At 43.3% G+C, this 57,671-nt stretch carries 52 protein-coding genes and 1 pseudogene (2 of these 53 only partly in view); 33 read left to right on the top strand and 20 right to left on the bottom strand.

What is annotated here, in order from left to right; all coding sequences use genetic code 11:
- Positions 1–393, top strand: partial view of a class II fructose-bisphosphate aldolase gene (fbaA, locus tag DC094_RS03725; RefSeq protein ID WP_116685724.1) — the 3' portion only. Its footprint begins 687 nt before the window's first position; the window shows 393 of its 1,080 coding nt (coding positions 688–1,080); its start codon lies beyond the left edge, outside the window; the stop codon is at positions 391–393.
- A gap of 105 nt (positions 394–498) precedes the next feature.
- Here fbaA and DC094_RS03720 read toward each other — a convergent pair whose 3' ends face one another.
- The gene (locus DC094_RS03720; protein ID WP_116685723.1) at positions 499–1,530 is read right to left on the bottom strand and encodes a phosphatidylinositol-specific phospholipase C domain-containing protein; all 1,032 of its coding nucleotides are present in this window, start codon (positions 1,528–1,530) and stop codon (positions 499–501) included.
- A gap of 158 nt (positions 1,531–1,688) precedes the next feature.
- Between DC094_RS03720 and DC094_RS03715 the strand changes: the two genes are divergently transcribed.
- The gene (locus tag DC094_RS03715; RefSeq protein WP_116685722.1) at positions 1,689–4,868 is read left to right on the top strand and encodes a binary toxin-like calcium binding domain-containing protein; all 3,180 of its coding nucleotides are present in this window, start codon (positions 1,689–1,691) and stop codon (positions 4,866–4,868) included.
- A 46-nt stretch (positions 4,869–4,914) separates the two neighbouring features.
- Here the strand turns inward: DC094_RS03715 and DC094_RS03710 are convergent, their stop codons facing one another.
- Positions 4,915–5,526: a response regulator gene (locus DC094_RS03710; protein ID WP_116685721.1), complete on the bottom strand. Its 612-nt coding sequence runs from the start codon at positions 5,524–5,526 to the stop codon at positions 4,915–4,917.
- The gene (locus tag DC094_RS03705) at positions 5,514–7,457 is read right to left on the bottom strand and encodes an ATP-binding response regulator (protein WP_158527203.1); all 1,944 of its coding nucleotides are present in this window, start codon (positions 7,455–7,457) and stop codon (positions 5,514–5,516) included. The genes DC094_RS03710 and DC094_RS03705 overlap by 13 nt, the downstream gene beginning before the upstream one ends.
- Before the next feature lie 785 nt (positions 7,458–8,242).
- On the opposite strand from DC094_RS03705, the gene DC094_RS03700 reads away from it, so the two are divergent.
- Together DC094_RS03700 and DC094_RS03695 are read left to right on the top strand one after the other, a co-directional pair.
- Positions 8,243–8,605, top strand: a complete 363-nt coding sequence (locus tag DC094_RS03700) for a DUF3316 domain-containing protein (RefSeq protein WP_116685719.1) — start codon at positions 8,243–8,245, stop codon at positions 8,603–8,605.
- 178 nt (positions 8,606–8,783) lie between these two features.
- The gene (locus DC094_RS03695; RefSeq protein WP_116685718.1) at positions 8,784–9,362 is read left to right on the top strand and encodes a thymidine kinase; all 579 of its coding nucleotides are present in this window, start codon (positions 8,784–8,786) and stop codon (positions 9,360–9,362) included.
- 83 nt (positions 9,363–9,445) lie between these two features.
- Here the strand turns inward: DC094_RS03695 and DC094_RS03690 are convergent, their stop codons facing one another.
- Positions 9,446–10,441 carry a hypothetical protein gene (locus DC094_RS03690; RefSeq protein WP_116685717.1) on the bottom strand — a complete coding sequence of 332 codons (996 nt, stop codon included), beginning with the start codon at positions 10,439–10,441 and terminating at the stop codon, positions 9,446–9,448.
- An 88-nt stretch (positions 10,442–10,529) separates the two neighbouring features.
- Here DC094_RS03690 and DC094_RS03685 point away from each other — a divergent pair, with 88 nt between their 5' ends.
- Positions 10,530–10,982: a methyltransferase family protein gene (locus tag DC094_RS03685; protein WP_145959845.1), complete on the top strand. Its 453-nt coding sequence runs from the start codon at positions 10,530–10,532 to the stop codon at positions 10,980–10,982.
- Between the two features lie 70 nt (positions 10,983–11,052).
- Here DC094_RS03685 and DC094_RS22000 read toward each other — a convergent pair whose 3' ends face one another.
- Complete coding sequence (locus DC094_RS22000) at positions 11,053–11,199, bottom strand: hypothetical protein (protein WP_158527202.1); 147 nt, start codon at positions 11,197–11,199, stop codon at positions 11,053–11,055.
- Here DC094_RS22000 and DC094_RS03680 point away from each other — a divergent pair, their 5' ends adjacent.
- Both DC094_RS03680 and DC094_RS03675 read left to right on the top strand, forming a co-directional pair.
- Positions 11,200–11,856: a deoxynucleoside kinase gene (locus DC094_RS03680; protein ID WP_116685715.1), complete on the top strand. Its 657-nt coding sequence runs from the start codon at positions 11,200–11,202 to the stop codon at positions 11,854–11,856. It abuts the gene before it with no gap.
- 376 nt (positions 11,857–12,232) lie between these two features.
- On the top strand, positions 12,233–12,904 hold the full coding sequence (locus DC094_RS03675; RefSeq protein WP_116685714.1) for a TorF family putative porin: 672 nt from the start codon (positions 12,233–12,235) through the stop codon (positions 12,902–12,904).
- 142 nt (positions 12,905–13,046) lie between these two features.
- On the opposite strand, the gene DC094_RS03670 is transcribed toward DC094_RS03675, so the two are convergent.
- Entirely contained in the window at positions 13,047–13,484 is a 438-nt protein-coding gene (locus DC094_RS03670; RefSeq protein ID WP_116685713.1) for a DUF4124 domain-containing protein, read from the bottom strand.
- Between the two features lie 101 nt (positions 13,485–13,585).
- Between DC094_RS03670 and DC094_RS03665 the strand changes: the two genes are divergently transcribed.
- The 11 genes from DC094_RS03665 (at position 13,586) to nhaA (ending at position 24,787) form a co-directional block, all read left to right on the top strand.
- The gene (locus DC094_RS03665; RefSeq protein ID WP_158527201.1) at positions 13,586–15,160 is read left to right on the top strand and encodes a thiamine pyrophosphate-binding protein; all 1,575 of its coding nucleotides are present in this window, start codon (positions 13,586–13,588) and stop codon (positions 15,158–15,160) included.
- A 2-nt stretch (positions 15,161–15,162) separates the two neighbouring features.
- Positions 15,163–15,657, top strand: a complete 495-nt coding sequence (gene ilvN, locus DC094_RS03660) for an acetolactate synthase small subunit (protein ID WP_116685711.1) — start codon at positions 15,163–15,165, stop codon at positions 15,655–15,657.
- Between the two features lie 221 nt (positions 15,658–15,878).
- Positions 15,879–16,895 (top strand): ketol-acid reductoisomerase, encoded by a 1,017-nt coding sequence (gene ilvC / locus DC094_RS03655; RefSeq protein WP_116685710.1) that lies wholly within the window; start codon positions 15,879–15,881, stop codon positions 16,893–16,895.
- 162 nt (positions 16,896–17,057) lie between these two features.
- A complete protein-coding gene (locus DC094_RS03650; RefSeq protein ID WP_116685709.1) occupies positions 17,058–17,597 on the top strand; it encodes a HEPN domain-containing protein in 540 nt (179 codons plus the stop codon).
- Between the two features lie 193 nt (positions 17,598–17,790).
- Positions 17,791–18,750, top strand: coding sequence for a protein-methionine-sulfoxide reductase catalytic subunit MsrP (gene msrP, locus DC094_RS03645; RefSeq protein ID WP_116685708.1), 960 nt, complete (start codon positions 17,791–17,793; stop codon positions 18,748–18,750).
- A gap of 21 nt (positions 18,751–18,771) precedes the next feature.
- Positions 18,772–19,374, top strand: a complete 603-nt coding sequence (msrQ, locus tag DC094_RS03640) for a protein-methionine-sulfoxide reductase heme-binding subunit MsrQ (RefSeq protein WP_116685707.1) — start codon at positions 18,772–18,774, stop codon at positions 19,372–19,374.
- 277 nt (positions 19,375–19,651) lie between these two features.
- On the top strand, positions 19,652–21,202 hold the full coding sequence (locus tag DC094_RS03635) for a 2-isopropylmalate synthase (protein WP_116685706.1): 1,551 nt from the start codon (positions 19,652–19,654) through the stop codon (positions 21,200–21,202).
- 20 nt (positions 21,203–21,222) lie between these two features.
- The gene (locus tag DC094_RS03630; RefSeq protein WP_116685705.1) at positions 21,223–22,029 is read left to right on the top strand and encodes a uracil-DNA glycosylase family protein; all 807 of its coding nucleotides are present in this window, start codon (positions 21,223–21,225) and stop codon (positions 22,027–22,029) included.
- On the top strand, positions 22,030–22,551 hold the full coding sequence (gene rimI, locus DC094_RS03625; protein WP_116685704.1) for a ribosomal protein S18-alanine N-acetyltransferase: 522 nt from the start codon (positions 22,030–22,032) through the stop codon (positions 22,549–22,551).
- A gap of 228 nt (positions 22,552–22,779) precedes the next feature.
- Positions 22,780–23,235: a hypothetical protein gene (locus DC094_RS03620; protein ID WP_116685703.1), complete on the top strand. Its 456-nt coding sequence runs from the start codon at positions 22,780–22,782 to the stop codon at positions 23,233–23,235.
- A 358-nt stretch (positions 23,236–23,593) separates the two neighbouring features.
- The gene (gene nhaA, locus DC094_RS03615; protein ID WP_116685702.1) at positions 23,594–24,787 is read left to right on the top strand and encodes a Na+/H+ antiporter NhaA; all 1,194 of its coding nucleotides are present in this window, start codon (positions 23,594–23,596) and stop codon (positions 24,785–24,787) included.
- Between the two features lie 71 nt (positions 24,788–24,858).
- Here nhaA and DC094_RS03610 read toward each other — a convergent pair.
- The 4 genes and pseudogenes from DC094_RS03610 to DC094_RS03595 form a co-directional block, all read right to left on the bottom strand.
- Positions 24,859–25,316 (bottom strand): annotated as a pseudogene (locus DC094_RS03610) (endonuclease).
- Between the two features lie 570 nt (positions 25,317–25,886).
- Complete coding sequence (locus tag DC094_RS03605; RefSeq protein WP_116685701.1) at positions 25,887–27,305, bottom strand: PhoH family protein; 1,419 nt, start codon at positions 27,303–27,305, stop codon at positions 25,887–25,889.
- A gap of 121 nt (positions 27,306–27,426) precedes the next feature.
- Complete coding sequence (locus DC094_RS03600; protein WP_116685700.1) at positions 27,427–28,068, bottom strand: hypothetical protein; 642 nt, start codon at positions 28,066–28,068, stop codon at positions 27,427–27,429.
- 226 nt (positions 28,069–28,294) lie between these two features.
- Positions 28,295–28,876: an ATP-dependent zinc protease family protein gene (locus tag DC094_RS03595; protein WP_133245459.1), complete on the bottom strand. Its 582-nt coding sequence runs from the start codon at positions 28,874–28,876 to the stop codon at positions 28,295–28,297.
- Positions 28,877–28,996: 120 nt separating this feature from the next.
- Between DC094_RS03595 and DC094_RS22680 the strand changes: the two genes are divergently transcribed.
- Positions 28,997–29,125 carry a hypothetical protein gene (locus DC094_RS22680; RefSeq protein WP_255420866.1) on the top strand — a complete coding sequence of 43 codons (129 nt, stop codon included), beginning with the start codon at positions 28,997–28,999 and terminating at the stop codon, positions 29,123–29,125.
- On the opposite strand, the gene DC094_RS03590 is transcribed toward DC094_RS22680, so the two are convergent.
- From DC094_RS03590 to DC094_RS03565, 6 genes are all read right to left on the bottom strand, one after another.
- Positions 29,108–30,310, bottom strand: coding sequence for a DedA family protein (locus DC094_RS03590; RefSeq protein WP_116685698.1), 1,203 nt, complete (start codon positions 30,308–30,310; stop codon positions 29,108–29,110). The two genes, DC094_RS22680 and DC094_RS03590, sit on opposite strands and share 18 nt — an antisense overlap.
- Positions 30,311–30,454: 144 nt before the next feature.
- A complete protein-coding gene (lipA, locus tag DC094_RS03585) occupies positions 30,455–31,420 on the bottom strand; it encodes a lipoyl synthase (protein WP_116685697.1) in 966 nt (321 codons plus the stop codon).
- Between the two features lie 168 nt (positions 31,421–31,588).
- Positions 31,589–32,236, bottom strand: a complete 648-nt coding sequence (lipB, locus tag DC094_RS03580; RefSeq protein WP_116685696.1) for a lipoyl(octanoyl) transferase LipB — start codon at positions 32,234–32,236, stop codon at positions 31,589–31,591.
- 45 nt (positions 32,237–32,281) lie between these two features.
- Positions 32,282–32,587: a YbeD family protein gene (locus DC094_RS03575; protein ID WP_116685695.1), complete on the bottom strand. Its 306-nt coding sequence runs from the start codon at positions 32,585–32,587 to the stop codon at positions 32,282–32,284.
- 142 nt (positions 32,588–32,729) lie between these two features.
- A complete protein-coding gene (locus DC094_RS03570; RefSeq protein ID WP_116685694.1) occupies positions 32,730–33,581 on the bottom strand; it encodes a D-amino acid aminotransferase in 852 nt (283 codons plus the stop codon).
- A 92-nt stretch (positions 33,582–33,673) separates the two neighbouring features.
- Positions 33,674–34,852 (bottom strand): D-alanyl-D-alanine carboxypeptidase family protein, encoded by a 1,179-nt coding sequence (locus DC094_RS03565; protein ID WP_116686194.1) that lies wholly within the window; start codon positions 34,850–34,852, stop codon positions 33,674–33,676.
- 178 nt (positions 34,853–35,030) lie between these two features.
- On the opposite strand from DC094_RS03565, the gene leuS reads away from it, so the two are divergent.
- From leuS to DC094_RS03530, 7 genes are all read left to right on the top strand, one after another.
- Positions 35,031–37,493, top strand: a complete 2,463-nt coding sequence (leuS, locus tag DC094_RS03560; protein WP_116685693.1) for a leucine--tRNA ligase — start codon at positions 35,031–35,033, stop codon at positions 37,491–37,493.
- Positions 37,494–37,671: 178 nt separating this feature from the next.
- On the top strand, positions 37,672–38,130 hold the full coding sequence (locus DC094_RS03555; RefSeq protein ID WP_158527200.1) for an LPS-assembly lipoprotein LptE: 459 nt from the start codon (positions 37,672–37,674) through the stop codon (positions 38,128–38,130).
- Positions 38,131–38,276: 146 nt separating this feature from the next.
- Entirely contained in the window at positions 38,277–39,317 is a 1,041-nt protein-coding gene (holA, locus tag DC094_RS03550) for a DNA polymerase III subunit delta (RefSeq protein ID WP_116685691.1), read from the top strand.
- Positions 39,318–39,551: 234 nt separating this feature from the next.
- Positions 39,552–40,808 carry a glutamate-5-semialdehyde dehydrogenase gene (locus DC094_RS03545; RefSeq protein ID WP_116685690.1) on the top strand — a complete coding sequence of 419 codons (1,257 nt, stop codon included), beginning with the start codon at positions 39,552–39,554 and terminating at the stop codon, positions 40,806–40,808.
- A gap of 169 nt (positions 40,809–40,977) precedes the next feature.
- The gene (rsfS, locus tag DC094_RS03540) at positions 40,978–41,307 is read left to right on the top strand and encodes a ribosome silencing factor (RefSeq protein WP_116685689.1); all 330 of its coding nucleotides are present in this window, start codon (positions 40,978–40,980) and stop codon (positions 41,305–41,307) included.
- Between the two features lie 650 nt (positions 41,308–41,957).
- Positions 41,958–42,344: a hypothetical protein gene (locus DC094_RS03535; RefSeq protein ID WP_116685688.1), complete on the top strand. Its 387-nt coding sequence runs from the start codon at positions 41,958–41,960 to the stop codon at positions 42,342–42,344.
- Positions 42,345–42,361: 17 nt separating this feature from the next.
- Positions 42,362–43,210, top strand: coding sequence for a hypothetical protein (locus DC094_RS03530; protein ID WP_116685687.1), 849 nt, complete (start codon positions 42,362–42,364; stop codon positions 43,208–43,210).
- A gap of 114 nt (positions 43,211–43,324) precedes the next feature.
- Here DC094_RS03530 and DC094_RS03525 read toward each other — a convergent pair whose 3' ends face one another.
- Entirely contained in the window at positions 43,325–44,311 is a 987-nt protein-coding gene (locus tag DC094_RS03525; protein ID WP_116686193.1) for an IS110 family RNA-guided transposase, read from the bottom strand.
- 539 nt (positions 44,312–44,850) lie between these two features.
- Here DC094_RS03525 and trhO point away from each other — a divergent pair.
- Positions 44,851–45,807: an oxygen-dependent tRNA uridine(34) hydroxylase TrhO gene (gene trhO / locus DC094_RS03520; RefSeq protein WP_439650628.1), complete on the top strand. Its 957-nt coding sequence runs from the start codon at positions 44,851–44,853 to the stop codon at positions 45,805–45,807.
- A gap of 546 nt (positions 45,808–46,353) precedes the next feature.
- Here trhO and DC094_RS03515 read toward each other — a convergent pair.
- The 3 genes from DC094_RS03515 to DC094_RS03505 form a co-directional block, all read right to left on the bottom strand.
- On the bottom strand, positions 46,354–47,061 hold the full coding sequence (locus DC094_RS03515) for a response regulator (protein WP_116685685.1): 708 nt from the start codon (positions 47,059–47,061) through the stop codon (positions 46,354–46,356).
- Positions 47,062–47,105: 44 nt separating this feature from the next.
- On the bottom strand, positions 47,106–47,525 hold the full coding sequence (locus DC094_RS03510; protein ID WP_133245458.1) for a hypothetical protein: 420 nt from the start codon (positions 47,523–47,525) through the stop codon (positions 47,106–47,108).
- 115 nt (positions 47,526–47,640) lie between these two features.
- Positions 47,641–49,239: an ATP-binding protein gene (locus DC094_RS03505; RefSeq protein WP_116685683.1), complete on the bottom strand. Its 1,599-nt coding sequence runs from the start codon at positions 49,237–49,239 to the stop codon at positions 47,641–47,643.
- 294 nt (positions 49,240–49,533) lie between these two features.
- Between DC094_RS03505 and DC094_RS03500 the strand changes: the two genes are divergently transcribed.
- The 6 genes from DC094_RS03500 to mltB all read left to right on the top strand — a co-directional run.
- On the top strand, positions 49,534–50,931 hold the full coding sequence (locus DC094_RS03500; protein WP_116685682.1) for a glycosyltransferase family 32 protein: 1,398 nt from the start codon (positions 49,534–49,536) through the stop codon (positions 50,929–50,931).
- A 767-nt stretch (positions 50,932–51,698) separates the two neighbouring features.
- Entirely contained in the window at positions 51,699–52,784 is a 1,086-nt protein-coding gene (locus DC094_RS03495) for an HNH endonuclease signature motif containing protein (RefSeq protein WP_206605557.1), read from the top strand.
- A gap of 276 nt (positions 52,785–53,060) precedes the next feature.
- Positions 53,061–53,531: a 23S rRNA (pseudouridine(1915)-N(3))-methyltransferase RlmH gene (rlmH, locus tag DC094_RS03490; RefSeq protein WP_116685680.1), complete on the top strand. Its 471-nt coding sequence runs from the start codon at positions 53,061–53,063 to the stop codon at positions 53,529–53,531.
- 206 nt (positions 53,532–53,737) lie between these two features.
- Positions 53,738–55,684 (top strand): penicillin-binding protein 2, encoded by a 1,947-nt coding sequence (gene mrdA, locus DC094_RS03485; RefSeq protein WP_206605556.1) that lies wholly within the window; start codon positions 53,738–53,740, stop codon positions 55,682–55,684.
- A complete protein-coding gene (gene rodA / locus DC094_RS03480; protein ID WP_116685679.1) occupies positions 55,681–56,817 on the top strand; it encodes a rod shape-determining protein RodA in 1,137 nt (378 codons plus the stop codon). Before mrdA ends, rodA begins: the two co-directional genes overlap by 4 nt.
- A 64-nt stretch (positions 56,818–56,881) precedes the next feature.
- Positions 56,882–57,671, top strand: the 5' portion of a protein-coding gene (gene mltB / locus DC094_RS03475) for a lytic murein transglycosylase B (protein ID WP_116685678.1). It continues 170 nt past the right edge of the window; only the first 790 of its 960 coding nucleotides appear in the window; its start codon is at positions 56,882–56,884; its stop codon lies beyond the right edge, outside the window.

Raw genomic sequence — 57,671 nt, 5'->3', positions numbered from 1 at the left:
TACAAGCCAGGTAACGTTGAATTAACGCCAAAGATTCTCGATAACTCACAGAAGTTCTGTTCTGAGAAATTCGGCCTAGCAGACAAGAGCCTGGACTTTGTATTCCACGGTGGTTCTGGTTCATCTCTGGAAGAAATCCGCGAAGCGATTTCTTACGGCGTAATCAAAATGAACATCGACACTGATACTCAGTGGGCAGCTTGGGCAGGTGTTTTGGGTTACTACAAAACTAACGAAGCTTATTTGCAAGCTCAGTTGGGTAACCCGGAAGGCGACGACAAGCCAAACAAGAAGTTCTACGATCCTCGTGTATGGCAGCGTGCTGGCCAGGTTGGCATCATTGAGCGTCTGGAAACTGCGTTCTCTGACCTGAATGCGATCGACGTACTGTAATTTTATATTGAATTGGCGACTTATTAATTAAGCCGCTGGTTTAATAAAATACAGAATAAAAAACGCCGCACTCTTTAAAAAAGGTGCGGCGTTTTTTTTGTTATTTTAATTCATTTTAATAATGCTATTGATCACTTCCTGATCAGGGTAATCCATCGGCAGAATGCAGCCGCCTTTATTATCTTGTTTGAAACTATGGGTGTGCCTACAAAACCAGCTATTTTGTATTGCTGCGTTTTTAGCAACACCATTAGGCTCTAACACCATGCTAAGCGCACCTTCGGTACTTCCACTTGCGTTGGTCGCACTTAGAAAGCAAATATTTAACTTTCCTGTTGAGCGTTTGGAAGTCATGAAAGCATTAACCTTTTCTGTTTTAGCTTTGAAATCAACATAGTCAGGTACTCTTTGTGTTCGCTCCTGAACTCCTGGAACAATCACTACTTCTTTGCATTCGGTACGTGTTTTAAAAGGGTTGGTCCAGGTTGGCTCAGGTATTGGCCAGCAGACTCTTTGTGTCCGTTCTTGTATGCCAGGGATGATTACCTGCTCGCGAAATTTCAGGTTTAATGAATAGTCATCACCTATGCAGGTTTGATTGCTATTAAACTTATAACCTTTGCTATTGATACGGTTCAGGAAAACAACTTTTCCTCGGCAGTCTTTAACGGTGAGTTGGTTCAATTTAATCTGGCTCGAGACATAAACACCGTTGCTCAAAATTGAATCAACATCATTCTCAGAGACTCTTCCATTTTCTGTAAGTTCGCCTTCCTTTATCGACATAAAGATAAATTCTGAAGGGTTGTCATGAAGAAACTCTTTAGTCGGATCAATTGCGTCACTCCAGAATTCTTTTAGAAGCGGAACTTTTCCGTGAACTAGAACTAGGCCTTCAACTCCCTGAACGTTGACTCTGTTAATTCTGATGTCTAAAAATCGAATCCCACAATTCAGTTGTTCAGTAACGTTTTTATCCTGAGTGACTACAAATGGAATGTTTATTCCTGAAGTCGCAGAATCATGTGTTCCCGGAATGAATAAATCTACAATTTTTGTTGTATCAGGTAATTCGCTCATCCATGTTTTCATTTTATTTTCCCTTAATATGATTTTTTTTTTTTGCTTTTTAATCACAAAAATATATTCCTGAGAGTTTCTTTACAATTGTCAAGCAAATGACATGTTGGATTTTTCATGGGTGAGTAGTTAAATAATATCCCCCGATCGGGGGGTTATTCATTGTGACCCAGAATCATAGAATATATCTCGTTGACCATGTATGGGAAAATAGAATGGATTATGATAATAAAAAGCAGGAACTTCGAGGCTTCGGTAAGGGGTTAACTGTTGGAAAAACCTTAAAGTATATCTACCTGTCACTGTTTCTGGTTTTGTCGGCGGGTTGTAACCCGAAAGATGATGATTCAGAAGCAAAATTTGCAGCCCAGCAAGTTGAAAAGCTTGCCAAAGACAATGCTCAGGCATATACCCTTTTTAACGATGAGGAAGTAAATTTTTCGATTGAAGTTGTTGAAGATGGTTACACGGTGTCGCTGGATAGTTTTCCAGTTAACGGTCGTGTGGTTGGTAAAACTAAAGGGCAAAAGCTCCAACTGCGCTATGTGCCTATTAACAGTTACGTTGGTCAAGATGCATTGACTTTTAAGGTTGTTAGTGACGATACGTTGGCTGCATCATCGGCAAAAATACAGTTTGTAGTGCTAAATCCAAACCAGTCGGGGCAGGATTCAGATAAAGATGGTTTGACGGATGAAGATGAGCGTAATGTTTATTTCACCGACCCGGATTTGAAAGATACCGATAAAGATGGTTTGTCGGATGGTGCTGAGGTTTTGAGTTATAAAACCAGTCCAGTGATGCCCGATACCGATGGTGATAGTCTTAATGACTGGTATGAAATTGTAAATTTAGGCTTTGATTCTGAGCTGAATAATTACAATTTTAATCCGCTGATTGCTGATGTTCCAATTCTTGCTATTGACCTGGTAAGTGCTCCAGATATTGATTTAATCCAAGAAGATTCGGTAGGGAAAACCTCTATCGTGACTACAGAGCGTTCGGCTACTGAGACTAGAGGAACTGAAGTATCTAATTCGGATACCAGTTCAACAGCGGTAGAAGAGAGCTCTTCTGAAGGCTGGGAGCTCGGGGGGCAGGGTGGTGTTTCAGATGGCAAGCTTCTGGCAGTCATCAGTGGTGGCTATTCAAAAAGTAAGTCTACAACAACAACAGAAGAAACTTCTTATACCTGGTCGACTGCCGAGAGCCAGGAGAATAGCCAGACTCTTAGTCGAGCCAATAGTTATGAGAACAGCCGAAATCTGACTACTCAGGGTGGCGAATTAAGCATTGCGGCCCGGATTACTAATCGGGGTAATATGCCATTTACGGTAAAGAATATTTTCCTGTCAGCCAGACAATTAGATAGGCAAGGGAGTATAGCCACAACATTTGGTAATCTTTCATTTGATACAGATAACAATCGTTTTCCTGAATTTTCATTAAGCAGAGGTTTGTCTTCTGGAGTAATGGAGTTTAATACCGCTTTGCCTCTGGCAGATGCCAACTCACTTTTAATAAATAGTGAACAGCTCGCAATAGATGTGTCAACTGTCGAGCTGGTTGATAGTGAGGGTAAGGCTTTTGCATTTAATGAAGTGGATTTATTTAATAAAAATGCAACAGTCGAAATTGATTATGGCGGCAGAAAATCGTTGCAAAAATATCGAGTAGCTGTGGTTGCAAATCCAGGTAATTTAACACTGCCATTAAAAGAAGTTCTTGCTGATATATTAAAAACACCCGTTCAGGTTGATGCTGATCGAGTGATTTCGATTAATGGCGTCGGAGATAACCAAAAAGTATGTCCGGGCATGTTCTCGACCAGTGCTGCAGACTGTAGCCAGCAGATGGTTCATTCTAACTATTGGGTGGCTTTGCATAGTCGCGAAGTGCGAGGTCAGGTGGCTACGACAATTTATGACAATAATGCGCTTGAGATCTCCCAATTGCCTGAGCAGATAGTGTTTAAATCTCTGGATAGGCAAAACTTTAATGATATCAGGCTACAGGCTGGTGATTTGCTGAAGCTGATCTATATCGAAGATAAAGATCAGGATGGTGTAGGGATTAGGCAGGAATTGGCTTTTGGAAGTAACCCCCTGTCGGTTGATTCCGATAATGATGGTTTGACAGATAAGGATGAAATTGAAGGCTGGGATATTCAAATTTTTAAAGACCATGATGGCGAGTGCGATGATACGCCCGTTATTGAGGGGCTACCTGCGCCAATTTGTGTGCCCGAACCCAAGAAATTTGAAAATCGTCAAGTCTATTCTTCTCCGATAAAAGCAGATACTGATGAGGATGGAGTTACGGATTTTGATGAATGTAAACGTAACAGATTTGACTTGGGTAGTCCGCAAAACGCATCTGAAAATAATTTCCTCACAATTCCCGAAAAATGCAAGGTTGCAGATTTTGAGCGTCGCTATCCAACAGACCCTTTCCAAGTGGATACTGACCAGGATGGCATATCTGATCAGTTAGATCGTCAGCCAGCAATTTTTAACGATCTTATTGCTATGGTTGAAGATTTTGTCCAATCAGAGTCAAGCGTAGCCGCTACAATCGCTTTGCCGCAGGCTGCGCTGGTAACTGCTGGTCAGAACTATGCTGATTATAAAGTGTTAATTGTCAGCAAAAAAATACAGGATGTTCAAAAGAATATTGATCCAGAAACAAGTCGTTTCCCTGTTTTTTCAAATGATCTGAAAGGAAAGCCAATTCAATGTGAATCAGGTGAATCAGAGTCATCTTGTTGGACAGTTGAGGAAATCTATAGTTTTGATGAAAATAATATGCGGCATCGCTTCTCTCAGACGGGTTTGACGGAGCAGACTAAAGAGGGTGAGCGTATTGATTATCATGCTGTGGCATGGATAAATGGTCAATGGATAAAGCAAACCAATAGCTTTTCTTATACTGATGTTCCTGTATATGAATTAAAGTTATCAGTATGGTCGATACGTAATTTGAAGTGTGGTGATGGTGACAATCGGTGCGATATGCTTTTCCGATTTTTATATAATGGGAGTTTTAGTGGTATTTTACGCGAGCGTGAAATCAGGCAGGGTCATTCTGTTGGGGTCTCATACAATTTTTCAAAAGAGGTATATGCAAGTGATCAGCAGTGTTTGTATTTGCAATATGATTTTGCTGAGATAGATTCCCGTCCTAGCTACTCACCTTGGTATCCACTTAAGTTTTGTTATTCAAAACAAACGGAAAGTTGCGCTTCGTCAGGTGCTGATGGTTTCTGGAGAGCACCACAAGGCGAACTACCGCTTACTCAGAGCTGTGAGCTGGTTACACCAATCAGGTCTTTGCACGGAGAAGACACTCAATATAGTTTCAAATACAATTTTAAAGTTCAAAAAAAATCTGATTAAAAACTTAGAGCAAGGCACCCTTTGAAGGTGTCTTGCTTTTTTATGATTAGATGACTTTTTTCTTAATTATGTGAGCAATGCATTCCGTGCGATTGCTTACCTGCATTTTTTGAAAAATTATTTTTAAGTGTGATTTTATTGTTTCGGCAGAAATTGTTAGTTCTCGAGCAATTTCTTTATTGGATAGACCATTGGCTAGTAGTTGAAGGATTTGTAATTGTCGTGTTGTATAGCCATCTTGTTTGTTCAGGTACGCGGGCGGAATTTCAACAATCTCACCTGAAAGCATTCGGTCTATTGCATTCATCATCTGTTGCCCACTTGCCGACTTGGGGATGAATCCGCTAGCACCCATTTTTAGAGCTTTAGTGACCAGCATTGGGTTGTCAGTCGCAGAGAGAATGCAAAATGGAATAATCTGGTTTTGTTCTAATAAAGATTGAACGAAGGTCAATCCATCGGTACCAGGAATATCCAGATCAACCAACATCAGATCTATATTTTGCTGCTGTAGGGTTTTAGTTGCTTGTATCGTGTTGTTGGCAGAAAAGACTATCAACTGCTCATTGTTTTGTGACAATAGTAATTTGATTCCGTCAAGAAACAAATCATGGTCATCGATAATTAACACGTTAGCTTTTGTATTTAGCTGTTGCATGTGCGGCTCGGTGTCTCAATGGGACTATTGTTTTCAGATAGTTTCTTTACGAGTAGTCGAGTGATGACTAGACGGAGTTTGGCAGGCTGTATCGGCTTATGAAGTAAGGTAAAACCTGACATTGTTGTTTGTTTAATTCGTTGTGGGTCGGTGTCTCCGGTCAATAAAATAGAAAGTGCAGGCTCAGGTAGTTGCTGGTTTAGGCGGTTCAGTGTGTCGATGCCGTTTTCTTCGCCGCGTAATCGAAAGTCAGATATGATGACTTGCGGTTGATAGCCTGTTTTAATGTATTGTTCTGCCTGAAGGGTATTTTCTGCTGTTTTTATCGTGAATTGCCAACTATTCAAAAGCTGTGTCACTGCATTACGAATATTGCTATCGTCATCAATTAGCAAAATTGACGGAGTAATATTTTTTTTCGGTGGGATTTCTTTGGTTTGGGTTTTTTTAAGGTCTACTTGTGTTACAGGCTGTGAGAAAGAGAAGCAACTTCCTTTTCCATGAAGTGACTGGCAATGTATTTTGGTATTGAGTGTATGGCAAAGTCCATCGACAATTGATAGGCCAAGCCCCAAGCCGCGCTGTTGATCTCTTTCAGGGTTTGATACCTGAAAATACTCAGTAAAAATATTTTTTACATTTTCTGGTTCAATGCCTATGCCGCTATCCCATACCTGAATTAGAAGTTTATGCTGGCGTTTTCTGAAACAGACAATAATTCGCCCTTTATAAGTATAGCGAATTGAATTGCTGACCAGGTTCCAAAGTATTCTTCTAAGTAGTGTTGTATCAGTTAGGCATAAAAGGTCGCTACCATAAAACTTTAGTCCAAGACCTTTTTTATATGCTGCAGCTGAAAAACTCTCTTTTAATGAATTGATTACCTCTCTAGTGTTTATTGCCTGAAGGTCGGGTTTGATGGTTTGCGATTGGATGCGAGATAAATCCAGTATTGCATCAAGCATGGTACGCAATCCATCGCAGGACTTATAGATGCTCTGTGCTAGAGGCTTTATTTTATTAATCTCATTTTCATTCAGCAATAGCTCAGAATAAAGTCCGAGAGCATGTAAGGGCTGGCGCAAATCGTGGCTGGCAGCAGCGAGAAAACGAGATTTTTCCAGATTACTTTGTTCTGCTTTTTCCTTGGCTAAAGCGTGTAATTTTGCAAGTTGAATATTTTCCAGTCGGTAAGTAACTTCTCTTTTTAACTGTGTGTGCATATGCCATGCATAGTAAAATTGGGATAATAGATAAAACGGTATAATGTAAGTGAAAGCAATGGCAAATGGGAATAACTCGGTTAGTTGGTTTAGTTTGATGGTTAAGGCAACATTAATTGGTGTTGTGAAAATATAAAATGCTGAAGGTATTGCAGAATTTGCCAGAGCAGCAGCTGCGCTGAGGCCAAGAGAAATCACTAGAATTGTTGTCAGGTGTGTTGCGGCAATATCGGATGATGTATTGATATTGCTAAGTGATAATATCAGCATAAGCCAGACAGATGAGGATAATAAGGCAATTATTCGATGGAGGTTTAGCTGGAGTTTCAAACTGAGCGAATGCCATTGGTTAGTGTGCTTTGTGTATAGTACAAATAATAAGCAACCAATGAAAATTGAGTTGGCGTATGTGATCCACGCTGTTTTGTTAATCATTTGCTCTGATAAAGTAGACCAGATTAACCAGCTGATTATTACTGCAAAGGACAGTGCACCCATCAGTTGCTTGGTAATGTAGATCAGCAACTCTTCAGTTATTTTAAGTTTGATGCTTCGGGCGAGCATTCTAGCCTCTCCTTCCAGAAAGCTGATCACTCTTGTGGCAAGAAGCAGGAGTTCCCCTTGTTTCTGGAGTGCAGATCTGGAGTTTTTCTTTGCATTATACGGGTATTCGTTTGGATAGATAGCGGTGGCATGCATCCAAAGCATGCCGCTTATGCTGTGCTTGGATATTTGCTGATATCTGGTGCTGATGGGCATTTCTTTCTTGGTTTTATGTCACGCTATCGGATTAGGGGCGTGTTTTCATGTGCTAATTAAAACTGAATAATCTAAACAAAAACACCGTCAAAGTAATCGCTGGCCAAAACAGAAGTTTAGAAATTAAGTTGTCCATCGACTGAATGATATTTAGTTTAAAATTTTAGCTAAATAAAATAGCAGTAGTGAAATAAAGTGCATTACCAGCCGATGCTTGCTTGAAAGCGGTTGGGCAAGCCAGAAGGCGACGACAAGCCAAACCAAAAGTGCTCACTAACTAGTCCCAGAATCGTCGTGTTTGGCAGCGTTCTGGCCAGGTTGGCATCATTGAACGTCTGGAAGTAGCATTCTCTGATCTGAACGCGATCGACGTGCTGTAATTTTATACTAAATTGGTAGCTTAATAATTAAGTGGTCGGTTTAATAAAATACAGAACAAAAAAACGCTGTACTCTGAAAAGAGTGTGGCGTTTTTTTTCGTAGTGGTGCCGGAGGTTGTGGGTTGCTACCTGGAATTAGCTGTTTTAGAAAGATAGTTAGTCTCTATTCTAGCCATTGTTTTGCACTATTTGTTGACTCAAAAAATATAGATAAGTTCCCGTTCAATTTTGCAATTGAGCTTTCCTTTATTGCAGCTGGTTAAATCTTTAAGCGAGGTTTACTCTGTTTGCAATTGTTTTTTAGTATCAAAACCACCAATAAATAACACAGTGTTTTATCTGTCGGAGTGAACTATGAATAAAGTATTCAAGGTATCAGCAAAAATTTCCGCTGTTATTGCATCATTGCTATTTTTTTCGACTACTCAAGCTGCGCAGCTAGAGAGAGAAGGTTATAAAGTGTTTGAGTCTGATGTGGTTGCTTCAAAATCAGTTGCTTTGGCAAGAGCTCATGAAGTTTTAAACAATATAAAGAGTAAGCAGGGTTTTGTATTGCAGAAAGTATTAGGCCGTCAGTATGACGCAATTCGAGGTAGTGTTTTAATTAAAAATACCAAAGTGAGTGTTGATGAATTTTCTACTATCTCGGGTGTTTTATCTTACCAGGCAAATGTTGAGATTAAATATAGTTATCGTGTTCAAAATACAAATCGCTAATTATTCTAAATAATAGGGTGTTTATTCATTCTATTTAATTGCTGGGTTAACAATAGCAACTAATGTGCTATTGGCCATTTATCTGTAGTGAGATTTGCTTGACCAAAGCAATAGGGTTTCATCTTGCTTTGCTGTAGCATGCCCGCCATTCAAATTGAGCGGGGCAAGGTCACTGTCGATGGCGCAACTCTATTTCTACTATTCAGCAATGAATGCCGGTAAATCTACCTCACTGTTACAGTCTTCCTACAACTATCATGAGCGTGGTATGCGCACGCTAATCTACACTGCGGCGCTGGATGATCGGTTTGGCCAAGGCAAGGTCGCATCAAGAATTGGCCTAAAAGAAGCAGCCATTACTTTTGATGGCAAAAGTGACTTGTTTGCTGAAATCGACACCGCACATGCCGATTCTGCGGTGCACTGCATTCTGGTTGATGAAGCTCAGTTTCTGACCAAGCAGCAAGTGAAAGATTTATCTGACGTTGCTGACAAATTGAGTATTCCGGTGCTTTGTTACGGATTGCGAACTGATTTCCAAGGTGAGTTGTTCCAAGGTAGCCAATATTTACTCGCCTGGGCTGATAAATTGGTTGAGCTGAAGACTATTTGCCACTGTGGTCGCAAAGCCAGTATGAACTTGAGAACCGATGCCGGAGGCAATGCGGTAAAGGCCGGCTCACAGGTAGAGATTGGCGGTAACGACAAGTATGTATCTCTGTGCCGCAACCATTTTAAACAAGAGATGGGATGGTAGCTTGATCTCAAGATAAAAAACGGCGAATCAGCTAACGACTGATTCGCCGTTTTTTTAGGCGTAATTTGGAATTGACGAGTTGGTTAAAGCTGAATCATCAGTTCGCCAGAAGCATCGCCGTTATAGGTTGTCGAAAAGCTTCCAGTGAATTGGCGATTTTTAAAATCTGGCAAAGGCGCAGATAAATTTATTTGTGCATCTTTTCTACTAGTTGGCCGGGCTTCGCTGGCTAATCGCCAGATTGCTTGCTTTTCAAAGCCACCAAGGGCGGCCTTGAATCCGCTATTTGAAAGCAAGCTTAATCGATTGCCAGATGACGATGTTTGATTGATTTGGCGAGCTTGGCCTGCTACTTCGATATTTTGAGCAGCCATTATTACATTTGCATAATGACTGCTGAAGCAAGATATCTGAGTGTCGGCAATATTGTTGATCGTTAACTGTCCTTCCAACGGCGCTTTTTCGTCTGAGATCTTCACCCATTCAATTGACGCTGAACCTAAATAGTCAAACGGCAAGCTCTGAACCGAAGTTTCGCCGGGAATTTGTATGTTGATAGTCACTTCTGCTTCGATATCACTGTCAGTTTGATAGCGAATAATGCCGCTTGGTAAAATAGTCTGCTCGACAGGTTTTAGATTATCTTTAAGCACGAAGTTCCAACCAATAACATTCAGTTTTGAATCACTGATTAGGTTTCTTATGCTGGAAGATAGGCCGCTTTCGGTGATCTCAAAAATCGGATTTACAGCCTCTTGATAAATATCATCCGTTCCATAGTTACAAGCTCTGACATCTATAGTGTTGCCGGTAGGATTGAACGCAAATACCTCGTTTTGTACTAGTTCAATGTCGCCAAGGTCGTTTTGACTAATTTGAGCAAGAATATCGCCTTCCAGCCGAATGGTTTGCAGCCATAAGCCGGAATAGTCCGATAGTGTCGTATTGTCTGCTGGTTCAAGGTTGCCAGGTAAAGTTGGATCGTAAGTAGGTTGTTGATTATCGGTTGTTCCGCCACCGGAGCACGCTGCTATCAGTAATGAAACCAGACCAAGCTTGGTGATACTTCTTAGATTCATAAGTCTTGCTCTTGTTGGAATTGTTATTGGCGTCTTGTTATTAGAAGTTGTTTGTTATGATCTGCTTTGATTAATCCATGAAGCGAAAGTGAGTGCAAGTATGATGCGGCATAAATTATCCAGCTGGGCGCTGGTGTCTGGGCAGGGAATAGGCATGTTGGCGTGTTTATGGCCTTTTTTTGCTGGTTGGCCTTTTGCTGGATTGCTGGTGCTTCTGATTGGCGCGGCTTTGGGTATTTGGGTAATTCGCCATAACCGGATTGGGAATTTTTCGGTTTTTCCTGAGCCAATGGATAAAGCAAAGTTAATCACCACCGGGCCATATCGCTGGGTTCGTCATCCCATGTATACCGCGTTGTTACTTACCATGTTGGGTGTGGCGTTAATAAATGGTTGCTGGATTAATCTTTTAGGGTTTTTGTGGTTGATCATGATTATCTGGTTTAAGGCGCGTCAGGAAGAAAAACTACTACTGCAGGTTTATGATGAATACTCATTTTATCAACAAAAAACCAAACGGTTAATCCCCGGATTATTCTAGAGTTTTTATTTGGCTTGTCTGCTAAGTATTTGATGCTCGAATGTCAATATCTATGGGTTGATTTATAGACCTATACAATATCTTGTGGATATTGATAAATTAAGCCGACTAAAGGTCGGCGTTTCAATTGAGCTTTTGCCACCGTATCAGTATGGTGTGCCGCCTTGTTTGGGTCGCCAGACTTATCGTTAAAACTACATCTTGCTTGTGGAGTCATATGAGAGACAAACCTTTTAAACTTATCGCAGTCGAAGGCAATATCGGCGCGGGTAAATCTACTTTGTTAGGACCTCTCGTAGACGCTTTGAATGAAGTGACTGGCGAAAAGTGGCAGCTGATCAAGGAAGATGTAGATGAAAACCCTGAGTTTCAGAAGCTATTAGCAGAGTTCACTAAAGACCCTTCTGCACGAATTCGCTTCCAGCGTTTTATCACTAATCACCGTGCCCAATTATTGGAAGGTGTTGATGAGTCAATCAACTATGTGATTGAGCGTTCATTGGTTAGTGATTTGATTTTCTCCCAGGCAAACCTGTCAAATATGCCTCGCCCTGATGGTGAAGATATTTGCTACTACTACGATATCCACGATCGCCTGGAAACCTATCCAAAGATCGATATGGTGGTTTACCTGCAGACGAATGCCCACGTTTGTTATGAGCGGATGTTAAGTCGTGCTCGTGAATCCGAGTCGGGTACTCCAGAGTCTTACATTGAACTGATTTCTGATTTCCATGATTGCTTGCTGCCACATATTTGCCGCGATCATGATATTGAATTGGCGACAATGGATTGGGATGATTTTGGTTGTCCTGAGCAGGTTGCTGCAGTAATTGATGAAGCATTCAAGACAAAAGTAGCTAAAGCAGCGTAATCGCCAGCTGGCTTTAATTAGTCAGTTACTTTTTTCTTTAAACGCTCGCCAGTATTTCTGGTGGGCGTTTTTTTATGGCTGCTTTTTATGAAGGCGCAGAAACGGTTTTTTAGGAGAGTGGTTTCAATATGGTGCGCGCTCTTAAAGATGTGCATTGTTTTGAGTAGTTGGCAGTGAATTATTAGATGATGTTTTGGTGCGATGCATTAAAAAGGCAAACCCTTATGGTGCAAAGGAATGCTCAGATTAACTATTTTCGGTTAATTAAAAAATTGGCACGACTGCTGCATTAACTTTGATCAAGTTCTTGAATGATTTTTTTATCGTTAATCATTCGCTAGCAATAACTCGATAAGAAGTTAAGAGGTTACTTCCAATGAAAATGATCAAAAATGCTGCCAATTTTTCTTTTTTATCTGCTGCTTTAGTTGTTGGTGCTATTTTAGCGCCGACTACCGCGAGTGCAGATTCTGCTGTATCGGCCAGTCTCGGTGTCAGTAATTTTTATCTCTATCGCGGGGTAAATTTAGGCAACAATGCAGATACACTCGGCACGGCTGCGGTATCAGGAAGCCTCGATTATTCTCATGCTTCTGGTGCCTATGCGGGTGTTTGGGCATCTAGCGGTGATGCGAATGCCGGTACAGAATATGATTTGTATGCCGGTTATGCGTTGGAAATAGGTGATGTCGCACTGGGCGCAGGTGTGGTGAATTACCTTTACCCAGAAATTGAAAGTGGTTCCAAACTCAGTGAATTAACAGAAGCTATGTTAAGTGTTTCTGGTTATGGCGCATCGGCATCGGCTTGGAAAACGATTACCGGTGGCGGTGCTTGGTATTACACGCTGGGTTATGAACTGGAGAGCTTTTCGGCCACTCTGGGTATGACAGACCCCAAGGGTGAAGATGGATATAGCCATCTCGATTTGGCTTACAGCATCAAAGATTTCACGCTGACTTTATCTCAGGTAGTCGATACAGCAACCGATGACCAAGAAGATGATTTGCTGGTGAATGTCAGCTATTCACTGGCATTTGATTTGTAACTGAGAATAACCACGCAAAAAACCGCCAGCTGATATTTCAGCTGGCGGTTTGGATTCTGGAAACAGATAAGCACTAACCATTCACTAAATTGAATGGCCGATTGATTGGCGAAAGCATTTGCCGCGAGTAATCAATAATTGATTATTGGTCGCAGTTGTCAGCCATTACTTGCTTATTGTTATCGATTGCTGACAAACGCTGCTCTTCAGTTAGTTTGACTTCACTACCTTCGCTGTCTTTTCTGGTGACAACCGGGCTGTTCATCAAAACCTGAATATTCTGCTTGGCAATTTCGCAATTTTTGTTGCGAGCAGCTTTGTAAGCTGGCTCATCTGCAGATGCAAAGGTTTGTTTTTTAGGTTTGTCAGCAGTTGGTGGTGTTTCAGGCATAGTACTGCTTGGGATAGCGGTGCCGCCATTGGCAGTAATCGTGCTGCTATTTACGCCACTGGGCGCATGAGTTGAATAGTGGGTTACTCCATTTTCATCAACCCATTTACGAACCGTCTGCTTTTCAGCAACGGCGTTGCCTGCAAGTATCAGGGCTGTTAGTCCGATCAACAGCGTTCTGGTGTTCACGAGATCTCTCCGGTTTTCCTAGGTTTACCCTGTTGATGTTGACACGCCTTGTGTGCATGTCAACATCAGTAACCGAGTGGATCTTGCTGGACTCGAAAAAAATGAATAATACCCAAGCGAGTGGAGCGAGCATTATTGCGCGTTTGCTGGCCGAAATAGGCGCTAGCCACATTTTTGTTGCTCGTGATGAAATGCTGCTGCCGATCACAAAAAAATTATCTGAGTTAAACATTCAACTGACCTGTGTCGATCTTTCGCGAACTGCGGTGCTTGCAGCGGAAGGTTGGGCGAGATTTTCTGGTGGTCAGCCTGGGGTTGTTCTGATTGGTCAAGGTAGCAAAGTGACCGAAGCAATCACCGGTATTGCTTCAGCTTCGGCGGATTCGATTCCTCTAGTGGTAATTAGCCTGCAGGTGCCGTTAAACCGAATTGGTACTGATGCAAATAAAGAATTAGATACAGTCGGCATTACCCGCAGTTGTAGTAAACATAATTACTTGGTTCGCTCTGTCGATGAGTTGTCCGAAGACCTAGCAAAGGCATTTCACATTGCGCGAACTGGCCGCCCAGGCCCAGTAGTGGTTGATGTGCCAATTAACTTGTTAGCTCAGTTAGGTAGTTTCCAGCCGCCAATGCCGATTAAATTGCGTTCTTATAATCCGCCAAGTCGTGGGCATTTAGGGCAGTTAAAAAAAGCACTTCGTTTGTTATTAGAGGCCAAAAAGCCTTTGTTGTGTCTTGGTGGTGGTGTGGCTCATTCGGGCGCATTGGCAGATTTAAGTCGCTTGGCCAAAAAACTGAATTTACCGGTTGTGACGACTTTATCGGGTGCGGCAATTTGCCCGAACGATCTGATTAATCTGGGGTTGGCAGGAGAAGCGGGTAGTCAACTAGCCAAGCAAGCAGTTAATCAATGTGATGTGTTTCTAGCCTGCGGAGTTCGCTTTGATTGGCGATTGACTGGAGATCCGCAACAGTTTTGCCGTAATGCCAGCATTATTCATATCGACGTCGATCCCACAAGTATTTCACGGCAGGTAAGGGCCGATGTTCCGGTGGTTGGCACATTAGATTTAGCGGTGAGGGATTTGCTGGAACTGCTCGATGAAATGTTAAAGAGTCATCCGTTGCAAGTCAGAACTGACTGGCCGCCGCAGTTGCTGCAAGATCAATCGCAAGTCGTAACCGAACCTTTGAGCAATCAACTGGTTGAAATGTTATCTAGTTTTGAGGCGTCGTTCGTAATTGCAGTCGACCCCGGCCCGTTGCAGCAACTATTGGCACGTGATTATATTGGCCAAAGCCATCATCAGTGGCTGACATCCAGCGGCTTATCAGCCGAGCGACATGCACTCCCCGCTGCAATTGGTGCCGCAAAAGCCGGTAAGTCGATTTTAGTATTGCTAGAGACATCGCAACTGGCAGCGCATTTGCCTGAACTGATGTTAATTAATCAGCTGCAGTTAGATATTAAATTGCTCTGCTTGGATTTAGGCGAGAGCTGCCGCTTACCGGCAATTTGTAGAGCATTAGATATTTCAGCGACTGAAGCCGCCTCGCTGGACGAAGTGCCCAGATTATTGAATGATCATTTGTTGGTGCAATTCAGCTTTAATCGATTGACCGATGACCTATCAGAAACAACGTTTTCAGCTAGTGTCGAGCAGGGGTTATAAATATGCGCCATCTAATTACCATGCTGGTGGAAAATGAAGCGGGCGCATTGTGCCGGGTGGCCAGTTTGTTCTCGGCACGTGGCTACAATATTGAATCTTTGGCGGTGGCACCGATTGAAGATTCGTCATTGTCTCGTTTAACCGTGGTTACTCAGGGTGATGATGCGACGATTGAGCAAATCACCAAGCAGTTAAACAAACTACTCGATGTGGTTCGAGTCGCTGATTTAACCTGTGTTGAGCATGTTGAACGTGAATTGATGCTGATTAAAATGCGGGTCAGTTCGCCAACGGCTCGAGATGAATTAACCCGTCAGGTTGAAATCTTTCGGGGACAAATTGTCGATATTGCAGAAGGAAGTTACACGGTTCAATTAACCGGTAAGAGCGATAAATTAGACGCTTTTGTTGGCTTAATGCGTGAAGAGTGTATTCTTGAGCTGAACAGAACAGGCCCTATCGGCATGAGTCGAGGGGAGAAAGCCTTTCGGGTTTAAGGTTTTAGTTATAAATACTGATTCCAAACCTTGATTGGCGTTAAGGCGCAGGTTGTTTATAATCGCGCGTCTAGTTAACGAGAAAAACCATAACCAATAGCTATAAGTCGACCGGCGGTAATCGCCAGTTAGCGCTAGTTGTTTTATGGTTAGCCTCGTTAACAACGAGTGGTGCTGCCTCAGTCACCGTAGCAAAAAACAGATAAAAGCAGGGTATGCCAATGCAGGTTTATTACGATAAAGACGCCGACCTCTCGTTAATCAAGTCGATGAAAGTGACCATTGTCGGATATGGCTCACAGGGTCATGCCCACGCAAATAACCTTAAAGATTCTGGCGTTGACGTGACCATTGGTTTACGTGAAGGCTCTAGCTCTTGGGTGAAAGCAGAAAATTCAGGCTTGAAAGTCGCTTCTGTTGCTCAGGCTGTAGAAGGTGCTGACGTAGTTATGATTCTGACTCCTGATGAGTCACAAGCTGCAACTTATAAAGCGGATGTTGAACCGAACCTTAAGCAAGGTGCTGCACTGGCATTTGCCCACGGTTTCAATGTTCACTATCAGCAGATCGTGCCTCGTAAAGATATCGACGTGATCATGATTGCGCCTAAGGGCCCAGGTCACACAGTTCGTGCTACTTACACCCAAGGTGGCGGTGTACCTAGCTTGATCGCGGTATATCAAGATGCTTCTGGTAAGGCGAGAGACATTGCTATGTCTTATGCATCTGCCAATGGCGGCGGTCGTAGCGGTATTATCGAAACTAACTTCCGTGAAGAAACTGAAACCGATCTGTTTGGTGAGCAAGCAGTATTGTGTGGCGGTGCAACTGCACTGGTTCAGGCTGGTTTTGAAACTTTGACCGAAGCTGGTTATGCACCAGAAATGGCTTACTTTGAGTGCTTGCACGAGCTGAAGCTGATTGTTGATTTAATGTATGAGGGCGGTATTGCCAACATGCGTTATTCAATCTCCAACACAGCTGAGTACGGCGACGTAAGTCGTGGTCCTCGTGTTATCACTGAAGAAACCAAGAAAGAAATGGGTCGCATCCTCAAGGAAATCCAGAACGGTGAATTCGCTCGTGAATTTATCCTGGAAAACCAAGCAGGTCAGGCCACTCTGAAAGCCAAGCGTCGCTTGGGTGAAGAGCATCAGATCGAAGAAGTGGGCGCTAAGCTGCGTGCCATGATGCCTTGGATCGCTGCTAACAAAATGGTCGACAAAGAAAAGAACTAATTTTCTTACGATCATGGTGTTATAAAAAACCGGCAAGTCAGTAATGGCTTGCTGGTTTTTTATTATTTATTTTGCCGAATTTTTTTCGAAATACTTGTTATCTATTTTCATGAGCACTTCTTTAGAGGGTGACTATGAGCAGGCAATTTTTCAGGAGACTTCATGTCTATAGCTAAAGAATCCTTTGGCCTAGCAATTTCAGATGCTGGAGATTTACTGAGGATCTATGATTCGATTAATGGTAAAGATGTTGAAAATCAGCAGCCACCAGAGGTGTTAAAAAGAGCAGCTTTAGTTATGATTTTAACTGCCTGGGAGACTTATGTTGAAGACATTGCAACAGAAAAATTTGAACAAAAATTTTCTGTACTTAAAGGCAGTAGAGTGGGTGATTTTGTTGAACAGCAATTCTCAATCAAACTAAAGATGTTTCATAACCCTGATTCGCTCAAAACCAAACAAATATTTGAAGAGTTTTTTGGGGTTGATGTAACAAATGATTGGGTTTGGGGAAGTTATTCGACTTCCAAAGAAGTGAAGACAACCTTAAATCGCTGGATAAGTAGGAGAGGTAGCGCGGTGCATCGAGCATATGTGGATAAAAATGCTCCTCACTTGGTAAACCGAAAAGACTTAGATAAATGTATTTTGTTTTTTAATGATTTGGTCAATGTTACAGATAAAACGCTGTCAAAAATGTAAGGATCCTACTTCAAGGTTAAATTAATACGTTGGTTAGGTTGATATTGCTTACATATATAGCTGTTGATAACTGACTGTAATTAGTGTCAATTTGATTAAAGGCGCTATAGGAAAGCTTGTTGGTCAATGGCTAGCGAACTATATCTAATTAAGCGTTGTCTAAACCGACCAGAAGCCAGTAGGAGCTGCCCTGATGCTGATAAAAAGACCAACAGATATTCTCTCGTCCGACATCACTTCTGAATCGGTATACCTTGAACGAAGAAAACTATTGCAAGCGGCGGCGGCAAGCATGCTGGCGGCGGGAATGGCAGCGCCATTTGCTGCTGCTAATGCAGCGATTCCTAAGAGCGCTTTCAAGGATCTAAAATCATCACCTTTCTCAACCGGTGAAGAAAAAACCCCGCACGACATGGTGACTGGTTACAACAACTTCTATGAATTCTCGACTGATAAAACCGGGCCAGCCAAGCTGAGTAAAAACTTTAGATCAGATCCTTGGTCGGTTTCTATTGAAGGCGAAGCGGAAGTGACCGGTACATTCTCGCTGGAAGATTTGATTAAACCGCATACCTTGGAAGAAAGAATTTACCGTTTGCGCTGTGTTGAAGCTTGGTCGATGGTCGTTCCTTGGGTAGGGATTCCATTGGGCGATATTTTAAAGCGTTTTAAGCCGCTCTCTTCTGCCAAATACGTTTACTTTGAAACGCTCAATGATCCTGAGCAGTTCCCAGGGCAAAAGCGTCAGGTGCTGGATTGGCCATACCGTGAAGGTTTAAGAATGGATGAAGCGATGAATCCATTAACTATTTTGGCGACAGGTTTGTATAACGATCCGCTGCTAGCGCAAAATGGTGCACCGCTTAGGTTGGTGGTGCCATGGAAATATGGTTTCAAAAGTATTAAAAGCATCGTCAAAATTAAATTCGTTAAAGAAATGCCAGAAACCAGTTGGAATATGTCAGGGCCAAAAGAGTATGGTTTCTACGCCAACGTAAATCCGAAGGTAGCGCATCCGCGCTGGTCGCAAAAACGTGAAGTCCGTTTGCCATCACTGTTCGGCAGTAAAAACACTAAAACTCAGCTATTTAATGGTTATGCTGACCAAGTTGCCAGCATGTATAGTGGAATGAATTTACGTAAATATTTTTAATGGATTAATTTAATAAATCCCATGCTGAAAAACCAACATATAAAAATTATTAAGCCGCTTATATTTTTGGTGGCTTTGTTGCCGTTGGCCATGGTAGCTCAGGGTATTTATATGCGTACACTGGTTAACCCATTGGAAGGGATTATTCATACCAGCGGAGAATGGGCGTTACGCTTTTTGCTGATCACCTTGGCGATGACGCCTTTAAAGGAGATCACTGGCAGCGCTCATTGGATCAAGTTTCGTCGTATGACTGGCTTATATGCATTGTTTTATGCTTCATTGCATTTTATGGCTTGGATTGGTTTAGATCAGCTGTTTATTGTCGAAGAAATTATCGAGTCGATTATTGACCGGCCCTATATTCTATTTGGCACCACCGCTTTGCTATTAATGATTCCTTTAGGCGTAACTTCTACTAAGGGGATGATTCGAAAGTTGGGTAAGCGCTGGAAGAAATTACATCAGCTGGTTTATCCGATTGCGATTCTTGGTGTGGTGCACTTTGTGCTGCTGGTAAAGAAGGATTTAACCGAGCCATTAATTTATGCGGCTATCTTGCTCGCTTTATTAGGTTGGAGGGCGCGTTTAAGGGTTGCCAAAATCCGTAAGCGCCATGTATAGTTTATTGCAATTGTATTCGATGGATTCAATTCCAGATGTTTAATGCCGCCGCTACCATTATCCAAAAGCATATGTCTTGTGACGTAGCTTCGGTGATGCCTGTAGTAAAGCGTGCTTCCCTTCTGTTAGCTCTATCTGGTCTACTTGGCCTACGACTTCTGCCCTAGGGCAGAGAAATTGAATTTGCCCTGGCGAGGGCCCGCGCTAACGCATCACAATCAACCTACAAAAATAACCACTCCCCAGCTGCAGTGTGTCCTGGGTTTGGAGTATGACAATGAGCCAAAAAGATAAATTAATCGTTTTCGATACGACCTTGCGTGATGGTGAACAAAGTCCAGGTGCGTCTATGACGCTGGATGAAAAAGTGCGGATTGCTAAGTCTCTGGAACGATTACGGGTTGATGTGATTGAAGCTGGTTTTCCTAATGCCAGTCAGGGTGATTTTGAATCGGTGCGTGCCGTGGCTCGAAGTGTTCGCGAGTCAACCATTTGTGGTTTGGCGCGGGCAATTAATTCAGATATCGACCGTTGCGGTGAAGCACTTGCCGATGCTGAATCTGCTCGAATCCACACTTTTATTGCGACCTCACCGATTCATATGCAGCAAAAACTGCGAATGTCTCCCGAAGAGGTGGTTGAGCGAGCGGTTGCTGCAGTTAAGCGTGCGCGTAAGTGGACTGATAACGTCGAATTTTCATGTGAAGATGCCGGCCGGTCAGAATTGGATTATTTGTGTCGGGTGATTGAGCAGGCAATTAAAGCCGGTGCTCGAACAATCAATATTCCTGATACTGTTGGTTATAATGTACCTAGTCAATTTGGTGAAACGATTCGACAGCTGTTGGAACGCATCCCAAATGCCGATCAAGCGGTTTTCTCGGTGCATTGCCATAACGATTTAGGTTTGGCTGTTGCCAACTCTTTAGAAGCGGTAATCAATGGTGCCCGCCAGGTTGAATGTACCATCAATGGTTTGGGGGAGCGTGCCGGTAATGCTTCTTTAGAAGAGCTAGTGATGGCAGTGAGAACTCGCCAAGATGTTTTCCCATGTGAAACACATATTTACACACCAGAAATTGTACCGGCATCTCGCTTGGTCTCTTCAATTACTGGTTTTGCGGTACAGCCGAATAAAGCGATTGTCGGTGCTAACGCATTTGCTCATGAATCAGGTATTCACCAAGACGGCATGCTGAAAAATCGTGAAACCTATGAAATCATGCGCGCAGAAGATGTCGGCTGGAAGACCAATAAAATGGTTATGGGCAAGCACTCCGGCCGTAATGCATTTAAAACCCGCTTGGAAGAGTTGGGGGTTAATTTTGAAACCAACGAAGAATTAAACGGTGCTTTTGCTCGATTTAAAGAGCTGGCAGATAAAAAGCATGAAATCTTCGATGAAGATTTACAAGCACTGGTTTCAGAAACTCAACATGAAAAAGAAGATGACCGTTTTGAGTTGGTTTATTTGAAAACCTACACAGAAACAGGTGAAACCCCTTCAGCAGAATTGACCTTGAAAGTAGATGGTCAGGAGCAGCAAACCACAGCGATTGGTTCTGGTCCGGTAGATGCGACTTTTAAGGCAATTGAACAGCTGGTCAATACTGGTTCGATTTTGCAGCTGTTCTCGATCAATGCGATCACCCAAGGTACCGATTCTCAAGGTGAAGTAACGGTGCGTTTAGAAAAAGGCGGTCGAATTGTTAACGGACTGGGTTCAGATACCGATATTGTGATTGCCTCGGCCAAGGCCTATGTCAGTGCAGCGAGTAAGCTACTGGCTAATACTCCGCGCACTCACCTGCAAGCGGTTAATGTTTAATTTAAGGACGTATATTTTTGATGGATGCATCTTCTACAACAGCTTATAGCTCAGCACAGCGGCTGGCATGTTTAAAGGCAATGGATATCGACTGCTGGGTGGCGCGTTCTGTGTTACCCGGTGCGCGACAGCCACAATTGTCTGAGCAGCCAGCCGTTATGTCTGTGGTAGATACATCATCAATCGAAACGACTGAAAATGTATTGGTAGAAGCAAATATTGCTTCTACCAATACAGGCCAGGTAGAAACACAACAACTGGAAGATTTCCCCGATAGCTTTGCTCAGCAGTTAACGCCTCAAGTCAGTCAGTTGTCAGTGGAGTTGGATCTTGATAAAGCCCGTTTGATTTTTCAGCCATTGGTTGAAAATGCCAGTTGCGAGATTTTATTAATTGTTGGTTATCGTCGCCAAGCTGCTGATAATGTACCGCTATTGGATCATAATTCGTTTGCTTTATTGTTAAAAATTGCCCAATCGGTTGGGCTTGCTGAGAAGGTTCATATCGCTCAGCTAGTTAATCCAGCTAATCAACATGCTGTTGGTGCGCTGGCCAGTGCTGCGCCACTCAAGCAGCAGCTTGAACAATTACCAGTTAAAAAAATTGTTTTGCTCGGAGAAGCAGTAAAACAGTTGTGGGGCAATTGTCGTGAACTGGGAAAAATAGAAAACTCAAACAGCGGCTCGGATTCATTGGTTGATTCAATGCTGCCTAGCAGTTTTTCTTTTAGTCAGTCGCCGCACCCGAGTGAACTGCTTGCTGAGCCATTATTGAAGCGTCGAGCGTGGCACGACTGGAAACAACTTAAAGCAGAGTTAGTTAAATAAATGGTTGAAGTTGCTGTCGAGCATTTTTCCTTTAGACCGATTGAAGCTGCAGATATTGACGCATTAGTCGCATTAGAAAAAATTGCCCAGGAATCTCCCTGGGGTGAGCAAAGTTTTAAGCGTTGCCTTAACCCTACTTTTTCTGGTTGGATTGTTGATGCGGTAAATCAGCCACTCTCGGTTGAATCTGAGCGTTCTGATGTAGATGATTCAGATGCTGAAAATACCATCTGTGCTTTTGCTATTTTCCAAGCAGTGGCCGATGAATCTCATTTGCTAGATATTGTGGTTGATCCTGAGCTGCAAGGACAAGGGATTGGTCGTCAGTTACTTGGTTTTATAATTGACCGAGCCAGAGAGGTTGGTGCAATTGCAATGTATTTGGAAGTTCGCCAATCTAATTTAGCAGCAAAATCCCTTTATTTAAGCATGGGTTTTTTAGAAGTCGCTGAAAGAAAAAATTACTATAAGACGCTTGCTGGTGAAATGGAAAATGCATCAGTAATGATGCGAGCAATATAGATCGCCAAGCGTCTGTTTTTAATAATGCCCACTGTTTGCATCTCTAGTGGCTACTTAATTTTTTTTGCTGGCCTTCAAATGAAACAAACCATCGTTAATTTCCATTGAGCTTGGTTTGTATTGCTTTGATCATATTCAATGAACGATTAAAAGTATCGCACCTCTTATATCAAACAATCATGATTACATTTAAATGTGACGAAAAGGTTTGAAAGATGGGGCAAGTTTATGTCTGAAGATTTATTATCTGGTCGCTATTTTTGTTCAAATCGAGATCCATACGAAATTCAAAAATCGAGCAATGCTTGGAAGCTATATAATAAACTCTGTGGGCAAACTTTTAAACGATTTGAATGGGCAGTTATTAATGCGGCTAGAAGCATTTATCAAAAAGGAATTGATGATAATCCAAAGTTGGCATCGCTAGATGGTAGTTCATCAAAAGGGGGTGGCAATTATTTAAATGGTGGTCATGTTGAAGTTAAAGATGACAAAGATTTATATAATACTTGGGTCAGTTATATCCACTCTAAGAAAATAACCGGTGCTAATCGAGATGCGAGTTCATCGCATCAATCGGATGATCCTCAATTTGAGATTATATTTGATGGTTTTCGGTACCCGAAATGGTGGCAGTTGGTTTCAAACAGAAAAACATGCTTTCACCAGTGGTGCCATAGATAAGATTGCCCATATAGGTGATTGGTTTCAGCATAAAAGAAGTGGTAATAAGCAAGTCGGTCCTAGAGGTTATTCTTATTTTTCAGAAAAAACTAATAGGGCATTGTGTGCCAGCTCCTTGCCTCAAGCGATAGCTAGTTATGAAAAGCATGTAAGTTTTGTGTAACTCGATGTTGCAGTTTTTATGTAAGAAATTATAGCAACCGGATCGACATAATATGTCTTGACGGCGTAATTAATAACTGAAAAGATACAACTGGTTTTCGAATGCCAGCAGCGAACTGCTACAGTATTCTTTAGCACTCGTGTAGGCTACTTTTGTTTTAAGAAACCTATCCTTTTAGTGGATTGAATTATTACTATGAATCAGGCTTCAGACTCCTATATTGGCCAGTTCTTAAAGCTGGAATCAGCCGGTGGCATTGTGTTGTTGGCTGCCGCGGTACTGGCCATTATCCTTGCAAACAGTCCGTTAGAACCTTTTTATGCTCTTTTGTTAGATACACCAGTACAAGTGAAAGTTGGCGCGCTCGATATTGCTAAGCCATTGTTGCTGTGGATTAATGATGGCTTGATGGCGATCTTTTTCTTTTTAGTCGGCCTTGAGCTAAAGCGTGAAGTTTTAGAAGGTGAACTATCAGATAAGAGAAATATTGTCTTGCCAGGTGTTGGCGCGGTTGGTGGAATGGTAATACCAGCAGCGATCTATATTGCTTTTAATTATCATGATTCAGTAGCCATGCAAGGCTGGGCAATTCCTGCGGCAACCGACATTGCCTTTGCGTTGGGTATTTTGTCTCTACTGGGATCGCGCGTTCCGGTATCGCTAAAAATATTTTTAACATCACTGGCTATTTTTGATGATATCGGTGCAATTATTATTATTGCACTGTTCTATACCTCGAAAATTTCCTGGATTGCTTTGGTGGTCGTGGCGTTTGCTATTGTCCAGCTAGTAATTATGAATCGGCGCGGGGTTGAGTCGAAATCGCTCTATATTATGGTCGGTGTTCTGATGTGGGTATCCATGCTCAAGTCAGGTGTTCATGCGACCTTGGCAGGTGTGATTCTGGCAGCTTTTATCCCGCTGCATTCTAAAAAAGACCCTAGTTATTCACCGCTAAAGCGAATTGAGCATGATTTACACCCGTTAGTGGCTTTCTTTGTTTTACCTGTGTTTGCTTTTTCCAATGCCGGTATCAATTTAACCGGTTTAGAGTTGGATCAGGCATTGCATAGTGTTCCTGTCGGCGTAGCTTTAGGATTATTTATTGGTAAGCAGTTGGGGATTTTTGCTTTCTGTGGTTTGGCAATAAAAGCCGGTTGGTGCCAGTTACCTAAAGGTATGTCGTGGTTGTCGTTATATGCTACAGCAGTGTTGTGTGGCATCGGCTTTACTATGAGCTTATTTGTTGGCTCATTGGCATTTGAAGAAACTTCAGTAAATATGCTATTCGATGAAAAGCTGGGGATTATTGTTGGCTCTATGCTTTCTGGTGTGTTGGGCTACTTGATTCTTGCCAAATGCTTGCCAAAAAGAGCTGCGATCAAATAACTTGCTTGAAGTACAAAAGAAGGGGCTGCCAATTGGCAGCCCCTTCTTAGTTTTGCTCAGATAAACTGAAATTAGTTACCCCAGATCGCTCTGGCGAATTCAGGGTGATCAACAAAGGGATTTCTGTTGCTTTGGAATTCTTGAGCCGCATTATTGCGATCAATTTCTTTCTGGCTAACAGGATCTTGCTCATGCCATTTCAGCAGTAAATCTAAGGTCCACTGTTCAAACACTTGGTTGCTGGATCCATCAAGGATCGCGTCAGAATTTCCGGTGATACTTTCCCAGTTGCCAATCAAATTCTGATAACGGGTGGCCATATATAAATAGCCCCGTGCCAGATCGCCTTTAAATTCGTTGATTGGTTCAAATACTGTACCAGAATACCCCAAGCTTGATTTGGCTGAACCCAGTTTAGAGCCATTGCTAGAAATGTAATTTGCACTGCCAACTTCACCATATGGATAGTTGCTGCGTTTGGAGTTTACATAACCATCGGTAGCAAAATGTAGTGAGTATCTGAGTGCATAGGTTCACGTTTGGAGAACCAGCTTTTTAGAAATGAGTGCTCACGGTTGTAACAGCTGCCTAATATTCATTAGTATTTTGTGATCCATGTCTGATTAAGTCGGACCGTTTTGTTGCATGGGAAGTGATTTGTTCTGTTTAATTATTTAAACTAAATTGTGAACATGATATCGCCATGAATTAAATGTGGCTGCGCGGCTATTTTTTCTCACAAAATAGCTGTAATTCAGTCTGGGTTTTGTCATCCTTTGAGGGTTCGATTATTTGTAGGGAACAATAATATTCATCAGCGTTGAATATCTTTAGAGGCGATCAAAACAAGAAGGTAAATCAAAATTAATAATTATTTTATCAAGAATATTATTGCTAATAAGTTGCTAGCAAAATGATTTAAGATAACTGCTTTTAGTATAGGGCGTCATGGTATAACTCATTGCGCTTGGTGATTAATGAGCTGCCAACATGCTGTGTCCTTGCGATATAGATTACGACCCTTTAAATAAAAAAATGCCAGCACATGATGTACTGGCAATGGGTTTACAGCTACTACACGAGGGTTTGTCGGGGATTACTATAGATGCTTTTCAGCATATTCAGCTAATTGAGATCTGGGTACATTTTGTAGTTGGATATGTCCGCCACGCTCAAAGTGCTTAAATCTTTCGGTTAAATAAGTCAGGCCAGAACTGGTTGCATTAATGTAAGGGGTATCTATTTGCGCTAGGTTGCCAAGGCAGACTACTTTCGAACCTTTGCCAGCGCGGGTTATAATGGTTTTCATTTGATGTGGTGTCAGGTTTTGACATTCATCTATCAGAATAAAACTCTGCTGAAAGCTGCGGCCTCGGATATAGTTCAATGATTTAAATTGAATCATCGCCTTATCTTGTAAGTACTCCATACTCGAACTTGGGTTTTCATCGTTAATATGCAGTGCTTCTAGGTTGTCGGTGATTGCGCCGAGCCATGGTTCCATTTTTTCTTGTTCTGTTCCGGGTAAATAACCAATATCCTCATCTAAGCCTTGAGCGCTACGAGTGACAATAATATGCCGATATTCTTTGCTGGAAACAGTTTGTTCAATGGCTGCGGCTAGCGCCAAAATAGTTTTTCCTGAGCCAGCGCTACCGGATAAAATTACCAAATGGATTTCAGGATCCATTAGTAAATCCAGTGCCATTGCTTGGTGCAAATCTCGAGGACGTAATCCCCAAGCTTGTTTGTGCAATAACGCTTCAGAATGAACTTCACGAATCCAGCAGCAGGTTTGTAATGGATCGGCTTGAGCAACCAATCGACCTGTGAATCCATTGTCATCTATCAGAAACTGATTTGGCATTAAATCATCTGGAAGTCCTTCAGATTCAACCTTATGTAATGTTGCACTACCTTGATGTCTACTTTCTTGAACGCTTAATTGATCCCAAATGCTGCCATCAACTTTATGAAAGCCACTCGGTAGCATATTTACATCTGAAACTAACTGGTCGGTTTGATAATCTTCAGAAATTAGCCCGCAACCGCGAGCTTTTAATCGCATATTTATATCTTTAGTAACCAGCACAACATCGAAAGGTTGTGGCTGCTGCGATTGATAGAGTAAAACCTGATTAATAATTAAGTTGTCGTTGATGGTGTTGGGTAATGAAAAGATCGAAGGTGATTGTTTTTGATCTGCAGTGTTGTTTTCTGATGGATCGTTACCCATCAAAATAGAAATTTTTCCTAGGTAGTTATCGGTGGCTTCGCGGTAAATATCAATGCCATTGGCTATCTGCTTTGGATCGGCGTTACCTAATAAACTATCGATTAAACGAATTGCCTGGCGGCAATCTGCGGCAACTGCTTGGTGGCCGACTTTTAATTTGTCCAGTTCCTCCAATACTGTCATCGGTATGATAACCAGGTGTTCCTGAAAATTCAGTAATGCCTGGGGATCATGGATTAAAACATTGGTATCGAGAACATAAGCCTTTGGGGTCTCTTTCATTCAACATGCTCCTGACGAGTCATAAGGTGCGTAGTGTTGCTGCAAGATAATGTGTTCAAAAACAGTTAGGGCTTTGTAGTAAATCGAAATACAAGGTTTTTAATCGCCACTAGTAGATTGACTAGGGCAATTGCACATCCGAAAGGATTGGTTTGGCGGTGAGTGGGATTACTTCTAAAAGTGATTTTTTTATTTTATGGTCATTTTTAAAAACAGAGCTCGTTTCTGATTGTTCGGCTTCTAATTCAATTGCTGGTTCATGCTGGGCTGCATGCATCCATAAGGTAACTGCATTACTTACCATTTCTAGTGACGCACCGGAATCGTAAGCTGCTTGGGTGATCAGTCCGCTATAGGAAGGGGCTTGTAGTAATGAAGCCAGTACGATTGATTCGCTTAACCAAGGATCAATTGATATGGCGCAGCGAACCATTTCTACAGATTTTTCTGGTTGGAAATGAATCACCCTAGCGGTGATGTCGGCAAAATAATTTTTCTGCTGCTGGTCAGATAAATATTGATAGCTGACACCAATGATCTCGCAACCTTTTTTAGGGAATGCTTGAATCATTTGTTCTGCTAGTGCGACCGACTGAGATGGCTGCATTTTTAAACGAGCGATTAATGCAGAGGGAAATCTATTGGGATTTTTCTTCAGGCTGTTAATTAAGCGGTTTTCTGCAGATGGATCTGCTTTGGAGTTAAAACTCCAACTGGTTAGTACCGCTAGTAGCAGCAAAGCGATCAGTGCATGTGGTTTCATAAACAGTCCTTCCATGGAGCTGAATGTCAGAGGAAACGCTTGTCAGGCTTTATCAAACAATTAACTAAGTTCTAGACGCTAATGTGATGCCTGTCACGTGAAACCAAAGATTAAATCAGCAGGTTTTTTTTCTTGGCATGTTAACGGCCACCGATCAGGTAATTTTTATCAAGATTGAATTGATTTTAATACCTAATGCTTGCTGTTTGAAACTTGATGGGTAAATTTACTTAAGGGATGGTTTGAATTCTAGGCTGCTTGTATGACAGTTGTTCTTCGTTGCCAGAAAATATTGGCTGCTATCAACTAGCAATGCGTTTTGCTGTAACAAGTTCTGACCAATCAGAACAGGCTGTGGGAAATTTTGGCGATCGCTCAGGCTGAACTGAATATTTTGTGTCAACTGACCCAGTTGAATTTGATACTGAACCACCGGACGTTTTCGCGGCGGCCCGCTATGGGTCAAAACATGAATAAATCGAATTACCGGTTTTAGCTGCTTCAGCATTGTTCCTGATTGAGGGTCTTCTATAAAAAAGCTAACCCAGTGTGTCGACTGTGAATATTTTCCGGGGATGATTTTAATTTGTTGCGCGTTTAGTGAGCTAGTTTTAGCGCCGGTATCAACCAGTGCCTCAAAGTTGATGCCGGCGATTGAAATGTGTTCTTTGCTACCGATAATTTTTAGTGGCGCACAGGTTTGTCCAGCCAATAAGTTACTGGAAAAGCTAATCAGCCAAATCTGGTACATGATCAGGCATGTTTTGATGATGGATGACGGGTTGGTTTGGTTGGCAATCAATTGCAAAAGCTGCACACCTAAAATTGCAGAGAAAACTCCATAGCAAAGCAATAGCTGCTGTTGGTTTTTAGCGAGTGTTGACGGCTCACAAAATGGCGGGTTGCAGGCTAGCTGAGTGCAGGTTTTGTGAAGCTGATGTGCATTGGGCGGCGTTGGCTTGAGTCAGATCGAACTGACGAAGATGTTTGCTGTGATGAATTAACCCGCTTGCTTGGCGCTAGTTTGTCTGGCGATGATTCATTTAGTAATCGTTAATTCAACCTGACCATTGCCCAGAATGTTTCTTTGTTTGGCTGGCAACTGATGAATTAAATTCATCGCTTTTTCTAATCGATAGATTTCCAACTTGCCATTGATTAGCCGCTGTTCCAGTAATAATGCAGGTATTGCTTGGTCCGGGTTATTTTTAGGCCAGAGCAGCAGTAAATAGCGAGTGTCTTGAGCTTGCTCTGGATTGATTCCGTTAGAAGTAGACGGTAAATCTTTCTGCCAAATTTGCGGTAAATCCATCTGATGAAAATAAGGCAAGATTGGCTGATTGTTTAATGGCCCGGTTTGTTCGATGCGTCGTAATAAGGTTGCTAAATTACTTTGCAACGGTTGCCAATCAGCTTCAGTTAGCCATCTCGATAGCATATTCGATGAACTGGATAAATCAGTATAAGCGGCTGATTTTACGGAAGCTTTAATCTGTAGATGAAACGCTTCAGCGGGCAAGCCAAACCAGCTAATTCGAGATTGCTGGGAGCTGATAATTAATGGCAGGCTGCATGCCAGTCCCGTCACCAATAATAATCCACTGGCCAGTTTAAACTTGGTTGACCGACTTAGTTTGCTGGCAATCCAACTAACCAGCCAAATAATCGCCACTAATAAACACAAGCCGATGATTAATCCGCGCATCAAACTTTGTAGCGGCCCATTAAGCTCACCGATTGCTTCGCCTAATAAATAACCGGGTAATAAAACCCCGGGTGCCCAGATGGCTGCAGAGCTAATGTTAGCTAGCAAAAACCTGCCACTAGGCATTTCCATTGCCCCAGCAACAAAAGGCACTAAGGGGCGAAGCGGGCCAATAAATCGGCCAACAAAAATGCTCATGCCGCCATGGCGTTGAAAGAAGTTTTCTGCTCGGTGAAGTAATTGAGGGTGTTTATTAAGTGGCCAAACTTGAGTGAGCCATTCATGGCAGTAGCGACCGAGGATATAACTTAAACCATCACCGACAATTGCGCCGATAAAAGCAAAAATCAGTAAAGTTTGCAGTGGAACTACTTGGCTGCCAGCAAGTGCACCTAATCCGAGCATTAACACCATGCCAGGAATCAGCAGCCCGATAATCACTAAAGATTCGCTAGCAGCAATGATGAAGGCTACTGCGCCAGCTAAATGAGGGTAGAGCAGCAGCCAGTTCAGAAAACCATCTAATACTTGCTGCATAGAAACTCCATTTCAAACCTTGGCTAGACATTAGGCAAGTCGCGCCCTGACTTTTTGCCTAGCGATGCTCAAATAAAAACGCCGAATCGAATAGCGCAAGGCTATCAGATTCGGCGTTTTTAGCGACCGGTTATGAAGAGAAAATTACTTCACTTCTTTACCCTGTGCTTGCATATCTGCATGGTAAGACGAACGTACCATTGGTCCAGAAGCCACATTGATAAAGCCAAGATCTTTCGCGATCTGACCTAATTCATCAAATTCAGCCGGTGGAACAAAGCGATCAACTGGTAAGTGATGCTTGCTTGGTTGCAAGTACTGGCCCAGTGTCAAACCTGTCACGCCATGGGCGCGCAAGTCTTTTAATACTTCAACGATTTCTTCGTTGGTTTCGCCAAGGCCCAGCATCAAGCCAGACTTAGTCGGAACATCGGGTGCCATTTCGCTAAATTTCTGCAGCAAAGTGAGTGACCATTGATAGTCACTGCCTGGGCGGCACTGCTTGTACAAACGAGGAATGGTTTCTAAATTGTGGTTGAACACATCGGGCAAGCAAACATTGTGTGCTTGTAGTGCTTCATCCATTCGCCCGCGATAGTCAGGAGTTAAAATTTCTACCTGAGTTCTTGGGCTTTGCTTGCGAATTTCTTCAACGCAACGGGAAAAGTGACTCGCACCACCATCGCGTTCGTCATCACGGTCAACCGAGGTGATAACCACATAAGATAGACGCATCTCTTTGACTGTTTTTGCCAGCGTTGCAGGCTCTTCCGTATCTAACGGAAGTGGCTTGCCGTGGGCAACATCACAGAAGGGGCAGCGGCGGGTGCAAATATCACCCATGATCATGAAGGTCGCAGTACCGTGACTAAAACATTCTGCCAGATTTGGACAGCTGGCTTCTTCGCAAACGGTATGTAGTTTATTGTCACGCAAGGTCTTTTTGATTCGGTTAATTTCTGCCGATGAAGACGTGGAGACTCTAACTTTCAACCATTCAGGTTTGCGTAGTACTTCTTCAGTCGTGATTACTTTGACTGGGATCCGTGCCAATTTGTCGGCACCGCGTTGTTTTTCGCCTTTTTCAAAGGTTTTGCGTGCTTCTGTCATGCTTTCTCTCGGTTTTTGACCTGACGACCCCAGGCAAGCAATCTCTGGTTGGAGATAATAGCCGCCTGGCGAGTGCTTGCAAGTGTCTGACGTTATTGCAAAATTGTCAGACCAATTTCTGAGTCGGTTACTAGGGTATTAACCTTAGGTGACGGGCTCAACATAAGGTTACTTGTCCCATTGAATATGGGTGTAATCCAGTAGTTTTGCGATAACCGGCGCAAGTTCTGTTCCAGCCTGTTCAACTGACTGGGTCAGACCAAAGTCACTCATCCGGGTCATTTGCATGCCCTGATAACCGCAGGGGTTAATTCTAAGGAAAGGTTCAAGGTCTGTATTAACATTCAAGCCTAGCCCGTGATAGCTGCGAAACTTGCGAACTCGCAACCCTAAAGAGGCAATTTTCGAACCGTCGATATAAACGCCTGGTGCATTGGGATCGGCAGCTGCGTTAATGCCTTGCTGATTCAAATATTCCACCAGACTTTGCTCGATGCCAGTGACTAGTGGCCGAATACCAATATTCTTTCGTTTCAAATCTATCAAAAAATAACCAATCAGCTGGCCCGGGCCGTGATAAGTCACTTGGCCGCCGCGATCGGTTTGCACCACCGGAATGTCACCAGCAGCTAACACATGCTCGGCTTTGCCTGCCTGGCCTTGGGTAAACACAGGGTGGTGTTCCAGTAGCCATAATTGGTCGGGACTGTTTTGATCTCGGTTATCTGTGTAGTCGCGCATTTGCTGCCAAGTTGTCTGGTAGTCAACGCGACCTAACCAGCGAACCTGCAGGGTATCGGCAATAGATTGGCTCATATTTCCCGGCTCATTGATCTCAAAGAACGGACAACAGAATGGAAGTTATAAGGTCATCATCACATCTGGATGACCGTTAAGTTCCAGATAGATTGCATCCAGTTGTGCTTTGCTGGTGGCGATAATCGTTGCAGTAATCGCAATAAATTTATCACCTTTGCTCGGGCGAACCTTGATCATCTTGTCTGAAAAATCCTTGACGTTCTTTTCCATTACCTTGCAAACAATGCTGTGAATATCCGCAGTAGTTCGGCCCATCACTTTAATTGGGAAGCTGCAGGGAAAGTCGAAAATTTCATCGGTTCGATTGGCTGCATCAGTGCCGGCAGAGGGTTTGTTTTGGCTGGCCATAAAAGTTCTCTTAAAACAAAGCCAAAATATATTCTTGGCTAAAAAAAATTCACGCCAGCTTACACAAGGTTTTCAGCTGGCATGATCTTTTGAAATTAATAGCAGGATTATCGCATAACTAGTGCCAATTGCGATGGGGTCGCTATTGGCTTTTCAGTTGCTGATAAGTCTGCGTTAGTTTTTCCCAGATGGGGCCTGGCTGGCCATTCGCAACTGTTTTGTTGTCGATTTTGACGATCGGTAGCAGATCCTTGGTTGAACTGGTGATGAACACTTCATCTGCTTTAAACAAGGCTTCGATATGAATGTCGCGAATCTCAACTGGAATATCTGCCTGACGCGCTAGGTCGATAACCAATTGACGGGTGATCCCATTGAGAATGCGTAAGTCGGCTTTCGGCGTTAACAGTCGACCATCTTTGATTAGAAAAACGTTGGAAGACGTCCCTTCAGTTAACCAGCCATCTTTTTCCAGCAGAGTTTCAATTGCATCTTGCTCAAATGATTGTTGACGCAACATGCAATGGCCGAGCAAAGCGACCGATTTAATATCGCAACGCCCCCAACGAAAATCATCACTGGTAATTGCGTGAAATCCATTGCCGATAGCCTCGGCTGAAAATGCTGGCAGTGAGGAAGCGGTCATAAATACCGTTGGCTGGGTATTTTCCAGTGGTGGAAACTGGTGGGTTCGCTTTTGATAACTGCCGCGAGTCACCTGAATATAAACCCCAATATCACCGCCGCCATTTTTCTCAATTAACTGCTCAATGGTTGTGGTCCATTGTTCGATTGAGAGGGGGTTGGGGTGCTGGATAGATTCGAGGCTTTGCGTCAGTCGAATTAGATGTTGTTCGATGGCTAAAGGCTTTCCAGCAAATACTGGCACCACTTCATAAATGCCATCAGCAAATAGAAAACCACGATCCATTGGGGAGATGCGAGCTTCAGATTGAGGAAGAAACTCGCCGTTGAGCCAGGCAACAGGCTGCATTTGAGACACCGCTACTACTTATAAATTATCTACAAAGTATAGAGTCGCAGCCTGTTGCCAGTCGATCAAGTAAAAAATTCAATTCAAAAGAATCAAATAAGTAAGCGTTTAATCAATAGGATTAGTGAATCCCACAGGCGGCTGAATAAACCGCCTTCTTCGACTGCTTGCAAAGCAACTAAAGGCCGCTCAGCAATCACTGCACCTTCCAGCTTCACTTCTACTTTGCCAAATTGTTCGCCTTTGGCGGCAGGTGCTTCAAGAAATGGTTGGTCGATTACCATTTCTGCTTTCAAATTTGGCTTTTGGCCACGTGGCACGGTGATGTAAAAGTCTTGTGCCAGACCCAGCTCGAGCTGCTCTTGGCTGCCTTTCCAAATACGTGACTGGTGCAGGGGCTGCGCTGCTTGATAAAGCTTGTGAGTTTCAAAGAAACGGAAACCATAAGTCAGTAGCTTTTGGCTTTCTTGGGCGCGAGCATTGTCGCTTTTGGTGCCCATTACTGCCGAGATCAAGCGCATGTTCTTTTTCTTGGCAGAAGTCACCAAGCAGAAACCAGCGGCTTCGGTATGACCGGTTTTTAAACCGTCAACCGATGAATCACGCCATAACAGCTTGTTGCGGTTAGGTTGGCGAATGTCATTCCATTTAAACCATTTCTCTGAATAGAGTGAATAGTTTTCTGGAAAATCACGAATGATTGCCTGAGCTAATGTCGCCATATCCATCGCAGTGGTGTAATGACCTTCTGCTGGCAAGCCGGTGGCATTCATAAAATGGCTGCCGGTCATGTTTAATTTCACGGCATAGGTGTTCATTAATTCGGCAAAAGCTTCTTCAGTACCAGCAATATGCTCAGCCAGTGCCACCGATGCATCATTACCCGATTGAATGATGACACCTTTGAGCAGGTCTCCGACCCGAACCTTGGTGTTTACATCGACAAACATTCTTGAGCCTTCAGTTTTCCAGGCTTTTTTACTGATACGAACCAGTTCATCTTTGTTTAAGCGGCCACCCGCTAGTTCCTGATCGACCACATAAACGGTCATCATTTTAGTTAAGCTGGCAGGTTCAACCTGATCATCACCATTTTGGTTAACCAGAACTCGGCCACTGTCAAAGTCCATCAATACATAGGATTTTGCAGCTAACTCTGGTGCGGCGGGAATAAATGCTGCCGTAGCGGGAACAGAAACCACTAATAGGGCGACGGCGCAGGTACGTTTGATAGTACTGATCGTGCGTAGAATAGATCGACTTAGGCTCATAAATATGACAAATAGAAAGTTTTTAGCATAAAGCAACATTGTATAGACTCGTCGAGCAAGAGTTAACCGCCTTTGGCTAATTAGCTTTGATATTGCAAGGTTGCTGCATGCTGGGGCAACACGGTATCCTTGCGGGCTGATTTTATTTTGTTACAGATTCCTCACACGAGATTCGCAGATGCACCAAGAGTATCAGCCGCAACAAACCGAAGCGGCGGCCCAGCAGCACTGGGAAGAGAACAAGAGTTTTAAGGTTACGGAAAAACCCGGTCAGGAAAAATTTTACTGTCTGTCGATGTTTCCTTACCCAAGTGGCCGATTACACATGGGGCATGTGCGAAACTACACCATTGGTGATGTAGTGAGTCGTTATATGCGCATGCAAGGCAAGAACGTATTGCAGCCAATGGGCTGGGATGCATTCGGACTGCCTGCTGAAAACGCCGCAATCAAAAACAACACCGCACCGGCACCTTGGACCTACGAAAACATTGATTACATGCGTAATCAGTTAAAGCGTTTAGGTTTTGGTTATGACTGGGACCGCGAACTGGCGACCTGTACCCCTGAATATTACAAGTGGGAACAGTGGTTCTTCACCAAGCTGTATGAAAAAGGTTTGGTCTATAAGAAAACTGCCGCAGTCAACTGGTGCCCAAATGACCAAACGGTATTGGCCAACGAGCAGGTTGAAGATGGCTGTTGCTGGCGTTGTGATACCAAAGTTATTCGTAAAGAAATCCCCCAGTGGTTTATCAAAATTACCGCTTATGCTGAAGACCTGTTAGCCGATTTAGACCAGTTAGACTGGCCTGAACAGGTTAAAGCAATGCAGCGTAATTGGATTGGTAAATCCCGTGGCGTTGAAATGACGTTCGATTTGGCTCAGCCAATTGAAGGCGTGGCGGATACATTCGATATCTACACCACTCGCCCAGATACCGTAATGGGTGTTAGCTATGTTGCCTTGGCAGCTGAGCATCCAATCGCTTTATCTGTTGCTGAAAGCAACCCTGAGCTGAAAGCATTTATTGAAGAATGTAAGCAATCAGGTGTCTCCGAAGCCGAAATGGCGACCATGGAGAAGAAAGGCGTTAACACCGGCTTAATGGCAATTCATCCGATTACTGGTGAAGAAGTACCGGTTTGGGTGGCTAACTTCGTACTGATGGAATATGGATCGGGCGCAGTAATGGCAGTTCCAGGTCACGATCAACGTGACTACGAATTTGCGACTAAGTACGGCATTGAGATCAAGCAAGTGATCACTGCTGCTGACGGTAGCGACACTTCAATTGCTGAAGTGGCTTATACCGAAAAAGGCACCTTGATCAATTCAGGTGAATTCGACGGATTAGATTCCGCCGCTGCATTTGATGCGATTTCAGACAAACTGGTCGCTGCTGATAAAGGCAAGGTTAAGGTCAACTACCGATTGCGCGACTGGGGTGTTTCCCGTCAGCGTTATTGGGGTACCCCAATTCCATTCAAATACACAGAAGATGGCCAGGAAATTCCGGTTCCCGCTGATGAGCTACCGGTTTTGTTGCCTGAAGATGTGATCATGGATGGTATCCAATCGCCAATCAAAGCAGATCCTGCGTGGGCTAAGACTACTCACAATGGTCAGCCAGCATTCCGTGAAACCGACACCTTTGATACTTTCATGGAGTCCAGCTGGTATTACGCGCGCTACTGCAGCGCCGATACCACTGACGGCATGTTAGATCCGGCAAAGGCCAACTACTGGCTACCAGTCGATCAATATATCGGTGGTATTGAACACGCGGTAATGCACCTGTTATATGCCCGTTTCTTCCACAAGCTGTTACGTGATGCCGGCCTGGTTGATTCTGACGAGCCATTCAAGCGCTTGTTATGCCAAGGCATGGTGTTGAAAGACGGCACTAAGATGTCCAAGTCCAAAGGCAATACGGTCGATCCGCAAGCCTTAATCGACAAGTATGGTGCCGATACCGTGCGCTTGTTCACCATGTTCGCTGCGCCACCGGAGATGTCTCTGGAATGGAAAGACGAAGGTGTTGAAGGTGCAAGCCGATTCTTAAAGCGTGTTTGGCGTTTAGCGCACAAGCATAGCGAGAGTGGCTTAGTATCTGCCGAGCAAGATCTGTCTGCATTGAATGGTGATCAAAAGAAAGTTCGTCATGCATTGCACAAAGCGATTGTTCAGGTCAGTGACGATATCGCCAAGCATCAGAAATTCAATACTGCAATTGCTGCGGTGATGGGTTTGATGAATGTATTGGAAAAAGCACCACTGGAAAGCGCTTCAGACAAGTCATTAATGCAAGAAGCGTTGGAAGCAGTCACTCTGCTGTTATCGCCTATTGTGCCGCATATTTCTCACGATTTATGGAAAGCACTGGGCCATGATACGGTTCTGATTGACCAGTCTTGGCCAACCGTTGATCCAGAAGCACTTAAGCAAGATAGCGTGCTGATTATGCTTCAGGTGAATGGCAAGCTGCGTGGTAAAATTGAAGTAGAAACTGGCGCCAGCAAAGGCGCCATTGAAGCTTTAGCGATGGCCGATGCCAACGTGCTAAAACACACAGAAGGTAAAACCATTCGCAAGGTGATTGTGGTACCGGGCAAACTGGTGAGTATTGTTGCTAACTAGCACTTGTTATTAAAAACAAGTCTGGTTTGTAACCTGCAGTCAATGCCGCATAAAATTGGTTTTTCGCCAGTTTATGCGGCATTGCTGTAAATGATTTATCTATCCGAGTCGTTTGCTTGCTATGTGCTTGCTTGCCTTGTGCTTGTTAGCTGCGTTAACACCTGGGAAACCTGTTCCTATGCTGAAATCACTGAAATTAATTTCCTTTCTGCTGTTATCTCTTTCCTTATCGGCTTGTGGTTTTCACTTGCGTGGCAGCCAAGCATTTCAGCCGCTGGAAATGCGAATTGATGGTGAGTACAGTCAGCTTTACCGCTATTTGACTGAAGATTTAAAACCTAGCGCCAGTGCCGCTTTGCAATTGACAATCATCGATGAAAAATGGATTGATCGTAGCTTGAGTTATGACACATCCAATAATGTCACCGAATATGAATTGGTTTATCGGGTGCAATACACCTTGGGTGTCGCAACCCCCGAAGGTCCGTTGCGCAAAAAAACCATGGAACTGATGCGTGTTTATCAGGCCGATACTGCCAACCCTTTGGCTAACCGAGCTGAGCAACGGTTGTTAGTAGATGATATGACTCGCCGTGCTGCCAAAAAGCTATTAGCACGAGCTAAAGCTGCAAAATAAACCTACAAAATACAAGGCGGCTGTCGTGTTTTAATCTCGATATCAATTATCGAATAAATCGTTGAATAGCTTGCATTATTCAGCGTATTTCCATTGTCAGGAAGCGCTAATGCTTTTCTACATTTGCTAGAAACAGGGACAGGTTTTTGAAGATCAAAGCAGAACAGTTGCAATCCAAACTATCACAAGGCTTGCCGCCGGTTATTTTAATTAGTGGCGATGCACCTTTGCTGGTGCAGGAAACGGCCGATAGTGTGCGATCACATTTGTTGGCTCAAGGCTACGAACGCAATCGTCATTCGGTTGAAAGTGGCTTTGTTTGGAACGAACTATTGGAAGATGCCGGTAGCCTGTCATTATTTTCTAGCTACAAATTGTTAGAACTGGCAATGCCTAATGGCAAGCCGGGCACCGAAGGCAGTGGCATTATTAAAGGTTTTTGTCAAAATCCGCCTGCTGATACGGTGCTGTTGATTGTGACTGGCAAGTTAGACGGTTCTGCACAGCGTAGCGCTTGGCATAAGGCGATTGATAAAGCCGGTTGGCTGGTTCAATTGTGGCCGCCAACCGTGCAACAAATGCCTGGTTGGATTCGCCAAAGATTACAAAAGGCCGGTTTTAAACCTGATCAATCCGCCTGCGAAATTTTATCTTCCCGTACCGAAGGCAACTTGTTAGCGGCCAGTCAGGAAGTTGAAAAGTTGGCATTATTATTACCGGCAGGCCCATTATCTGGTGATGCAGTAGCGCAGGCAGTGGCAGATTCTGCTCGCTATGACATTTTCCAATGGGTGGATGCTTGTTTGGCCGGTGATGCCGAACGGGTATGCCGCGTTTTAGAAGGTCTGAAAGCAGAGGGTGATGAGCCGACTTTGCTGGTTTGGGCCTTGGCGCGTGAGCTGCGAACCTTATCGCAAGTGGTTTATGCCAGAGCCGCCGGTCAAAACCCAGACGCCGCTTTAGACAAAGCTAAAACGCCGGGCTTGCCGCCATTTTTATGGGATAAACGTAAGCCGCTGTTGAAAAGTATTTTGCGTCGTCACGGCAATATCGCCAGCTGGCAAAGTTGGTTGGAGGCTTGTGGCGAAGCCGATCGAATTTGTAAAGGTATGGCACCGGGCGATGTCTGGTTAAAGTTATTGAGCATTGGCTTGGCAATGGCTGGCAGGCCGGTTGAGCCGTTATAAGGGCATAGTAAAGCCAGTCAACTGTATTGGTTTTAATCTCAAATTCTGTTGCTTTGATTGATAAGTCGTTCTCTGTAGGTTTGATAAGCCACAGGCGCAATCAGGCATTGTGGTAATTGACGGTTGTGGTAATCGAGGGTTGTGAGTGTCTGATTTCGCTTAAAGCTCATCAAATCTTGTATCTACGCAAATCAAAACGAACAAAACACCATCCGAGCATGAGGCTGTATAACAATGAATGTCACTGAATATATGCAAACCCTAGGTCAGCAGGCACGGCAAGCCTCCAGAGCGATTAGCCGCGCTGCGCCGGGTGATAAAGTGAATGCGTTATTAGCGATGGCGAGTGCGATTGATAGCAGCCGAACTGAGCTAGCTGCTGCCAATCAGCAAGATCTACAAAATGGTCGTGATAAAGGCCTTGAGCCGGCGATGATTGACCGCTTGGCATTAACCCCTGCAGGCATTGATACCATGATCGAAAGCCTGCATCAGGTGGCGGGTTTGGCAGATCCCGTGGGTGAAATCACCGATATGAGCTATCGGCCATCCGGTATTCAAGTCGGTAAAATGCGGGTGCCTTTAGGCGTGGTGGGGATTATTTATGAATCCCGGCCAAACGTCACTATTGAAGCGGCCAGCTTGTGTTTGAAATCGGGTAATGCCTGTATTTTGCGCGGCGGTTCAGAAGCGATTCATTCCAACAAAGCATTGGCCAAATGTATTCAACAAGGCCTGGAACAAGTCGGTCTGCCCAAGCATGCAGTGCAGGTGGTGGAAACCACCGATAGAGCGGCAGTGGGCGAACTGATCACCATGCAAGATTATGTCGATGTGATTATTCCGCGTGGTGGCAAAGGTTTAATCGAGCGAATTAGTCGCGATGCCAAAGTACTGGTGATCAAACACCTAGATGGCATTTGCCATGTCTATATCGATGATCAGGCAGATATCGAAAAAGCCGTTAAGGTTGCATTCAATGCCAAATGCCACCGTTATGGCACCTGTAACACCATGGAAACTTTATTAGTTCACCAAGGGATTGCAGCCACTGTATTGCCTCAATTAGCCGAGAAATATCAAAAGGAAAAAGTCGAGCTGCGCGGCTGTGAAGCAACCCGACAGATTCTGACCGATGCAACCCCGGCAACCGAGCAAGATTGGGCGACTGAATATTTAGCACCGGTGTTGTCAGTGAAAATTGTCGAAGATATGAACGAAGCAATCGATCATATTACCCGCTTTAGCTCGGCGCATACCGAGAGCATTATTACTGAGAACCATACCCGGGCGATGAAGTTTGTCCGCGAAGTTGACTCTAGCTCGGTGATGATTAATGCCTCGACTCGATTTGCCGATGGCTTTGAATATGGCTTGGGTGCCGAGATTGGTATCTCCACCGATAAGATCCATGCCCGCGGTCCAGTTGGCCTAGAGGGTTTGACCAGTCAGAAATATATCGTGCTGGGCGATGGGCATATTCGCCAGTAGGTTAGAAAAGCGCTCAGGCGCTTTCTGGCTAATAATCCCCGACATTGATGCAAGTTGCTGTCCGGTGGTGTGGTACTTATCCAACCTACCAATAAATGCTTGATCAAGGTAGAATTGCCAAATAATTCGGCCGGGCTTACCCGGCTTTGCTATTTCAAGAAGTGATTAAATGAACAGTGAACAGTTAAGAGATATGGCGATCAGTGCGTTGGAAGACGTAAAAGCCGACAACATCACCATTTTGGATGTTAGAGAAAAAACCGACGTTTGTGATTACATGGTAATCGCTAGCGGTACATCCAATCGCCACACGCGCTCTTTAGGTATTAACCTGAGTGCCGAGATGAAAAAAGCCGATATGATGCCTCGTGTTGAAGGCGAAGAAGACGGCGAGTGGGTGTTGGTCGATCTGGGTGATGTGCTGGTTCACATTATGCTGCCAGAGGCGCGCGAGCGTTATGACATTGAATCTTTGTGGTCAGCTGCCTCAAGAGATTAAACTGTTTTAATAGCGATAGTGGCATTATAAATGTCGTTTTCAATGCGCTGATTAAACAGAATAAACCGCTACTTTTGAAGCTTAATCGCTTATCAAAGTAGCGGTTTTTTTATTTCTGCAACAATAAGGTGACCATCTGTTATCTTGCGGGTATTATCTATTTCAATCATGGTTAGGCGGACAAGCCGTTACTTGGCTCTTTTGAATTTGTAGTGGTTCAATGTCAGGGCATTAATTAGATCGTTTATCAGAAACATGCACTAGTGTGGTGACGGTGGCGAAAAAAATGCTTTAGGGTCGCCAAAGTCGAAGTTTCTGACCGCTGGAATGCCACTGATGTGACCTAATTAGTCGCTGGTAGCATTAATCTATTGAGCAGATATGGTGCATATAAACCCGGGTGCGCCCACAGGCTTACCCAGACTACGAAAACCAAAGAGCTTTCATTAATGAAGTACTGAAGTTTCAATTAATACCGAACTAAAGTAGGTTGAGTAAGCCTTAAGGTGCACCCAACAATGTAGGTGTTTTGGAACATCATTTTATCGAATCTTACGCAGCTATTAATGATTGGATTTAGTTCTTTGGCTTAATAGCTAGGTCGGCGTCGGTGCAAGCAGCAATAAGGCAGATAAAAAAGCAGGTGTGGAATGAATTCAGAAAAACAACAAGTGGAACAGTTTATCGTTGATTATTATCAGAAGTTTGATCAACGAGCACCTCTGAAAGAATTCGATCAACTGATTGATTGGGACGATTTTCAATTGCTAACCGGGCAAGTGATTATCAAGAGCCGTGATGAATATCGAGATTGGTATCTTGAAGTGCGACATGAATATGAAAACAGCCAGCATATATTGAAAAACCTGCAGATAGAATTGCTAGATATCGGCTGCTTTTATGCTCGGGCTGACCTGAAATTTAAAGCAATTAAAAAAGGCTTTATCGACAAAAAAATAAAAACTAAAGCCAAGCTTGAATGGACCATAAAATCTGATGATTCAGGCTTTAAAATTAAAGAATATATTGTTAAGTAAATTACAGTTGAGATGTGATGTTAGAACATAATCATTTGGCTGTTGAGCTGCGCATTTCTGTTGCTAAAAAACTCTGTTCGCTATTACCTAAATCTCTTCCTGTTACTGCAATGTTTATTGGAGGATCGGTTGCGAAAGGATGGGCTGATGATTATTCCGATCTGGAATTATGCCTTGTTTGGCAGCAACTTCCAAATGCTTCGCTAAGAGCATCAATTCTGGATGCCTGGCAAGCTAAAAAGCAACGCTTAGCTAGTAGCACCGAGAGTGAGATTTTCGAAGATGGCTGTTTTGTCGATGGTTTGCAGGTAGACCTTTGGCACTGCAGCTACCAGTCGATAGATTCATTAATTGACTCAGCGATGCTTGATTGCAAATTAACCATCTCACAGCAACAAACTCTGGCAACGCTTGAGCATGCAATAGTTCTCAAGCCTTCTGCCAAGTTGGAACAATGGCAGTCACGGTTGCGTTTTACCGAGCAGTTGCAGCACAAACTGATCACAGATAATTTCTCAGCATTTGTCTATGCCAATCTGGATCTGTCAGTAAATCGCGGTGATCTTGTGATTTTATATAACCTGATTTCAGGCATTCACAAGCGATTAATTAATGTACTGTTTGCTCTCAATAAACGCTTTCACCTTGGGCATAAAAACGCTGAGCAGGTGTTGAATATTTTACCGTTTAAACCGAATAACTGCTGGCAGAAAATACAATGTAGCTATCAACTGCCACCTGATAAGGCGTTGCAAGCATTAAAAGACCTTGTGGAGGAGATGTTTGATTTGGTTGAATATCAGTTGGATTTAGATCTGGGTCAGCTGCGTCAGGCTTGGCGGGAGAGTAAAAGGAAAAAATTTTAGTAATAGATAGCGATAAGTTGTTTTAAAATCTAGTGGATAATTAATAATTATGAACCCACTATTCTGTCGATAGTATTTTTTGTTCGCCGTAGATACCATCTGACTTAACCGATCTCAAGCTGTAATTTTCACTTGAGGTCGGTATTCGTTTTGATGTTTTACAACACCAAAACAAATCTGTACCAGCTTGCGCATCGCTGCGCCTATGGCTTGCATTTTACATTTACCGTTGGCCATTAAACGCCGAGTATGCTCTGCAATATCAGGGTTCTTTTTACACGCATTAACTGCAGGTAAATAAAGCTTTTTCCTGATTATTCCTGGACCTCTCTTGCTCAAGCGGCTTTGCCCTTTCCATTTGCCTGATTCTCTTATCCTGGGAATTAACCCCAGATATGCGGCAACTTGCCCTGCATTTTCAAAGTCTTTACCCATCAATAAGGCCAGCATGTATGAAGAAAGAACGGGACCTACACAGGGTATTGTTTCAAGTAACCGTCTGTTTTCTTTTAATTGTGGATAGCGGCCAATATGATCATCAATATCCTGTTTGAGGCGTTTTTTTTCGTCCTTTAATCTCGTAATCATTTCATGCAGTGAATTCATAACACGAACAGGCGTTACGGTACTTTCAGCTTTTTCCAGACGATTCGTTTCTCGCTGCAAATCTGATTCAATCGCTTCTAAACGTGCTAATAAGGCTTTTAACAGCCGTGCTTCTTCTGGTGCTGGCTGCCATAAGTCAGGTTTGTAATGCTCAGCAAAGCACGCAATTGTTTTGCTGTCGCTCTTGTCTGTTTTGTGGATAACCTTGCTGCTATCGGCATAAGATTTGATGCGAGAAGGATTAACTACGCTGACTTTAAATCCTGAATCATAAAGATATTCTGCAAGATTTTCATGATAAACACTGGTTGCTTCCATCGTAATATGAATTTCAGCTTTACTTGCTTGAGTGTTTTTAAGCATCCAAGCTTCAAGCTCTTGAAAGCCTTTTAAATTATTCCGAATCTTTTTGCTTTTAACCTTACCAATGGCTGGATCTCGTAGCCAAAGACAATCCAGTTTTTCTTTGCTGACATCTACACCAATATACTGCATCTCATTGTTTCCCTTGTACATACAACATCACTGCAAAACAAAGCAGGTGTTTGGATACCAATTCATAATTTGAGATAAAAAGAATTCAGTGGCTTAATCTACGTTGCAGCGTCAAAGCGCTAAGGTTGCACACATTCTCACTGAACTCTCTGGGCTAGAGATAGCTAATCACCAACCCAAGTCAGATACAAGGTTGCACGGAGCAGCCGTAGGCGCGACCTGCAACTTGGCCATGGCAAAATTGATTCTAGGCGGGCTTTCGATGAATAAGCTGCGCCTGGTATTTTAATGCTTTGTTTTGTCGTATCTTTTTTACAACATATTTTGCCTGGCATAATTTTCTTGCTATAAAGCCGATAGACAAAGCCGACAGGCACAAAGGCTAATCTTTGCTCCCTAATTTTGGAAATGTACGTTAGATATGTATATAATCCGCGCGCAATTTTAATGACCCTTAGTAATGCTCTGGTTTTACGTTCCAGACCGCAATAAAGGAAAGATCCATGTCTGAGCAAGCTGCTCCTGTCGTTGTATGTGCGATGTATAAGTTCGTCACCCTAGAAAACTTCCAAGATATTCGCCAACCCTTATTAGAAGCAATGAAAGCCAATGACGTTCGTGGCACCCTGCTCATTGCCCAAGAAGGCATTAATGGTACGGTTGCGGGCTCCCGCGCAGGTATCGATGCACTATTAGCGTGGTTGGCGACCGACGAACGTTTAGCCAATATCGTCCATAAAGAATCCTTTGATGAGACCATGCCCTTCTACCGCACTAAGGTGAAGCTGAAGAAAGAAATCGTCACCATGGGCATTGAAGGCATCGATCCAAAACAGGTTGTAGGTACTTATGTTAAGCCACAAGACTGGAATGCCTTAATCTCAGATCCTGACGTTATTTTGGTCGATACCCGTAACGATTACGAAGCCCAAATTGGTACTTTCCAAGGCGCTGTAAACCCCAATACGGAGACTTTTCGTGAATTTCCGCAGTACGTAAAAGAGAATATGGATCCGACTAAGCAAAAGAAAATCGCCATGTTCTGTACCGGCGGCATTCGCTGTGAGAAATCGACGGCCTACATGAAAGAACAAGGCTTCGAGGAGGTATATCACCTTGAAGGCGGCATTCTAAAATATCTAGAAGAAGTGCCAAAAGAAGAAACCATGTGGGAAGGTGAGTGCTTTGTCTTTGATAACCGCGTCGCGGTCAACCACGACCTAGAAAAAGGTCAATACGACCAGTGTCACGCTTGTCGCTACCCAATTACTGAACAAGATAAATTGAGCGCCGACTATCTGCAAGGCGTTAGCTGCCCACACTGCATTGATAGCTGCAGCGAAGAGCAACGTGAGCGTTTCAAGCAACGTGAATTGCAAATGCAGTTGGCTAAACAGCGCGGCGAAGATCACTTAGGCGCTGATGTTAAAGAAACAGTTGAAAGACATCGCCAAGATAAAGTACGTTTCCGTGAAGAGCAGCGTTCTAAAAACTAAGATATTTGTTGCTAAAAATAATGAGTAACGATTTGCGTAAAAAAGGCCTGCTTGAGATCTATTTATTAATCGTTGCGTAAGTATTTGCAGAAGACGACACCTTACTTCAAGTGATTGTTGGGTGCGCCTTAAGGCTTACCCAACCTACTTTTAGTTCGGCATTAATTTAAATATCAGATCCTTATTAATTAAAAGCAATTGGTTTTCGTAGCCTGGGTAAGCCTGTGGGCGCACCCGGGAGTTGCATGTGTCATATCCGTTAAATAATGCAAGAACAAATGCAACGATTAATATAATGCGACATTACTTTCTAGTATTGGAAAAATAACTTTCACCGACAAAATATTAGGCAGGCCTTGCAATATATTAAATAAAGTAGAGCTAGACACTTTTAGGGATTTCCTGTTTTAGGTGAAACTGTATTGATTGATATTCCAGGCCTAGCAGATGAGTCGAGGATCATTGGCTATTTTATGAAAAGCCGATGTAATTTTTTGTTACGCTGGGCGGAAGTTGCTTGCTTGTTCCGGTAGAAAAGCCGAACGATTATAAATCGTTCAGCATATAACCTTTACCAAAAACGGTTTTGATCCGTTGTGGTTTGCTGCCATTGTCATTTAACTTGTTTCTTAAATGTGAAATTGTGATATCGACAAAACGCGATACACCGTCATATTCAAAGCCACGAACTTGTTGGAAAATATCATCTCGCGATAATACATGTCCGGCGTTGTCGGCAAGGCAGCATAGTAATTCAAATTCTTGAGTATTTAAATCGACATCGTTTTGGTCAACTTTGACGCTTCTACGGCGTTTGTCGATGCTTAAATTACCAAAGCGGAAAAGTTGTTGGTTGTTGCTATCTTGCTGGCTACGGTCGTTGCGACGAAGTAAAGCCTTGACTCTGGCCAGTAGCAACCTGGGTTCTGCCGGTTTACACAGGTAATCATCTGCGCCAATTTCTAGGCCAAGGATCTGGTCGATATCATCTGACTTTGCTGTCAGCATTAATATCGGTGCGCTAAATTGGTTGCGGACTTCCTTGCAAATGTCCATGCCATCTTTTCCCGGCAACATTAAATCAAGAATTAACAATGCAGGCTGGGTTCGTAATATAACTTCAACGGCATCACTTCCATTGGAAACAGTTTCAACATGGAAACCATTTTTATCCAGATAATTTGCGGTTAACTTAGCCAGCTCTAAATCATCTTCTACCAGAAGAATATAAGGCTTAGTATTTTCTGTGTTCATAACTTCTCGTAATCAGGTTGTCTTTACAAAGTGGCCAGTTTTAATTAATTTTTCAGATCTTCTACTAATGTTTCCTCGAGACTTTTGATAAGCAGAAGTTCTGAGTCTTTCCGCAAGCCTTGTTTATTGTTCGGCGTTTTATCTTGTGAAGAATTGCCAGAGGCAGGCTGGTATTGATCCCTTTTGATGGCTTGTTGTGGCGCGGTGTCTTGGTAATCCATCAAGCTGCTATTGTCTAGTGAATTGAGTAGTTTTTCATCGCTGCCGGTCAAACCCACACCAAACTTATTATCAGCGACTGGCCGAGGTTGCTGATGCCCGCTGCCCTGTGATTTTTCAAGCGATATCATTGGCTTTTCAGATAAGCTTGCCGGTTGCTTCTCGGCATGGGCCGGCAATAGAATGCCAAACGATAGTGTGGCGCTGAGAAATACCTTGGTCATATGAAAATGCTCTATCTGCATCTTATCACCGCTGCGATATGGAAATTATGCCGAGTGTGCAGGCAAATGTAATTAGTGTGTTGAGTGGTCGCTTTTCCATCATTAATACACTAATAAGACCTTTTGTTATGTTTTTTTATGGCTTAGGCCAGCATATTTCAAAAGTTGCACCATGGGAAGATTTTAATAGTCGCGCTTGTCCATGGTGCAGATGGGCAATTTTTTCGACAATTGCCAGCCCTAATCCTGAGCCACCTGACTTGCTATTTCTACTACTATCAATGCGATAAAAAGGTTCGAAGATTTTTTGTGCTTGTTGTTCGGCAATTCCTGGGCCGTCATCAATAATGGTGACGATATAAAGGTTGCTGGTCTGCTTTAGGCAAATTTCAATAGTGCCTGAGGCATAGCGGCAAGCATTGGAAAGCAGGTTTTCAATTGCTCGGCGAATCAGCTGTGGATTTCCAAATGCAGTAAATGGCGCAACTGGTTGGGTAATCGTTAAAGTTGGATAGGTCAGTGATAGTTCTGATGCCAAGGTTTGAGTTTCGACGCCCAAATCAAACGGCGACTGTTCCATGTTGTTATTGATTCGGTCGAGGCTGGCATAGCTGAGGATTTCTTGAAGTAATGATTCCAGTTGTTTGATATCCCGATAAATACCATTAACGGTCTGTTCACAATCTGGCAGGCCAATTGGATCCATATAGTCAGATAACAATTCTTCCAGCTCGGCCATTCGAAATTTTAACCGCGCTACTGGCGTTTTCAAATCATGGGAAACTGCCAGAGTGAGTTCTCGTTGGTTTTCCAGCAGGCTGTGAATTTGCAGCGACATTTGGTTAACTTGTCGAGCAAAGTCTGAAATAGCATCGCTGCCTTTTACATCAATTTTTGAAAACTGGCCCCGTAACCCAAGTGACGACACTTGCTCAGTCATCTTTTTTAAACGCCCTTCAAGCGGCTTAACGCACAAATAGCTCATGGCTGCTGCCAAAGAGATTGCCAGCAAACCGAGCAATGCCAGTAGGTTTTTCGGGTACCAGTTAAATAGTGGGATTGGCCCAAGTGTTAACAGATCACCGCTATTGCCATAGGGTGCATAAACAAAAATTTTCGGCTGGTCGGAAACGGTGCTCTCCAGCAATACCACGGTGTCGCCTTTTTTAATTCGATTGATTTGGCTGCCACGTAAACCCGACTGGTAAATATCGACCTTGGCGATGGGAAAGCCAAACCTTGATTGCAATTGTTTCAGTACTTGCAAGCGAGTTTCTTTGGGGTTACGGCCGAGTTCATTGAGAATTAACAGTGCGGTCACTCGTGATAGCGGCTCATTAATGTCTTTCAACTTACCGGACAAATACAAATGAGATTGATTAGGAACTTTGACATAAATCAGAGCGAGTTCTTCTTTATGGTTAGCCTTGATCAGAAAGTGTTGATTGAGCAGTTGGCTGGTTTCACCAGAGCTCAATGGTAATGCAGCTAAAGATTTTATAGATAGGTCAAGCTGGGTAAGCCGTTTTACTGCTTCAAGCCACTGCAGTTGCTTTACCCCTTCATGACGAGCTAAGCCTTCAGCGATTAAGGTAAAGGTACCTTTTGCGACTTGGTCGAGATATTCGCTCAACCGATACTGATTAACCTGGGCAATGCCCACATAGGCAGCAAAGGCGATTGATAAAAACGCTAACAGCATGCTGCTGTAAATTCTAAAAAAAATACTACCCATCTAAATGCCCCAACAGCAGGCTATTGATATCTATAGACCCGAAAAAATGAATAAAAGAGAGTGGATTGCTCATTGATAGGTATCACCGGTTGAACTGTGCAATATCTTGAAGCTTGTGTCTTGTCTTTTCAACAAGATAAAACAAAGCCGATACAATGCCATGTCACGCTTCGAAGTGGTTATTTTATAGGCTCTTGAAGCAGGGCTGCTTGCATGGTGTGCAAGCGGTAATTTGATTTTACAAACATTAGTGCGCAGCTACACTAAAAGCGGGTTATCTACTGCAAAAAACACATGCCATTTGGATCTTTCAAAAAAACACTGCTGCCTGTTGATCAGGACAATGCTTGGCTTGATGGGTTGCTCGCTGAATATTGCGTTCGGTTGTCTAATGTTATTTCTTTTTCTAATGATCAATTGCCCCGTTCTGAAGAATCAGCTGAGGCTATTCGAACGTTATTAAATTTAAAACGTCTTGTTTTGAGTAGCCATAGGGCTCGAAATTATACCCAAGCATACCAAATAATCTGCCAAATATATGTTTATTGTAAAAATATAGGTGCAAGCTTTCCAGCAGCTGAAAAAAGATCTGCAAGGCGGTTGTTGTCGCAATGTGAAGATCTGAAGCTTCCTTTAAGAGTTATAAGAAAGCTTGATAGTATCACGGATGTTTTTTTTCAAAAATTCAAGTCTAAGTTTAATAAACCGACCGTTCCGTCAACTTCTGCGCTGCCGGGAGTGGCGATAATCCATAGAATCTGGTTAGGAAGCTACCCAAGCGAAGAACGCATGGTTAGGGTTGCTGCCAGTAATAAAAACATAGAGAGGCGGTGGGGGAAGAAAGTACGTCATATCTTGTGGACTGATAATAAGGGCTTGTTGGCTCAGTCAGACAAATTGCTACTTGGTGTTTTTGAAATACACAATGTAGAGAAGTTAATGAATGCTGCCAATTCAATGAGTAATCTTGGTTATTTTGCGAAATCTTTTTTGGCTTGGAAGCAATATTCATATAGTTGCGATGTTTTGAGAATGATTGCGTTGTATTTCTTTGGTGGGTTGTATTTAGACTTTACTTGGGTAAGTTGTTTTTTATTTCAAGGCAGGCCTTTTAACCCAAGCCAGAGTGACGTAAAAATATATAGTGAGCCGATTAAAAACCAAACTGTACCATTAGCCTTTAGTTGTGATTCTAGGTCAATAACCAATGCGCTTACTACGAGTTTCAAGTATAAAAACCAAATTAGCAGATATTCTCCGTGGGTATCCAATCAAATGGTTGATACCAATGTTGCTTATAGTGGTTCGGCTATATCGCCTTATTTTCATGATCTTATTATGCAAATTAATGATGGTTTTTTAAGCAATGCTTTCCGAAAATCATATCAGGATGTATTAAAATTAACACACAAAAATAAAGGTCTGCACGGCAGTTTTATGTACGAAGATATTGCAAGCAATTTAACACCGCCGATTATTGTGATTGTTGCAGGGATTTACCCAGCGTCAATGAAGCATTTGTATAATATGGTTTCGCCACTTGAGTTTGCTTTGCCGTCACATCATTCTTTTGCTGTTAGTGGTTCACTTTTACATCTTTATGTTATCGAAGCGCTAGGTTTAGTTAAGTTGAAAGGGCTGAGCTGGGCGAAAGTGAATGCAAAACTGCAAGGAAGTATAGAAGCGCCATAAAGATATTTTAGATTGCATGTTAAGTGTTGCGTGCGGTGTAGGCGGGCGACAGCTGTATCTGTTTTATTTCTCGTTAGGCACACTTCTTTGTATAGATCAAACCAGGTTGGTTTTTTGGATGATCAGTTTTAGCCTCGAGGATTAGTTTGATGAGGTGCCTGAACAAGATGTTGCTGCTATTCATTTAGATTCCAGAATATAGAAAGTATTAAAGTCAGCGGTTGTGTGTGAAATTCGGTCGCTACGCCAGTGCCTGTGTTCTTATGTTAGGATCGAAGAAATTTTAAATTGCCTTAAACGGTTTCAATTTTTGAGATGATTTTTCTGGAGCGGAGCTACCATCCCTGGCACATAGACTCCGGCTTTTCGGCTTTGGCATCCTGCGTCGCCCTAATCTCTACATCCATGCACTTCCTATCCGGAATGACGGCTCGGAGTATGTTGTAGGCTACAGCGCTTCATTAGTCATTCTGTCATGCTCGGCATGGGAGGCGGGTATCCATAAGCAGGGGGAGCAAAACTCTAAGATTTTCCCACATCTTCACAGGTAAAGCTGAATAATTAGCAACCGGTGTATTATTTAATTCCGCAGCCCTAACGGCTCGTAATTGTCATTTTTCTATGTCTGGTAAAACATTTATTTTCATTAGTTACATATTTTTTGATCTGGCAAGGTTGCAGCATAGTTAGTAGCTAGAAAGTAATATTGTTTCTGTTAAAGTAGCTCGGTTTTCATAAATAATAATCGAGATATTAGGATGGGGATAATGCATAGATTTCCGAAAATAATGCTTGGTACATGTTTGGTGGCTTCGCTGTTTTTAACGGCTTGTGAAGACACATCAACAGATCCAACAGCGCCGGTTGATCCAACTGATCCGACAACGCCGGTCGATCCGACAGATCCAACAGATCCAACAGATCCAACAGACCCGACAGATCCGACAGATCCGACAGATCCGACAGATCCGACAGATCCGACAGATCCAACAGATCCAACAGATCCGACAGATCCAACAGATCCAACAGATCCAACAGATCCAACAGATCCAACAGATCCGCCAACGCCGACAGATCCAGCGCTAATTACTTATTATAAAGATGCGGAAAATTTGACCGGTTATGCGTTAAAGACGGCATTATTTAATATCATTAAAGATCACAGCAGCCGTAGTTATAACGCTCTATGGGACTTTTATGAGGAATATGAAATTGATAGCTATTATGAAAATGATGGTTCAATTTTAGATATGTATTCAGAAAATCCGAATGGTACAGATAGCTATAATTATGAGAAAGTAACGAATCAGTGTGGTAATTATCGTGGCGAAGGTAGCTGCTATAACCGCGAGCACTCTTTTCCTAAAAGCTGGTTTGGTGGAAAACGAGCGCCAATGAATTCGGATGTTCACCATATTGTTGCTTCCGATGGTTATGTTAATGGTAAGCGCGGCAATCTGCCATATGGTGACGTAGGCGCAGCGACTTGGACTTCTAGCAACGGCTCAAAAGTGGGTTCTGCAGCATCAAACTTAGGTTTTTCTGGTACAGTTTTTGAGCCAATCGATGAGTTCAAAGGTGATTTAGCACGCGGTTATTTCTATATGGCAACGCGCTATCAAAATGTCATTGGTAGTTGGGAAACTAATTCCAGTAATTCTAATGCGGTATTGGATGGATCTAGCGATGTAGTGTTTGAGCCATGGGCATTAAAATTACTCATGAAATGGCACAGGCAAGACCCAGTCAGTAAGAAAGAAACAGACCGAAATGCTGGCGCACAAAAGCATCAGGGAAATCGAAATCCGTTTATCGATCATCCTGAATATGTAGATGTGATCTGGGGGAATTAATTCCATCAGTGACCAAAGAGGCTGCCGAATTTGGCGGCCTTTTTTATTTTCAGGTGACCCGTCTTAGATAAGGTTGTCACTTTCGAACGCTTAATCTAGATCCTCATTTAATCCTGAATGTTGAAATTCTATTTTGATCGCAAGCAACTCTCATTGTATAGCCCGTTGCTGCGCCGTTTGCCAAAGTAGTTTCCTGACGCTGATATTTCCCCTTGAGCCAGATGCCGATTAGAATAGCGGCCTTGTCACCTTTGTTGGTTTTGACCAGATAGATTTATGCAGATCCACTTAATTGCAGTTGGCTCGAAAATGCCCGGCTGGGTAGTTGAAGGCTACCAAGAATATGCCCGAAGAATGCCTAGCGACTACCGTGTGACACTGGTGGAAATTCCAGCAGGAAAGCGCGGTAAAAACGCTGATATCAAACGTATTACTGAAAAGGAAGGTGAGCTAATGCTGGCGGCCATTCCGAAAGGTGCACGTGTAGTGGCAATGGAGGTTGGCGGTAAGAGTTGGGATACTCCAGGGCTAGCTCGGCAAATGGAGAAGTGGCACGATGAAGGCCGTGATCTAGTATTGCTGGTTGGTGGTCCAGAAGGATTAGCACCGGCATGTGTAGCTCGAGCTGATTTAAAATGGTCGCTTTCGCCTTTGACTATGCCGCATCCATTAGTCAGAGTGGTGCTTGGTGAGCAGCTCTATCGCGCATGGAGTTTGATCCACAATCATCCTTATCACAGGGAATAGTGAATAATCATTCGACAACTTGAGCCGCAACATAAACGCCAAAATACGCAAAATATACCCGGCGAGATGACTGTCGGTGCGCCACTATATGAATAGGGCGAGATAGAGCGGGATAAGTCAGATTGCTATTGTTGTCTGTTTCTGAAAAATAAGGTTGTTGAAAATATACCGGCACCGTGGGTTGCCAGGATAAAAAAGAGATTTTTGTGGCTGAGCAACATCTGAAAGACCCTAAAGAAGAACGGCGAATTGTTACCCAGCGAAGTTGGTTGGCGCTGATATTTATGCTGTTGATGCTATTAATGTTGGTTGCCCGCATGGGTGATTTACAAGTGCGTCAGTACGGCCATTTTGAAACCCTTTCTGAAAGAAATCGAATTAGTATTCAACCTGTTGCACCGCGTCGCGGCCTAATTTATGACCGTAATGGTGTACTGCTGGCGGAGAATCTACCGACTTGGTCATTGGATTTAGTGCCAGAGCGAAGCAAGGATGTTAAGCAAGTAGTCGAAGCGTTATCCAAGCTGATCGATATTTCTGAGCAGCAAAAAGAAACGTTCTTTAAGCAGCTGCGCAGGAAACGACGATTTCAAGAAGTGCAGCTTCGTGGACGTTTAACTGAGCAGGAAGTGGCTTTTTTATCGGTTAATAAACATCGGTTCCCTGAGATGGAACTCAATGCACGGCTAGTTCGTCATTATCCATTGGGCGCTGCTTTGGCACATAACTTAGGTTATGTTGGGCGAATAAACGTTGATGAACTTACTCGGCTGGATGCCACTAACTACGCTGCAACTCGTAATATCGGTAAATTAGGTGTTGAAAAACAATATGAGCCAGATCTACATGGTCAGATTGGTTTTCGTCGGGTAGAAACCAATGTTCGTGGGCGAGTGATTCGGGTTCTAGAAGAAAAACCACCGGTGCCGGGAAAAGATTTGGTGTTAAATATTGATGCTCGAGTTCAGCTGGCCGCAGTAGATGCTTTAGCAGGACGGCGGGGTTCAGTCGTCGCGATTGATCCACGTGATGGCGGTGTATTGGCGATGGTGTCATCACCCAGTTTTGATGCTAATTGGTTCGTTGGCGGGATTGATTATAAAAATTACAACCGATTAAAAAGTAATTTAGACCAACCATTATTTAACCGGGCGTTACGCGGCCAGTACCCACCAGCATCAACTTTTAAACCTTTTATGGGATTGCTAGGGTTAGAGTCAGGCACGGTAGATATCCACACTAAAATTCAGGATCCTGGCTGGTTTTCATTGCCCAATGATGATCACCGCTACCGTGACTGGAAAGCTAGGGGTCATGGTCATGTCGATCTACAACATAGTTTGTCGCAGTCTTGTGATACCTATTACTACCATATGGCTTGGCAGCTGGGCATCGATAAAATTTCAGCATTTATGGATCAATTTGGTTTTGGCCGATCTACCGGAATAGATTTAGGTGAAGAACTTTACGGTATTTTGCCGTCACGGGAATGGAAGCGAGCGCGTTATAACAAACCTTGGTATCAAGGCGAGACGGTTATTGTTGGTATCGGTCAGGGTTATCTATTGTCGACACCATTGCAATTGGCACATGCAACTGCCGCTCTATCAATGAAAGGTCAACAGTTTCAACCGCGAATGGCCAGAAAAATGCTCAATGCAGAAGGGCAAGAATCGCCGGTTGAAGTTGTTGAGAACTTGCCGATTGTATTGCAAAAGAAAAATGCTTGGAAAGCAGTCATTGCAGGAATGGAAGCGGTGGTTCATTCGTCTCGAGGAACCGGGCGGCGTGCGGCTTTAGGTGCTAGTTATCGAATGGCAGGTAAAACCGGTACTGCTCAAGTGTTTACAGTTGCGCAGGAAGATGAATATGTTGCCGAGGATGTAGCTGACCGGTTAAAAGACCATGGTTTGTTCACTGCTTGGGCACCATTAAATGATCCGAAAATTGCGATCGCAGTTATAGTTGAAAACGGAGAGTCAGGCGGTGCGGTTGCCGGGCCTGTTGCCAGAAAAGTAATGGATGCTTGGCTATTAAATCAGCCCGATCAATCCACGTTTAGTATGTTGCCAGAATCTGATCAGCAAGATGAAGTTGCTGAGCCTTCAATTGATGACGCGACTGAAGTGAACTCAAATGAGGCCAGCCAATGATTAAGGATTTCCAACGTAAACTGGATGGCCAAGCCAGCATGACCAGTACGCCGCTGTCCCATCGGCTTCATATAGATTTACCTCTATTTGGTTTGTTGTTGGCATTGCTTAGCTTGGGATTATTGGTGTTATACAGTGCTAGCAACCAGAGTCTGGCGATGATTCGAAGCCAAGGCATTCGAATTGTTGCCGGTTTATTAGTGATGATCGTGGTGGCCCAGCTTAATCCGAGAATTATTCGACAATGGGCTCCTGTGGTTTATGCCATTAGCCTATCAATGCTAGTAGCCGTTTTATTAGTGGGTGTGGAAGGCAAGGGTGCCCAGCGTTGGTTGGATGTGGGGGTTGCTCGAGTTCAGCCTTCAGAACTAATGAAGTTGGCCATGCCTTGCATGATCGCTTGGTGGATGCATAAGCGGCGTTTGCCACCAGACTTAAAGTCAGTGGCGTTTAGCTTGGTACTATTAGCATTGCCCGCAGTGCTGATTTTAAAACAGCCTGACCTAGGCACGACTATTTTGGTATTCGCTGCCGGTTTTTTTGTATTGCTGTTTGCTGGGCTGCGTATTCGTTGGCTGATTTATTCGGCAATTGTTGCGATTCCTGCAGTGGTTGCTTTCTGGTTTTTTGTGATGCGTGATTATCAGAAGCAGCGGGTGTATACCTTTTTAGATCCAGAGCGAGATCCGCTGGGTGCTGGTTATCATATTATCCAGTCGAAAATTGCGATAGGTTCTGGCGGTGTATTTGGTAAAGGCTGGACTCAGGGTACTCAGTCGCAGCTAGAATTTTTGCCAGAGCGGCATACCGATTTTATCTTTTCGGTATTTAGTGAAGAATTAGGTTTAGCAGGCATTGTGATTTTACTGACGCTTTATTTCTTGATTATCGCCCGTGGACTCTTTATAGCAATGCAAGGCCCCGACAGTTTTAGTCGCTTGCTAGGTGGTAGCATTGTCTGTACGTTTTTTGTTTATGTTTTCGTCAATATTGGAATGGTCAGTGGCTTGCTGCCGGTGGTAGGGGTGCCTTTGCCATTGGTGAGTTATGGCGGAACCTCGATGGTGACCCTATTACTAAGCTTCGGTATGCTGATGTCTATAGGTACCCATCCAAGACGGATTAGTGGTTAACCGATAATAAATTGCCAAGCCAATCAATATTGCTGGCAATCGGACCCAATACAGGGAGAAGTGAATGATTAAAAAGACTTTGGCGATTTTGCTGGCCGGTTCCATGGCCTTTGCAGCCAATGCAGATCCTCGTTCTGACTTTGTCGACACTATGGTCAATAAGCACAATTTTGACCGAGCTAAAATGCAAAGCTGGATAGATCAATCGGTTCACAAACAAAGAATTATTGACGCGATCAGTCGACCTGCTGAGGGTAAAGCCTGGTATCAATACCGCAAAATTTTTCTCGGTAAAAAACGAATCGATCAAGGTGTTGATTTTTATCAAAAGAATAAATTAACGCTTGATGCAGCAGCTAAAAAATATGGTGTCGATCCATTAGTGATTACCGCAATCATTGGTGTCGAAACCCGTTATGGCAAACATGCTGGTGGCTATCGAGTGATCGACTCTCTGGCGACTTTGGGTTTTAGTTATCCTAAACGCAGTAAATTCTTTTTATCGGAACTAGAGCAGTTCTTTTTGCTATGTCGCGAACAAGGGTTTGATCCATTAAAGCCGATGGGCTCATATGCCGGTGCGATGGGTAAAGGTCAGTTTATTGCCAGTAGTTATCGCCATTACGCGGTAGATGGCGATGGCGACCAGGTAGTCGATCTGTTTGATAACACTGCAGATGCAATCTTCTCAGTAGCCGCATATTTTAAGCGTCATGGTTGGAAGGCGGGTGAGCCCGTTGCGATCACTAGTGAGATAAACTACAAACCATGGCCCGGTCTGGTGAACAGAAAGCTCAAGCCTGATCTTATTCTGGGTGAATTAAGAGAAGCCGGTGTTCCAGATATTCCAAAGC

Source organism: Pelagibaculum spongiae (genome assembly GCF_003097315.1).
Classification (GTDB): domain Bacteria; phylum Pseudomonadota; class Gammaproteobacteria; order Enterobacterales; family Pelagibaculaceae; genus Pelagibaculum; species Pelagibaculum spongiae.
The sequence above is the reverse complement of the archived record's forward strand: the minus strand, read 5'-3'. Positions and strand labels throughout refer to the sequence as shown.

Coding starts and splice junctions, on each gene's coding strand:
- DC094_RS03700 (WP_116685719.1), top strand. CDS start 8,243: ATGAATAAAGTATTCAAGGTATCAGCAAAAATTTCCGCTGTTATTGCA.
- DC094_RS03605 (WP_116685701.1), bottom strand. CDS start 27,305: ATGAAAGAGACCCCAAAGGCTTATGTTCTCGATACCAATGTTTTAATC.
- DC094_RS03570 (WP_116685694.1), bottom strand. CDS start 33,581: ATGCAGCCTGTTGCCTGGCTCAACGGCGAGTTTCTTCCTCAATCTGAA.
- lipB (WP_116685696.1), bottom strand. CDS start 32,236: ATGAGCCAATCTATTGCCGATACCCTGCAGGTTCGCTGGTTAGGTCGC.
- DC094_RS03705 (WP_158527203.1), bottom strand. CDS start 7,457: ATGCTTTGGATGCATGCCACCGCTATCTATCCAAACGAATACCCGTAT.
- ilvN (WP_116685711.1), top strand. CDS start 15,163: ATGCGCCATCTAATTACCATGCTGGTGGAAAATGAAGCGGGCGCATTG.
- msrQ (WP_116685707.1), top strand. CDS start 18,772: ATGCTGAAAAACCAACATATAAAAATTATTAAGCCGCTTATATTTTTG.
- DC094_RS03500 (WP_116685682.1), top strand. CDS start 49,534: ATGCCATTTGGATCTTTCAAAAAAACACTGCTGCCTGTTGATCAGGAC.
- DC094_RS03510 (WP_133245458.1), bottom strand. CDS start 47,525: ATGCAGATAGAGCATTTTCATATGACCAAGGTATTTCTCAGCGCCACA.
- DC094_RS03565 (WP_116686194.1), bottom strand. CDS start 34,852: ATGAGCCTAAGTCGATCTATTCTACGCACGATCAGTACTATCAAACGT.
- DC094_RS22000 (WP_158527202.1), bottom strand. CDS start 11,199: ATGACTCCACAAGCAAGATGTAGTTTTAACGATAAGTCTGGCGACCCA.
- DC094_RS03525 (WP_116686193.1), bottom strand. CDS start 44,311: ATGCAGTATATTGGTGTAGATGTCAGCAAAGAAAAACTGGATTGTCTT.
- DC094_RS03590 (WP_116685698.1), bottom strand. CDS start 30,310: ATGCAGCAAGTATTAGATGGTTTTCTGAACTGGCTGCTGCTCTACCCT.
- lipA (WP_116685697.1), bottom strand. CDS start 31,420: ATGACAGAAGCACGCAAAACCTTTGAAAAAGGCGAAAAACAACGCGGT.
- DC094_RS03630 (WP_116685705.1), top strand. CDS start 21,223: ATGGATGCATCTTCTACAACAGCTTATAGCTCAGCACAGCGGCTGGCA.
- rsfS (WP_116685689.1), top strand. CDS start 40,978: ATGAACAGTGAACAGTTAAGAGATATGGCGATCAGTGCGTTGGAAGAC.
- DC094_RS03515 (WP_116685685.1), bottom strand. CDS start 47,061: ATGAACACAGAAAATACTAAGCCTTATATTCTTCTGGTAGAAGATGAT.
- DC094_RS03545 (WP_116685690.1), top strand. CDS start 39,552: ATGAATGTCACTGAATATATGCAAACCCTAGGTCAGCAGGCACGGCAA.
- rodA (WP_116685679.1), top strand. CDS start 55,681: ATGATTAAGGATTTCCAACGTAAACTGGATGGCCAAGCCAGCATGACC.
- DC094_RS03680 (WP_116685715.1), top strand. CDS start 11,200: ATGAGAGACAAACCTTTTAAACTTATCGCAGTCGAAGGCAATATCGGC.
- DC094_RS03620 (WP_116685703.1), top strand. CDS start 22,780: ATGTCTGAAGATTTATTATCTGGTCGCTATTTTTGTTCAAATCGAGAT.
- DC094_RS03675 (WP_116685714.1), top strand. CDS start 12,233: ATGAAAATGATCAAAAATGCTGCCAATTTTTCTTTTTTATCTGCTGCT.
- trhO (WP_439650628.1), top strand. CDS start 44,851: ATGTATAAGTTCGTCACCCTAGAAAACTTCCAAGATATTCGCCAACCC.
- ilvC (WP_116685710.1), top strand. CDS start 15,879: ATGCAGGTTTATTACGATAAAGACGCCGACCTCTCGTTAATCAAGTCG.
- DC094_RS03535 (WP_116685688.1), top strand. CDS start 41,958: ATGAATTCAGAAAAACAACAAGTGGAACAGTTTATCGTTGATTATTAT.
- DC094_RS03495 (WP_206605557.1), top strand. CDS start 51,699: ATGCATAGATTTCCGAAAATAATGCTTGGTACATGTTTGGTGGCTTCG.
- DC094_RS03555 (WP_158527200.1), top strand. CDS start 37,672: ATGCTGAAATCACTGAAATTAATTTCCTTTCTGCTGTTATCTCTTTCC.
- DC094_RS03600 (WP_116685700.1), bottom strand. CDS start 28,068: ATGAAACCACATGCACTGATCGCTTTGCTGCTACTAGCGGTACTAACC.
- rlmH (WP_116685680.1), top strand. CDS start 53,061: ATGCAGATCCACTTAATTGCAGTTGGCTCGAAAATGCCCGGCTGGGTA.
- DC094_RS03530 (WP_116685687.1), top strand. CDS start 42,362: ATGTTAGAACATAATCATTTGGCTGTTGAGCTGCGCATTTCTGTTGCT.
- msrP (WP_116685708.1), top strand. CDS start 17,791: ATGCTGATAAAAAGACCAACAGATATTCTCTCGTCCGACATCACTTCT.
- DC094_RS03690 (WP_116685717.1), bottom strand. CDS start 10,441: ATGAATCTAAGAAGTATCACCAAGCTTGGTCTGGTTTCATTACTGATA.
- DC094_RS03715 (WP_116685722.1), top strand. CDS start 1,689: ATGGATTATGATAATAAAAAGCAGGAACTTCGAGGCTTCGGTAAGGGG.
- DC094_RS03695 (WP_116685718.1), top strand. CDS start 8,784: ATGGCGCAACTCTATTTCTACTATTCAGCAATGAATGCCGGTAAATCT.
- DC094_RS03635 (WP_116685706.1), top strand. CDS start 19,652: ATGAGCCAAAAAGATAAATTAATCGTTTTCGATACGACCTTGCGTGAT.
- leuS (WP_116685693.1), top strand. CDS start 35,031: ATGCACCAAGAGTATCAGCCGCAACAAACCGAAGCGGCGGCCCAGCAG.
- nhaA (WP_116685702.1), top strand. CDS start 23,594: ATGAATCAGGCTTCAGACTCCTATATTGGCCAGTTCTTAAAGCTGGAA.
- DC094_RS03665 (WP_158527201.1), top strand. CDS start 13,586: ATGAATAATACCCAAGCGAGTGGAGCGAGCATTATTGCGCGTTTGCTG.
- rimI (WP_116685704.1), top strand. CDS start 22,030: ATGGTTGAAGTTGCTGTCGAGCATTTTTCCTTTAGACCGATTGAAGCT.
- DC094_RS03575 (WP_116685695.1), bottom strand. CDS start 32,587: ATGGCCAGCCAAAACAAACCCTCTGCCGGCACTGATGCAGCCAATCGA.
- DC094_RS03505 (WP_116685683.1), bottom strand. CDS start 49,239: ATGGGTAGTATTTTTTTTAGAATTTACAGCAGCATGCTGTTAGCGTTT.
- DC094_RS03650 (WP_116685709.1), top strand. CDS start 17,058: ATGTCTATAGCTAAAGAATCCTTTGGCCTAGCAATTTCAGATGCTGGA.
- DC094_RS03710 (WP_116685721.1), bottom strand. CDS start 5,526: ATGCAACAGCTAAATACAAAAGCTAACGTGTTAATTATCGATGACCAT.